This is a genomic window from Paenibacillus sp. TAF43_2, from assembly GCF_052113545.1.
Lineage (GTDB): Bacteria > Bacillota > Bacilli > Paenibacillales > Paenibacillaceae > Pristimantibacillus.
Genome location: NZ_JBFRDK010000051.1, coordinates 1 through 45,302 on the forward strand (window position 1 = coordinate 1; position 45,302 = coordinate 45,302).

General features: G+C 45.6%; 43 protein-coding genes, 1 tRNA gene, 1 other RNA gene and 1 pseudogene. 9 read left to right on the plus strand and 37 right to left on the minus strand.

The genetic code is table 11. The features are described from left to right. The 4 genes and pseudogenes from AB4Z17_RS13550 to AB4Z17_RS13565 all read right to left on the minus strand — a co-directional run. Positions 1–718: pseudogene (locus AB4Z17_RS13550) on the minus strand (AIPR family protein); the annotation flags it as partial. A gap of 13 nt (positions 719–731) precedes the next feature. Beyond that, positions 732–1,676 (minus strand): PD-(D/E)XK motif protein, encoded by a 945-nt coding sequence (locus AB4Z17_RS13555; RefSeq protein ID WP_441960244.1) that lies wholly within the window; start codon positions 1,674–1,676, stop codon positions 732–734. Then, a complete protein-coding gene (locus tag AB4Z17_RS13560) occupies positions 1,657–4,392 on the minus strand; it encodes a Z1 domain-containing protein (protein WP_441960246.1) in 2,736 nt (911 codons plus the stop codon). The genes AB4Z17_RS13555 and AB4Z17_RS13560 overlap by 20 nt, the downstream gene beginning before the upstream one ends. After that, positions 4,393–5,850: an ATP-binding protein gene (locus tag AB4Z17_RS13565; RefSeq protein WP_441960248.1), complete on the minus strand. Its 1,458-nt coding sequence runs from the start codon at positions 5,848–5,850 to the stop codon at positions 4,393–4,395. It lies immediately after the preceding gene. A 245-nt stretch (positions 5,851–6,095) separates the two neighbouring features. Between AB4Z17_RS13565 and AB4Z17_RS13570 the strand changes: the two genes are divergently transcribed. The 6 genes from AB4Z17_RS13570 to AB4Z17_RS13595 all read left to right on the plus strand — a co-directional run bounded on the left by AB4Z17_RS13570 (position 6,096) and on the right by AB4Z17_RS13595 (position 8,927). After that, on the plus strand, positions 6,096–6,395 hold the full coding sequence (locus AB4Z17_RS13570; RefSeq protein WP_441960281.1) for a hypothetical protein: 300 nt from the start codon (positions 6,096–6,098) through the stop codon (positions 6,393–6,395). Then, on the plus strand, positions 6,320–6,580 hold the full coding sequence (locus AB4Z17_RS13575; protein WP_441960250.1) for a recombinase family protein: 261 nt from the start codon (positions 6,320–6,322) through the stop codon (positions 6,578–6,580). The genes AB4Z17_RS13570 and AB4Z17_RS13575 overlap by 76 nt, the downstream gene beginning before the upstream one ends. A gap of 101 nt (positions 6,581–6,681) precedes the next feature. Then, a complete protein-coding gene (locus AB4Z17_RS13580; RefSeq protein ID WP_441960252.1) occupies positions 6,682–6,831 on the plus strand; it encodes a recombinase zinc beta ribbon domain-containing protein in 150 nt (49 codons plus the stop codon). Between the two features lie 71 nt (positions 6,832–6,902). Next, positions 6,903–7,100, plus strand: a complete 198-nt coding sequence (locus tag AB4Z17_RS13585; protein ID WP_441960254.1) for a hypothetical protein — start codon at positions 6,903–6,905, stop codon at positions 7,098–7,100. Between the two features lie 842 nt (positions 7,101–7,942). Next, on the plus strand, positions 7,943–8,563 hold the full coding sequence (locus tag AB4Z17_RS13590) for a hypothetical protein (RefSeq protein ID WP_441960255.1): 621 nt from the start codon (positions 7,943–7,945) through the stop codon (positions 8,561–8,563). Continuing rightward, positions 8,556–8,927 carry a hypothetical protein gene (locus AB4Z17_RS13595; protein ID WP_441960257.1) on the plus strand — a complete coding sequence of 124 codons (372 nt, stop codon included), beginning with the start codon at positions 8,556–8,558 and terminating at the stop codon, positions 8,925–8,927. The genes AB4Z17_RS13590 and AB4Z17_RS13595 overlap by 8 nt, the downstream gene beginning before the upstream one ends. A 580-nt stretch (positions 8,928–9,507) precedes the next feature. Here AB4Z17_RS13595 and ssrA read toward each other — a convergent pair. After that, positions 9,508–9,899, minus strand: a transfer-messenger RNA (tmRNA) gene (gene ssrA / locus AB4Z17_RS13600). 23 nt (positions 9,900–9,922) lie between these two features. Continuing rightward, positions 9,923–10,402: an SsrA-binding protein SmpB gene (gene smpB / locus AB4Z17_RS13605; RefSeq protein WP_076270736.1), complete on the minus strand. Its 480-nt coding sequence runs from the start codon at positions 10,400–10,402 to the stop codon at positions 9,923–9,925. A 137-nt stretch (positions 10,403–10,539) separates the two neighbouring features. Here smpB and AB4Z17_RS13610 point away from each other — a divergent pair, with 137 nt between their 5' ends. Continuing rightward, positions 10,540–11,268, plus strand: a complete 729-nt coding sequence (locus tag AB4Z17_RS13610; protein WP_441912710.1) for a copper homeostasis protein CutC — start codon at positions 10,540–10,542, stop codon at positions 11,266–11,268. 88 nt (positions 11,269–11,356) lie between these two features. Here AB4Z17_RS13610 and AB4Z17_RS13615 read toward each other — a convergent pair whose 3' ends face one another. The 10 genes from AB4Z17_RS13615 to AB4Z17_RS13660 all read right to left on the minus strand — a co-directional run bounded on the left by AB4Z17_RS13615 (position 11,357) and on the right by AB4Z17_RS13660 (position 23,390). Next, the gene (locus AB4Z17_RS13615) at positions 11,357–11,557 is read right to left on the minus strand and encodes a cold-shock protein (RefSeq protein ID WP_028609190.1); all 201 of its coding nucleotides are present in this window, start codon (positions 11,555–11,557) and stop codon (positions 11,357–11,359) included. A 256-nt stretch (positions 11,558–11,813) separates the two neighbouring features. Next, the gene (rnr, locus tag AB4Z17_RS13620) at positions 11,814–14,822 is read right to left on the minus strand and encodes a ribonuclease R (protein ID WP_441960259.1); all 3,009 of its coding nucleotides are present in this window, start codon (positions 14,820–14,822) and stop codon (positions 11,814–11,816) included. A gap of 170 nt (positions 14,823–14,992) precedes the next feature. Then, positions 14,993–15,229: a preprotein translocase subunit SecG gene (gene secG, locus AB4Z17_RS13625; protein ID WP_054025946.1), complete on the minus strand. Its 237-nt coding sequence runs from the start codon at positions 15,227–15,229 to the stop codon at positions 14,993–14,995. A 98-nt stretch (positions 15,230–15,327) separates the two neighbouring features. Then, on the minus strand, positions 15,328–16,095 hold the full coding sequence (locus AB4Z17_RS13630; RefSeq protein ID WP_430063731.1) for a sugar phosphate isomerase/epimerase family protein: 768 nt from the start codon (positions 16,093–16,095) through the stop codon (positions 15,328–15,330). A 118-nt stretch (positions 16,096–16,213) separates the two neighbouring features. Continuing rightward, positions 16,214–17,506 (minus strand): phosphopyruvate hydratase, encoded by a 1,293-nt coding sequence (gene eno, locus AB4Z17_RS13635; RefSeq protein WP_441960261.1) that lies wholly within the window; start codon positions 17,504–17,506, stop codon positions 16,214–16,216. Between the two features lie 25 nt (positions 17,507–17,531). Next, positions 17,532–19,073 carry a 2,3-bisphosphoglycerate-independent phosphoglycerate mutase gene (gene gpmI / locus AB4Z17_RS13640; protein ID WP_076270741.1) on the minus strand — a complete coding sequence of 514 codons (1,542 nt, stop codon included), beginning with the start codon at positions 19,071–19,073 and terminating at the stop codon, positions 17,532–17,534. Position 19,074: 1 nt separating this feature from the next. Then, on the minus strand, positions 19,075–19,833 hold the full coding sequence (tpiA, locus tag AB4Z17_RS13645; protein ID WP_441960263.1) for a triose-phosphate isomerase: 759 nt from the start codon (positions 19,831–19,833) through the stop codon (positions 19,075–19,077). Positions 19,834–19,872: 39 nt separating this feature from the next. Next, a complete protein-coding gene (locus AB4Z17_RS13650; protein ID WP_441960265.1) occupies positions 19,873–21,057 on the minus strand; it encodes a phosphoglycerate kinase in 1,185 nt (394 codons plus the stop codon). Between the two features lie 175 nt (positions 21,058–21,232). Next, positions 21,233–22,237: a type I glyceraldehyde-3-phosphate dehydrogenase gene (gene gap / locus AB4Z17_RS13655; RefSeq protein WP_076270744.1), complete on the minus strand. Its 1,005-nt coding sequence runs from the start codon at positions 22,235–22,237 to the stop codon at positions 21,233–21,235. 88 nt (positions 22,238–22,325) lie between these two features. Then, positions 22,326–23,390 (minus strand): sugar-binding transcriptional regulator, encoded by a 1,065-nt coding sequence (locus tag AB4Z17_RS13660; protein WP_441912711.1) that lies wholly within the window; start codon positions 23,388–23,390, stop codon positions 22,326–22,328. Positions 23,391–23,663: 273 nt separating this feature from the next. Between AB4Z17_RS13660 and AB4Z17_RS13665 the strand changes: the two genes are divergently transcribed. Next, positions 23,664–23,738, plus strand: a tRNA-Arg gene (locus AB4Z17_RS13665). A 316-nt stretch (positions 23,739–24,054) separates the two neighbouring features. Continuing rightward, positions 24,055–24,639, plus strand: a complete 585-nt coding sequence (gene clpP / locus AB4Z17_RS13670; RefSeq protein ID WP_169091151.1) for an ATP-dependent Clp endopeptidase proteolytic subunit ClpP — start codon at positions 24,055–24,057, stop codon at positions 24,637–24,639. A gap of 177 nt (positions 24,640–24,816) precedes the next feature. On the opposite strand, the gene AB4Z17_RS13675 is transcribed toward clpP, so the two are convergent. The 21 genes from AB4Z17_RS13675 to AB4Z17_RS13775 form a co-directional block, all read right to left on the minus strand. Next, positions 24,817–25,086 carry an HPr family phosphocarrier protein gene (locus AB4Z17_RS13675; protein WP_028609180.1) on the minus strand — a complete coding sequence of 90 codons (270 nt, stop codon included), beginning with the start codon at positions 25,084–25,086 and terminating at the stop codon, positions 24,817–24,819. Positions 25,087–25,291: 205 nt separating this feature from the next. After that, complete coding sequence (whiA, locus tag AB4Z17_RS13680; protein WP_076270746.1) at positions 25,292–26,221, minus strand: DNA-binding protein WhiA; 930 nt, start codon at positions 26,219–26,221, stop codon at positions 25,292–25,294. Between the two features lie 6 nt (positions 26,222–26,227). Continuing rightward, positions 26,228–27,193 carry a gluconeogenesis factor YvcK family protein gene (locus tag AB4Z17_RS13685; RefSeq protein ID WP_339206022.1) on the minus strand — a complete coding sequence of 322 codons (966 nt, stop codon included), beginning with the start codon at positions 27,191–27,193 and terminating at the stop codon, positions 26,228–26,230. Between the two features lie 33 nt (positions 27,194–27,226). Continuing rightward, positions 27,227–28,114, minus strand: coding sequence for an RNase adapter RapZ (gene rapZ / locus AB4Z17_RS13690; protein ID WP_076270748.1), 888 nt, complete (start codon positions 28,112–28,114; stop codon positions 27,227–27,229). A 180-nt stretch (positions 28,115–28,294) separates the two neighbouring features. Continuing rightward, a complete protein-coding gene (locus tag AB4Z17_RS13695; RefSeq protein WP_441960267.1) occupies positions 28,295–29,245 on the minus strand; it encodes an ROK family glucokinase in 951 nt (316 codons plus the stop codon). Between the two features lie 208 nt (positions 29,246–29,453). After that, entirely contained in the window at positions 29,454–30,401 is a 948-nt protein-coding gene (trxB, locus tag AB4Z17_RS13700) for a thioredoxin-disulfide reductase (RefSeq protein ID WP_076270750.1), read from the minus strand. Positions 30,402–30,421: 20 nt separating this feature from the next. Further along, positions 30,422–32,173 (minus strand): tetratricopeptide repeat protein, encoded by a 1,752-nt coding sequence (locus AB4Z17_RS13705; protein WP_441960269.1) that lies wholly within the window; start codon positions 32,171–32,173, stop codon positions 30,422–30,424. A 165-nt stretch (positions 32,174–32,338) separates the two neighbouring features. Next, complete coding sequence (locus AB4Z17_RS13710; protein WP_076270752.1) at positions 32,339–33,289, minus strand: ribose-phosphate diphosphokinase; 951 nt, start codon at positions 33,287–33,289, stop codon at positions 32,339–32,341. Positions 33,290–33,404: 115 nt separating this feature from the next. Beyond that, a complete protein-coding gene (gene hisJ, locus AB4Z17_RS13715; protein WP_441912712.1) occupies positions 33,405–34,211 on the minus strand; it encodes a histidinol-phosphatase HisJ in 807 nt (268 codons plus the stop codon). Between the two features lie 43 nt (positions 34,212–34,254). Then, positions 34,255–34,947, minus strand: coding sequence for a bifunctional phosphoribosyl-AMP cyclohydrolase/phosphoribosyl-ATP diphosphatase HisIE (gene hisIE, locus AB4Z17_RS13720; protein ID WP_441912713.1), 693 nt, complete (start codon positions 34,945–34,947; stop codon positions 34,255–34,257). Next, positions 34,944–35,702 (minus strand): imidazole glycerol phosphate synthase subunit HisF, encoded by a 759-nt coding sequence (hisF, locus tag AB4Z17_RS13725; protein ID WP_339206014.1) that lies wholly within the window; start codon positions 35,700–35,702, stop codon positions 34,944–34,946. The genes hisIE and hisF overlap by 4 nt, the downstream gene beginning before the upstream one ends. 191 nt (positions 35,703–35,893) lie before the next feature. After that, positions 35,894–36,511, minus strand: a complete 618-nt coding sequence (gene hisH, locus AB4Z17_RS13730) for an imidazole glycerol phosphate synthase subunit HisH (RefSeq protein WP_441960271.1) — start codon at positions 36,509–36,511, stop codon at positions 35,894–35,896. Between the two features lies 1 nt (position 36,512). Next, the gene (gene hisB, locus AB4Z17_RS13735; RefSeq protein WP_372239028.1) at positions 36,513–37,112 is read right to left on the minus strand and encodes an imidazoleglycerol-phosphate dehydratase HisB; all 600 of its coding nucleotides are present in this window, start codon (positions 37,110–37,112) and stop codon (positions 36,513–36,515) included. Between the two features lie 171 nt (positions 37,113–37,283). Then, positions 37,284–38,570, minus strand: a complete 1,287-nt coding sequence (gene hisD, locus AB4Z17_RS13740; protein ID WP_441960273.1) for a histidinol dehydrogenase — start codon at positions 38,568–38,570, stop codon at positions 37,284–37,286. A gap of 201 nt (positions 38,571–38,771) precedes the next feature. Further along, positions 38,772–39,416 carry an ATP phosphoribosyltransferase gene (gene hisG, locus AB4Z17_RS13745; protein WP_441912716.1) on the minus strand — a complete coding sequence of 215 codons (645 nt, stop codon included), beginning with the start codon at positions 39,414–39,416 and terminating at the stop codon, positions 38,772–38,774. Then, a complete protein-coding gene (locus AB4Z17_RS13750) occupies positions 39,413–40,645 on the minus strand; it encodes an ATP phosphoribosyltransferase regulatory subunit (RefSeq protein WP_441960275.1) in 1,233 nt (410 codons plus the stop codon). The genes hisG and AB4Z17_RS13750 overlap by 4 nt, the downstream gene beginning before the upstream one ends. 194 nt (positions 40,646–40,839) lie before the next feature. Next, positions 40,840–41,373: an acyltransferase gene (locus AB4Z17_RS13755; RefSeq protein WP_179089910.1), complete on the minus strand. Its 534-nt coding sequence runs from the start codon at positions 41,371–41,373 to the stop codon at positions 40,840–40,842. After that, on the minus strand, positions 41,366–42,031 hold the full coding sequence (gene ppaX, locus AB4Z17_RS13760) for a pyrophosphatase PpaX (RefSeq protein WP_076270761.1): 666 nt from the start codon (positions 42,029–42,031) through the stop codon (positions 41,366–41,368). The genes AB4Z17_RS13755 and ppaX overlap by 8 nt, the downstream gene beginning before the upstream one ends. A gap of 22 nt (positions 42,032–42,053) precedes the next feature. Beyond that, on the minus strand, positions 42,054–43,052 hold the full coding sequence (gene lgt / locus AB4Z17_RS13765; protein ID WP_441960277.1) for a prolipoprotein diacylglyceryl transferase: 999 nt from the start codon (positions 43,050–43,052) through the stop codon (positions 42,054–42,056). A 21-nt stretch (positions 43,053–43,073) separates the two neighbouring features. After that, entirely contained in the window at positions 43,074–44,012 is a 939-nt protein-coding gene (gene hprK, locus AB4Z17_RS13770; RefSeq protein ID WP_441912719.1) for an HPr(Ser) kinase/phosphatase, read from the minus strand. Positions 44,013–44,133: 121 nt separating this feature from the next. Next, a partial coding sequence (locus AB4Z17_RS13775; RefSeq protein ID WP_441960279.1) for a DUF4179 domain-containing protein occupies positions 44,134–45,302 on the minus strand: 1,169 nt, incomplete at its 5' end.

Genomic DNA, 45,302 nt, shown 5'->3' on the forward strand with positions numbered 1-45,302 from the left:
ACTGAGCACCATAGCGATCATATACATCCGCCAGCACTGTCCCTGGGATTACCCCCAAGAAACAACGATAAGGATTTTCTCCAAAGTTGCTAGTATCCAAGCAGGGTATCCCCATCTTAGAGTATTGAGTGAAATCTATTTCAATATTCTCCCGCCCAGAATCAGCAAGGAACATTTTATAAAGCCTCTCAGCATCCCATATTTGAAACTCGACAATGACCTCTTCAAAATCTTTGACAGGGAAGCTCTCGATTCGACCACTCATTAGCCCATCCGTAAAAAGTAAAATGCGAAATTTGCGAATTCGTTCCCTATTCGTTTTTAGAATATCGATAAGGTCTGCTGCTGAGCTACTAACCTCAACTTTTTTTTGAAGGTTATTGTTGTATGCTTCATCCAAGAATCGAATAGGCCATTCAAATATCTGCTCTGCTTCTGACCGTGTAAGAGTTTTCTCTTTACCCTCACCAACGTAATCAGCAACAATAAGTGTCATTGTATAATCAAACTCATCTAATGCGTACCCATCTACACGCAACTTACGATTGCGCAAGCCAGCACCAATATAGAATGCTGGCTCATAATCAGGCAATACTTCAGCATTCACCAAATAGGTTGAGACTATGCCAGCAAATGCTGCACTAGAGCCTTCACCATACGCCGCTGCAGTAGACCGCACATCTTCCAAAAGCTCTTTTCGGAATTCATATAAATCCATTTAGCCCTCCTAGTTAATCAACTTTCCAGTTTTCAATCGACTGGATGTTGATTTGGTAGCTTGCTGCCGTAATCTGAACTGGAACATTACCTTGCAGAAGCCTAGGAAAGTCTTCATCTACATTATATCTTCTTACACCGCCTAGGCGATACCATTGTTTCTCGTATTCCTGCATGTCGATATAACCATACTGCAACAACTTTAGGTTAAACAAGTCAAAAGCGATGGGAGTGCCTCGCAACATTTCACGCATGTCTGCCACTATACTACTCAAAGTAAATGACTTTGCATCGTTAGGAGCAGTCTTGTCGATAAAAAACAAAACAAGTTCTCCAGGGAGCGTCGCTTCAAGTTGCTCTAGAGAAGAGATTGAAACAGTTTTCGCACCAATTCCTGGCGCTTTGATTTCATGCCAACCATGCTCGTCCACGAAATCTTGATCGGCACCTTCAGGTCCTATCCAGCTAGTAACAGCGTTAAATGGAAAAGCACCTTGTGACATGATTTGCTGGAGGAAGCAAATTTCGCCCATGAGACCTTTTCTTTCCGCCTCGCTGAGCAAGCCATTTCTCTGGAGTTCCATCAGTCTAGTCCATTGGCTATATCGATTTAGTACAAATTCCAGCCCTTCTATTGTATCAGTTTGGTTCCGTGACGACTCTATTAAATCGCAACATAGTCTGATATATACTTCTTCCTGTTCCATTCGAAGAAGTCTAAAAGTAAGTGCCCAATCACTGTCAGCACGTTGAGCRTAAGAAACTAAAATCGATTTCGAAGAAGCAACGCTACTTGGCTCTATTGAAGTTATCAAGAGTAACGACCTTTGATTAATACCCTCATATCCAATATGCCATTCGAGCGAATGTTCAGCGTCTATTCTTACGTAGCCACTCGAGTGTTGACCCATCAAATTCCATTTTTCAACCAAACTCTCGCTAGACAACATCGTCATCATCCTCATCGTCATCTAGGTCCACCCAATTTCTTAATTCCACTAAATTCACAACATAATTAGCCGTAAGAACTTCACCGTTGCCAGGTAGACCAATGCCTATTGCAAACAATATATCAGGAATTTTGTTGTTATGGATCTCTTCATCATCCTGTTCACTTTCAATCACGTGCAACATCAAAATCGGCTTTCGATCCTTAATCAGATAGGCGCTGTCAGGAACATTCTTTCTCTCAGGATGTGTTCGTATAAACTCATTCTTGGCTTCCTCAATCTGTCCCTTAGACAGCCCTGCCTTAGTGGAACCTCCTGCACCTACACGTACCTTTGTACCTGAAACTTTAATCATTCCATTTGACTCAGTAATAGTTCGACGTTGTGGTCTTACAGTGAAAATGCCATTAATCCCTTCAAGTTCATATTCTTGTTGGCTTGAACCATTTGGCAGAAAGACATCCCACTCTGTAAGTCCAGAACTATTTTCTATAAAATCCGCCAACGCTCTACCCTGGAATGACAGATGCCACGGATGGGTGTCAAAACTGCGCAGCAAATCGATAACAATGTCTTTATTTATGCCAGACCACATTTTCCCGTTTTGTTCAACTTCAACACCGTACCCAACACTATCGAGATTCGCAATAAACAGCTTAAATACTTGCTCATTTGCCTCCAATACATCAGGTTTTGATTTTAGTCTAGGTGTTTCCAATAATTTCCCTGTCACTGTTATCGGCCGACTGACTGGTGTGCCTGTACGCATCTTATTGCGAGCAGTAACGATTAGAGAGTTGGGATCCTGTCGCACCTTCAATCCAAAGTCTCTTGGGGTCATCGGAGGTTGTGATTTATTCATTTTGCTGATCTCATTTTTAAGCTCATTTGCGGCTTCAGTAATGTAACCATACCAATCAATTGCATCCTCTGCCATCCACACCTTGAAAACATCATCATAATTAGGACGGTAGCCAAACCACCGACCCATTTGCAAGAGGGTGTCATACATTTGTGAATTACGATAAAAGTAGCTAACACAAAGCCCTTCCAACGTTAGACCACGGGAGAGACTATTTCCCCCAATTGCAATTACCCTGAAGCCATTTTCTCTGTGTGTGTAATAGTCTAAGCTGGCTGCTCCAGTCCTCTGGTTGACAGCACGCACTTCAATCGGGGCAACTGCTTTATTCAAATACTTCTGTTGCAACTCAATCCAGTCAATTCCTGCTTTTTCTGCTAACTCGTGTTTATCCCATACAAGCTTTAAAAAGTGCAAAGAACGAATTCTTAGCGCTTGCTCTTCATCGAACGATGCATAATTGCGCAAGTCAGACTGCACTTGATTCAGCCAAGTATTTACATGTTCTTTAGTTTCCACTTGAACATCTGTAAATCTGCTTACATTGATAAGCATGGAACGATGTTCTGTTGTGTCTCTCCTCAAATCTCTAATAGCATTCGCCAAAAGGAAGAAAGCAATTGCTTCATACATGCTTGGCGGCAAATCGTCTATTTCGAGATCCTTCTTATGCTTAAATGGATAGAACTGTTCTATCTCCTCTGTTTCAATTCGCACCAGACAATGGTCGTATCTCGGCTGTTCTCCAAATATCGCGTCGGCACCTATATAATTAGATGGGGGTGAAAGTACATAGATAAAATCTCTAGGAAATAAATCATCCCCTACCATATCATCGTTTGTCTCAGGGTTAATAAATATATTGGCAAAAGGAGTAGCCGTAATACCTAAATATGATGCCTGATAAAATCTTCCTAAAATAGAACGAATAGCCGCATTTATTGCGGTAGGATCTTCATCCTCCTTTTTGGTGTTTACTGATGCATTATCGGCCTCATCATCAATCAGCAATAATGGTAAATCTATCTTCCCACTGTTATCGGCGTTATTAGAAGTTAACCAGCTTTCTAGACTTCTAAGCACTGATTTGTTTTTCTTTACTACAAACAAAGCTGGCTCACTGATGTTCTTTAATGTTAAGTCATTGCTATTCAATATAGTTGAGTTAAAGTCAAATAACACAGTCGTAAATGCAGAAATCCTTCTAGTTGCATCTATTTTCCCGACTCCATCGAACACATTCCTGATTTCCTGTTTCCCCTTCTTTTTCAAAAGGTCTTTGCTCAGTCTTCCAGCAAACTCTTTGTCCAAACGCTCCTGTGTCTGCTTTCGCAAATTCTCCATTGTACCTGTTAGTACAATGATCACTTTATATCCTGTATCAGCTGCCTTGTTGCAGATAGCAGTATAGTTAGCTGTTTTCCCTGATTGTACGTCCCCCAGAACAAGTCCTCTTCTTTGCCAAGGCGTGCTGCTTTTAGGATCACCCAATAAATCAACAATTTCAGTTGATACTGTGTCCAGATTCGCTGTCACACGTACATTCCATCCCTTATTGTCTTCCAGGTAACGTCTATATCGATTCCAATAATAAAAATCAAGATCAGCCCGCCTCGCAGGCAACCATGATTGATGATCACCATTCTGCTCAGTGATATAAATACCCACATCCATAGTAATGGGCAATACGGCCTTTAAGTTTCTAATGATTTGTTCAAACTCTTCATCCGATACTTGCATATTCACTCTGAGTGCATTAGCCTCATCCATAAATTGTTCTTCTGTTGGCGGTTCAACTTGATATTTAGTATTCATAGTAATGGAAATGAATCTTTCTAGCATTTGGCCGTTTTGGCTTAGCATTTAATTTCCCTCCTGAATAAATTCATATAGCCATTCTAGATATTGGTCAAATGGCTCTGTTATAGATAAGCGTCTTACCATCTCTTTGCGTTCCTGTTCACTTCTACATCCAGTGAACAATTGTTTCAGCAAAGGCATCAAATCTGCTTTGGAAACTTCTTTTTCATTGAGAACTCGTTCATCGCTTGTTAAATCTACATACAGTTGATTTAATGGTAGTCCGCGTTCTATCTGAATCAGTAGCTGCTCTATAGCGCTCTTCTCTGACTCTCCCATTTCACGCAAAACTTCAATTAAAGGATAATCCCTGTTGATTTCGTAAACGATGCCGCCCTCTCGGGTTTTGATACGGTCCCACACATGAACTTTCGAGTCTTCCGTCTCCTTCTTTCCACGATAGGTCCATGTACGCTTGCTCCTGCCCGCCAACTTTTCGATTATTGGGGCCAAATTCCTACGAACCACTTCAGGCGGGACTGCTACAGACTTCTTAATATCTAAGGTCCATAAATAATCTAGTGAATTGGGAATATCAACTCTAACTCGAGCTAACTTGGATAACTCCCCTTGTCGCATCAACCTGAACCACGTCCCCCACACAAGCAAACGTTTATTGCGGTAAACATAGAATCCTTGTTGTTTGCGAAGTCCTTCCTTTCCACCCAGTATATTAATTTCTGTTTCTGAAAGCATTGAAATATGCGGCAATATATAAGGACTTACTACGATTTTTTGCCCATTTATATTAATGCTTTCCTCATCCATAACTTGCGTGCTCTTTCCAGTTAAAAATGGGTCGATTGACTCCAACGATATTTTATTAATAGAAATTCGGATCTTTTTTAGGCCTGCTTCACCTGAAAGATAGCGATGGAATACCAAAGACAAATGCTCTCGCACTCGATCCATATATTTACCCATACTTTCGTCAAAGTTAAATTCCCCAACTTTTAGCCGATCAAGTTCCTGCCACAGAACCATAGTTCCAGAGCTATTAATAAAGATTTCATCAATGTGCGGACAAGCTTTGATCTCATCTTCGTCTAGTAATTTCAAAGACCAATCATCCGTAGTTGCAATAAAATCCAAATCCCATTGTGCCCCTGTCACAATTCCATCTTTACCGCTAATAACCGATAGCTTTCTGCATTGAGACATTGAAGCAGTTTTCAAACCTAATCCAAATCTCCCTAAATCAGCAGTGGCTCTTGTATCCAATGGATTTTTGCTGCCATAACGCATTGCATTTATCAGCTCATCCTGATCCATGCCAGCTCCATTGTCTATTATCGCGACATACGGACTCCCAATCGGAAAAAAGTATATATCTATTTTAGTTGAATTTGCTGTAATGCTATTATCTATAATATCGGCTAACGCTGTTTCTAAAGAATAACCAATAGCTCGTGTGGCCTCCATAAGCACAGGGGCATTCGGTGGCAAGGAAACTATTTTCAAATTAGTGGCCCCTTCCAATAATCACCTACTAGGATAACTATACTTTTAGCATTACATTGTCAACTGCTAAAATTCGACTTTATAGTACAATATTCCTTCTTTTGGATAAAATAAAAGCGCTTCAACGAGTGTAAAATACTACTTTATGATAATAGTCTTGTTCGTTAAATCGAACTCACATGGCAAGGTACAATCACGTTATCTACAAAACTCTACTAGCTCAGGTAGTCTTTTAAGATGTCTCCGTGACTGGAACAATAGACCGACATTTAAACGCCTCAGGACAAGCTATTAGAGGGTATGTCAACGCTAACCTAGCCATAGAAGTACGCAAGGGAATTACTCAAAATGCTCAGCTGGGATACGGCAATGGAGGGACTCCTCTTTACGGTTATCGGACAGAACAGGTTGCCTTTGCTCTGGGGCGCAAAAGACAAAGGCAGTATGGGTTCACGGACCGAGTGAAGAAGTGGATGTTGTCCGCTGGATATTCAATCAGTATGCTTATGAGAGCGTTGAATACAAAAAGATCTCCAGCAACCTAAAGGAGAAAGGAGTACCTTCGCAGAAAGCTGCTCAATGGTCGGCCATTACCATACGGGCTATATATTCAATGAATCCTACATCGGACGCAAGATTTGGATTAAGCAAGATTATCAAGTTAATAAGAAAAAAGTGGAATAATTGTTTGGAATGGGTGATCACAGAAATGCACACTCTTCAATCATAACTGAGGAATTGTTTAATCTTTGCCAGGAAAGAGCAAAGGGTCGTAATAACGGCGGGGGAAGTCACTCATAATCCATTTCAGATTAAACCAAATTCACAGTATTGGTTGCGAGGCTCTTTTATTGCGATAACTGCGGCCCCAAGATGCTTGGCCACTCAACGTCAACATCTCGGAAGAAAGGAGGTCAGCGCTATTACCTGTGCAGTAGGTACATGCGCAAGGGCAAGGACTTCTGCGAGTATATAAGCTAGCGTAAAGAAACAATGGAGCGAATTGTATCAAATAAGCTGCACTCGGCTTTGTTAAGATTCACTTGGATAATATGCTGGAAGATGAAATTAGCAGATATCATCAAGACTCCAATCGACAAGCTATCGTCATACTTTCCAACCTAGAGACAAAGATCAGCTTCTTACAGAGAAAGATCGGCTCTATGCAAAATGATATTGATAACGGATGGGCGAAAGCGTTCTATAGTGAGCTTATGAACGAAATGAAGTCGGAGTTAGATGACAAGTAATCAATGTACCTGAAATTGAATCATGAGTATTAGCCGCCTGTAATTGATGAAGTCAATATGGCACTTGTAAAGAACGATTTATGACGGCTTATAGAACTGCTAGATGCTGACACACCTAATGTGGATTTGCTGAATGCAATGGTAGTCAAGTATTTTCCGAGCATCGGCATCCATCGCGAGACCAAGACCGTGCACATTGTCTTTAGCATTCAGTCGCATGGAACAAATTTGTATCGCAAAACCATCACGGCCGATTGGGATACTGCATCTCACAAATAACTGTCTAAAATCAGGGCAATGACTGATGTTTTTGCCCCAATCTCACAATTAAAGTGCTTATTCCGTTCCTGCAAGAGATAACAAACTACTATACAGTAAACTAGTAGATCACTTAGTTCGCAATCTCCCTCTAAATCATTTATAATTTTAACTTGTAAATGATCTTAAACATTCTATACAAGTGTCACATTCATAATATCTTAATGTTTTTTCATTGCAACTCTGTTTGAACTCCATCCGTTTTTACTTTTCAATTGAATAATTATTAAAGATTTTGACGAGATCACAAATCAAACAAATAATTTAGCAGAGTGGTGATGTCATGATAAATGCAGGTTCTATTAACTTGATTTCACAGTGGCTAAATAAACCAAGGACAATAAATTGGGCAATTAAACTCGGTTTTAATACTAGAAAGAAACCATTACTGACTGGTTCATTCAGTACAACACTTTCATTTTTAGATGATCAGGGTGAAAAATAGGGAGATACTTATGTAAAGGTTGTTGGCCAGCACTATGATGACTATGCTCATTGGAGTCAAGTAAGACAACTACTGCCAATTGGTGGAACTACTGCCAATTGGTGGAATATCCAACAACCTACAAACGTTCAYCCCTAATCCTTTCACGGGCAGGCACTTTAAAGGTGCCGCACCTGGTGTAACAGGCTTGATAGGAGAGGTACTTGTAACAGTTTTCTTACAAAAAGAAATAGGACTGAACCCCTTGCAAATCGCTCATTTGATGGATAATACAAAAGCACCTGATCTTTGCCTTGATATTCAGCCTAGCAATTTAGCTCCTTTACTCCAGAAACATTCTACTAACCAGTCTGTACAAGCATTATTAAAGCAGTTGAATGGTATGACTTGGAACGATCCTCTCCCAATGGAGTGCAAAAGCAGACGTAATCAAGGTACTAGACAAATAAGATCGGCTCTTCACCAGTTGCTTGCATACTGGAGGCAAGTTCCTATGATGGCTGGACATGGAGTTATAGCTCAAATAGATGTGGTACCTCAAACCATCATAAATTTGCACTTCATTATCCCTAAAACTTCTGAACTTAATAATGTACGAAGTATTATATTAGGTCAAGGGAAGCACCCCAGCCTCAACCTTCCTACTGACCCAAAGATTAGCGACTTTAATCGCTTGTTAGGAGGCAAAATAATTGGCTAAGCCATCTGTTGTTGAAAAATTCCAGAAAGCCCGTTTGTATCAATGGATCGGCGATTACTATGAGGCACAAAAATTGTATGAAGAAATTGAACAAAATGAAGAAGAAATGGCTTATATACTTAAACCTACAGTAAACCAAAAAAAGAAAAAATTATCTCTCAATAAGGAGTCGTTAGAATCCAAATACGGTAATGATACATCCGATTTCAAGTATGTCGCAGCAGAACTTGCTCCTCCAAAAAAAACACTGTATTTACTCGGTGTCAATAAACTTAAACCTGAGAATAAAAGAAGTGTCAAAATGCCAGACAAACAAACAAACAAAATGGGAATATTCTATATCCATAGTATCAAGAGTTACTGATGAACTAAGGCTTGAAATAAGAGGGTTTAATCCTCTGGGCGAAATACCTAATATAAATAATAAGAAGGACATATTATTTTCTGTATTGGATGTAGCATCTGTTGGGCGAAATGAAGGAGATATAATCTGGTACAATGGTACGCTCACTGATTCATCTGATTTACTGTATATCTCGGTAGATTATTGGGGTTTACTCTGCGGGACAGTCTTAGTTCGAGAAGACAACCTCGGGGACTCACTTGCCTACATTCACATTACAATATGTGAACTCGACAAAGCAATGTGGAAGTACTAAGTCATTAATCAATTGATTTCATAATCAAGTAGCTACCCAAAATGAAAATATGATATATTTCACAATATATTAAGCCAACTATTGTAGGTCCGTCTATATGACCACATCCTCACTCTCGCAATGGCTGAGCCTGTCATCGTACCCTGTGAGAGACTCTCATGCTATTCAACCAAATAACGTCATAAACTCCTTGTAGAATCAGCGTTTCCAACCTCCACGAACTCTTGTGGATTATACCTAGACATAAAGAAAGAGAGTACCTAACACGGTACTCTCTCACATGGTTGGTGGAGGCGAGGGGATTTGAACCCCTGTCCGAAGATCACGCCACACAGGCTTCTACGGGTGTAGTCACAGTTTTGATGTCACCCAAGCAAACGCCCCGTAACCGGCTTTCGCTAAGGTCAGCCTGATTGTCTTCTTCAGCTCACCGCAGGCGGAGATGAGACAGCGTATTCCACTACTTGTTAGCCCCTAATCCAGTCACATGGACGATGCTGGGTAGAAGCACGCAATTGAAGCTTTAGGATTAAGGATCAGCATCTGACAAAGCAGGCTGTTCCGATTGTCTAGCACGAATGCACTTGCATTTATTGATTGTCTTGCCGTTGCTACTGTCTTAGTATACCACGAATCAGCTGCTTCCGTGCACAATTGTTATTGGCAATCATGGTCGCTTGCTGCCATGGAAATCTACACCTTAGTTAGAAACCTTCTGTTTCTCACGCAGCACGCGCTGGATATCACGCTGAGCATCACGTTTAGCAGCACTATCGCGCTTGTCGTATTGCTTCTTACCTTTACCGAGACCAATCAATAACTTCGCGTAACCATTGCGCACATAAATCTTCAAGGGTACAATAGCATAACCTTCTTGCTTGGATAAGCCTAGAAGCTTATGAATTTGCATCTTGTGCATCAACAGCTTGCGAGCACGCGTTGGATCGGTAGGGTTATGAATATTCCCTTGCTCGAACGGACTAATGTGCATATTGTGTATGAAAATTTCGCCGTTGCGAATGGTAGCAAATGCATCACTAATATTTGCACGACCTGTTCGCAGCGATTTAATTTCTGTACCCAAAAGCACCATGCCAGCTTCGAACGTTTCCTCAATGAAATAGTCATGGGAAGCTTTCTTATTCTGGGCGAGCTGCTTGCCGTCACTCTTCTTACCCATGCTAGTCACCTCGACTTAATTAAGCTAAAATAATGGTTGCAAGTATACTGGTGTTCATTGTAACAACTTTGACAACGAAAATCAAGGCGGCCATGGAGCATCCCGCTCTGTCGCTCTGCCAAAAAAGGAGATTTCCCATGCTGCTTGAAATCATTGCTACGACTGCAGATGAAGCGGTTACAGCTGTAGTGCACGGTGCGGACCGTGTAGAGCTTATATCCGCCTTTGAAGAAGGTGGACTAACTCCACAAGAGGACGTTACGGTTTCGGTGCTTGAGGCGTTAAAACGGCTTGAGCAAGCTAATCACACACCTATAACTAAAGTATATCCCGTACATGCGATGGTTAGGCCTCATAGCAAGTCCTTTGTTTACGATAAGGCAGATCTTAGTGAAATGGCTGCTCAAATGATTAGAATGCGTACATCAGGCGTTCATGCGTTCGTCTTAGGCACGCTTCAGCTTGATGGGACTATTAATACAGATGCATTAGAAAGTTTATTGGAAGCTGCCGGCGATCGTCCTGTTACCTTCCACCGAGCATTTGATGAGGTGCCTGACCAAGAAGAGGCGTTAGCCACACTCCTAAAATACCCTCAAATCAAATGGATACTTACCTCAGGCGGTAAACCGAGCGTTCTTGAAGCAACAGATCAAATTAATAGGTTGGTTAAACAAAGTATTGGACATACTGTTACCATACTCCCAGGAAGCGGTCTATCGGTTCCTTCATTGCCTGCCTTCATAAAATCTACCGGAGCACAAGCCGTTCATCTCGGAACTGGTGTTAGAACCGGTGGAACAGATTCTCCTATCGATGGAATGCTCGTTCGTCATGCCCGTCAATTACTTAACGAATTCCTATAAAGAAACAAAACAGAAGCTCCTTTTATGCACAAAAAAACCGCCCTCAACCTAAAAGGTCAAAGGCGGTTTTATCAACGTTCGTAAGCTACTACAGCTTTACAACGTTTTCTGCTTGTGGTCCACGGTTGCCTTGAACAACGTTAAATTCTACGCGTTGTCCTTCTTCAAGAGTTTTGAAGCCTTCGCCAGTGATTGCGGAGAAATGTACGAATACATCGTTGCCGCCTTCAACTTCGATAAAGCCGAAACCTTTTTCTGCGTTAAACCATTTAACTGTACCTTGTTGCATGTGTAAAAACCTCCAAAAAAATAATATTAATATGCGCCTGGTTTGTCTTTAAACAAAAAATTCACACATTGGAAAGGGTTTCATGACTATAATGATACCCTTTTCAATATGTGAATTCAGGTTCATATTATCGATTGATTTGAGTGTACTATACCCAGAATTAAAATGCAAGTGACGAGCTTAAATATATTTTCCCAAATTGCCCAGATCGCGGCGACTTCCAATTATGCCATAGAACGGAAGTCGCCGCCCTTATTTATTTGCGATTTTTCCGGACAAAAGCAGCTGTGGCGTTGCCGCCGCCTCCGCTTTTTTTCTTCCGCTTGCTCTTCGCCGCATCGCCGCCGCTGCCTTCCACGCTCGGCAATTCCGCGCCTCGCTCACTACCGACCACGCCGCCCTGCGGCGTATGCCGCCGCTTCGCGCCGCCGCCACTTCCATCGCTCCGCCGCTGCCCGGCTCCACGACCATTTCCGCCTGGCCCGCCGCTATTGCGGATGGGCAGGCCCCACATATCCGTACGCGCATTGTTCCCGCGCGATGAATCTCTACCGTTGCCCGGCGACAAATCCGCCTCTTGCCCCGGCCCACGCTCCGCCGGATTTCCACCGTCGTTCACGCCAGCTCCGGCTGCGCCTTCGCCGCCACGTCCGCGCCGCTTGCCGCCGCGCCCGCTATCAGGTGCATCGATGCGCCATGGATTGGCCTGCTCGACAATGCCAACCACGCTGCGATCGACGCCGCCGCCAAATCCGCCGCGTCCGCCTTTGCCTCCGCGACCTTTGCCGCGGCCGCCCTCGGCTGCACCGCCTTGACCTTTACCTCCCGCGTTTGCACCGCGATCCGTTTTACCACGATAACCTTCGGCTGCACCGCCTTGGCCTTTGCCAGCCGCGCTTGCTCCTCGCTCGTTTTTGCCACGGTAAACTTCGCTTGCGCCACCTTTACCAGCACCACTCGCGCCGCGCTCGCCTCTTCCGCGGTTGCCCTCACCTGCACCGCCTTGACCTTTGCCGCCGCGATTGCGATCACCGAAACCACCGCGTTTTTTGCCGCCGCGTTCGCCGCCGCCAAAACCACTGCTTGGTATGCCTTTATAGCCGCTGCGCGGCTTCATATCTACAAGCTCGAAATCAATCGTGTGCTCCGTCATACTCACCCGAGTAACGCGAATTTTAACTTCATCGCCAATTCGGTACACTTTCGACGTACGCTCGCCGACCAATATCATATGCTGCTCATGGAAGTTATAATAATCATCAGACATGTCGCTCAAACGAATTAGTCCTTCGACCGAATTGTCCAATTCGATAAACATGCCGAAGCTCGTTACGCTGCTAATAATGCCTTCGAACTCTTCGCCCACTTTATCGAGCATGAATTCACATTTTTTCAACTGCTCAGTATCACGCTCTGCATCAACCGCTACACGCTCACGTTCCGAGGAATGCTGCGCAATTTCCGGCATCCTTGCCGTTAGCGACTCATGTCTCGCTTCCGTCAATTGGCCTTTGCCATCAAGCACCTCGCGAATGATACGGTGAATGACCAAGTCAGGATAGCGGCGAATTGGCGATGTAAAGTGTGAATAAAACTCGGCTGCAAGGCCAAAATGCCCCAAGCTCTCCGCATCGTATTTCGCCTGCTTCATCGAACGAAGCATCACAGTGGAAATAACGGTCGCTTCCTTCGTGCCGCGAATGTCCTCAAGCAGTGTCTGCAATGCTTTTGGATGAATGGAATTGCCTTTGCCCTTCACGACATAACCGAAGTTTGCTGCAAACTGAACGAAGTTAAGCAATTTCTCTTGTGACGGATCTTCATGAATCCGGTACAGGAACGGCACACGAAGCCAGTGAAAATGCTCGGCAACCGTTTCATTCGCCACGAGCATAAATTCCTCGATGATTTGCTCCGCTACCGAACGCTCGCGCTTCACAATATCAACCGCTTTGCCGTTCTCATCCACGATAACCTTAGACTCTTGGAAATCGAAGTCAATCGCTCCGCGCTTCATTCGTTTTGAACGAAGACGCATCGCTAGATCCTCCATCAAGCCAAACATATCAAGCAAGCCGGCGTAACGCTCTTTCAACTCGGTTTGCGGCTCTTCTTCCGTTGCAGTCAATATTTTTTTCACATTCGTATAGGTCATACGCTCTTTCGTGCGAATCACACTCGTAAACACATCATGACGTACACGCTTAAGCGTCGCCGCATCAAATTCCATTTCACATGAAAGCGTCAGACGATCAACCTGCGGGTTGAGCGAGCATATGCCATTCGACAAACGATGCGGCAGCATCGGAATAACGCGATCCACCAAATATACGCTGCAGCCTCTAAGGTATGCTTCCTGATCGAGCTCTGAATTTTCTTTTACGTAATAGCCGACATCGGCAATATGTACACCTAACAAATAATTGCCGTTCTCCAGACGCTTCACATGCACCGCATCATCTAGATCCTTTGCGTCCTCGCCATCTATCGTCACGATGACCTCATCGCGCAAATCTCGTCTGCCTTGCTGCACAATCTCATCGTCTGTAATGGAATCAGGTGCCGCTTCAGCTTCTCTCATTACTTCATCAGGAAAGCCCTCTGGCAGCTGATGCTTGCGAATAATCGACAGGATGTCGACACCGGGATCATTTTTATGTCCCAAAATTTCGACAATTTCCCCTTCGGCAGCAGAACGCCCTTCTGGATAGGAAACGATTTTAACGACAACCTTCTGTCCGGAGACAGCACCTTGATAGCCGCCTTTTGGAATAAAGATATCCCGATTGATCCGTTTATCATCCGGCACGACAAAAGCATAAACCTCGTGATCCTCGAACGTTCCTACGATTTGCGTAACGGCACGTTCTACAATACGGACGACCTCGCCCTCCATCCGGCCTCCATGCTCACTTCTCGAAGTGACACGAACCAGAATGATGTCTCCATTCATTGCGCTCTTCAAATCATTGGCATGCAAATACACATCTCCATGATCCTTCTCATCCGGGATTAGAAAACCGAAGCCCTTGGCATGCGATTGCAGCTTGCCGCGCAATAAGTTCATTCGTTCCGGCACGCCGTAATGATCATTTGGCGTACGAATGATTTTGCCTTCATCCTCTAATTTGTTCAGCAGCTTAAGGAACTCCTTAAACTCCACTGCATCTACGATACCAAAATGTTTCTCAAGCTCTTGGTACGTCATCGGCTTATACGCCGTCTCTCTCATAAAATCAAGCAGTTCCTGCTCGTAATTAATCATTATTAGTTTTTCTCCTCATAAACCTGCCGTATTGCTCTAGCGCCATTTGCAGCAGGTTGATAGATTATCATATAACTTGTAGTATACACGAAATGGAAGCCCAGCATCCGTGAATATGATGAAAATACAAAAAAAGCGAGGAATATCCTCGCTTTCTGCGTGTGTGTTCGTTATTGTTTTACGAAGTAAGATACAACAAGCGCCAATATGAAGAAACCAGCTGCAAGAGCAACTGTCAAACGTTGCAAGAACAAATCCAAACCGCGCGCTTTCTGTTTTCCGAAAAGGTGCTCAGCGCCACCCGTAATCGCTCCGGACAAGCCTGCACTCTTACCTTTTTGCAACAATACGACAGCAATAAGGCCGACAGAAAATATAACAAGCACGATTTTCAATATGATATCCATTCATTCCACCTCCAGCATAGGAGCTCCGTAGAAACACATAAATCGAGTGTACCATAGATGGGCACAAATTACAATAGGACAGGCCYTATTCTCGCTGTTCACGCAAAGCCATGCTCTTTCAAATAGTTAAAATTATTTGCTGCGCTATCAAGGGAGCTTGAGCTGAATTGCTCCTGCTCCACAAACATATATTTAACGCCTGCAGGCTCAAGCTCTTTTAACAGCTCATCATAACCTACCTCGCCTTTGCCGATTTCTGCATCCTTACGCCCTTTCAAAAAGTCTTTCAAATGCACGCAAGGAACGCGTCCCTTATATTTCTTCAAATAATCAGCCGGTTTATAACCAGCGATATAAATCCAGCCCAAATCAAACTCCATCTGCAAGAGCTCCTCTGGAACATCCGACAATATTTGATCGATAATAGGCTTCTTCTCCACCAGCTTAAATTCAAAATCATGATTATGGTAGCCGTATTGCATACCTGTTGCCTTCACCTGTTTTGCGCATTTTGTGAAAACATCAACTAAATACTGCACATTATCCTTTGTCGGAAGTTCAGGAAGCGGCGACCAAGGCGTAATAATATAAGTCACATCAAGCTCCATGGCATATTCAATTTGTCCTTCAAAATCAGACTCCATTTGCTTGGTATCGCTAAAATTCAAAGGTACATGAACGGAGGGGGCAATTAATCCGAGTCCATCCATCTTGCTTTTCAACTCTTTGGCCGGCATTTTGAAATACCCTGTGAATTCAACCGCTTTATAGCCGATTTTGGCTACCTTCTCCAGCGTGGACAAAAAATCAATCTCCGTTTGATCACGAAGAGAATACATTTGAATGCCTATAACAGGTTTCGCCAATCAAACACACCGCCTAATCGTTGATGCTTTACCCTCTTATTATGTCCTGTATGAGCGAAAAAAAAAGAAGGATATGCCTGATGAGGCATACCCTTCTATATAAGCCGCTAAATGCGTCTTATTTTACGTGTTTCAAGTTGTAGAAAGCTGATTTGCCAGCGTATTGAGCTGTCGAACCAAGCTGGTCCTCAATGCGAAGCAATTGGTTGTATTTCGCAACGCGGTCCGTACGGGAAGGAGCGCCTGTTTTGATTTGGCCAGCGTTTGTAGCTACAGCGATGTCAGCGATTGTGCTGTCTTCGCTCTCGCCTGAACGGTGAGAGATAACTGCTGTGTAACCAGCGCGTTTAGCCATTTCGATTGCATCAAAAGTTTCAGTAAGCGTACCGATTTGGTTAACTTTTACAAGGATAGAGTTACCTACCCCTTTGTCGATACCATCGGATAGACGCYCAGTGTTCGTAACGAACAGATCGTCACCAACGAGTTGAACTTTTTTGCCAAGCTTCTCAGTAAGCAATTTCCAACCATCCCAATCGTCTTCAGAACAGCCGTCTTCGATTGTAAGGATTGGGTATTTGTCAGCCCATGAAGCAAGTAGGTCAACGAACTCAGCAGGTGTAAACGATTTGCCTTCGCCTGCAAGCACGTATTTGCCGTCTTTGAAGAACTCAGTGGAAGCAACGTCCATACCTAGGAATACGTCAACGCCTGGCTTGTAGCCTGCGCGCTCGATAGCCGAGATAATTGTTGTAATTGCTTCTTCGTTTGAACCAAGGTTAGGAGCAAAGCCGCCTTCGTCGCCAACAGCTGTGTTTAGGCCTTTATCATGCAATACTGCTTTTAGGTTGTGGAAAATTTCAGCGCCGATACGAAGCGCTTCTTTGAAGCTTTCAGCACCAACAGGAAGAACCATAAATTCTTGAACGTCGATGTTGTTGTCAGCGTGCTCGCCGCCGTTGATGATGTTCATCATTGGAACTGGAAGCGTCTTAGCGTTGAATCCGCCAAGGTAAGTGTAAAGAGGTACATCAAGAGCGTCAGCAGCTGCGCGAGCTACTGCCATCGATACAGCTAGAATTGCGTTAGCGCCTAGCTTAGCTTTGTTTGGCGTACCATCAAGCTCGATCATTTTGCGGTCGATAGCTACTTGATCAAGAGCATCTAGGCCAATGATTTCAGGAGCGATTTCAGTGTTAACATTTTCAACAGCTTTCAAAACGCCTTTACCAAGGTAACGGGATTTGTCGCCGTCACGAAGCTCAACAGCTTCGTATGCGCCAGTGGAAGCGCCGGATGGAACGATTGCACGGCCTTTGCCGCCGGACTCAAGAGAAACCTCTACTTCTACAGTTGGATTCCCGCGGGAATCAAGCACTTCGCGTGCGTATACATCAACGATAATTGACATGAGAGAAAACACTCCTTTTAAAGTTTTATTTTTTGTTGATTAATGTAATGCCCGTCATTTCAGCTGGCTTAGCAAGCTCAAGCAGATCAAGAACCGTTGGTGCGATATCTGCAAGAATACCGCCGTCGCGAAGAGTCTCGCCTGCTTTCGTTACGATAAGCGGAACCGGGTTCGTTGTATGTGCCGTAAACGGACGGCCATTCTCGTCGAACACCATGTCAGCATTGCCATGGTCAGCCGTGATGATGCAGACGCCGCCTTTGGCTAGTACTGCTTCCACTACTTTGCCAAGGCATTCATCCGTCGCTTCAACCGCTTTGATCGTAGGCTCCAGCATGCCGGAATGGCCTACCATATCAGGGTTGGCGAAATTCAGAATGATTGCGTCATGCTTGTCAGATTCAATCTCGCGTACCGTGGACTCAGCTAGCTCATATGCGCTCATTTCCGGCTTGAGATCGTACGTTGCGACCTTAGGGGAGTTAATAAGCACACGAGTTTCGCCAGGAAGCTCATGATCGCGTCCGCCGCTGAAGAAAAATGTAACGTGCGGATATTTTTCTGTTTCTGCAGTACGTAATTGAGTCTTGTTGTTTTGCACGAGCACTTCGCCAAGCGTATTATCAAGGTTCTTTGGTGAATACGCAACGAATCCGCCAACGGTTTCACTGAATAGCGTCAAGCAGACGAAATACAGATTAACAGGGCGCTTCTCGCCACGGTCAAAGCCGCGGAAGTCCTCGTTCGTGAATACTTGCGACAATTGAATCGCACGGTCAGGACGGAAGTTGAAGAAAATCACTGCGTCCTCGGATTCAACAAGGCCAACTGGCTTGTTTTCACCGTCTACAATAACCGTTGGCATAACGAATTCATCATAAACCGATTTCTCGTAGGATTCAACTACCGCTTGAATCGGATCGAAATATTGAGGGCCCTCGCCATATACCATAGCGCGGTAGGATTTCTCCGTACGCTCCCAACGCTTGTCGCGGTCCATTGCATAGTAACGGCCTTGAACCGTCGCAATGCGGCCTACGCCAACCTCTTCGATTTTGGCTTGAAGACGCTCTAGATAGCCCTTTGCACTATCCGGGGACACGTCGCGGCCATCAAGAAAAGCATGAATGTACACTTCTTCAAGCTCTTCCTTCTTCGCTAGATCGAGCAATGCGAACAAATGCTCAATGTGGCTATGAACGCCTCCATCCGACAGCAAGCCGTATAGATGAAGCTTTTTGCTATTTGTTTTTACATGGCGAACAGCACCAAGGATCGTCTCATTGTCGTAAAATTCACCATCGCGGATCGATTTACTAATACGAGTCAAATCCTGATAAACGATGCGGCCTGCGCCGATGTTCAAGTGGCCAACCTCGGAGTTGCCCATTTGACCTTCAGGTAGCCCAACCGCTTCGCCGCATGCTGTCAATGTCGTATGCGGATAAGTTGACCAATAACGGTCATAGTTTGGTTTGTTTGCTTGTGCAACCGCGTTGCCCGTTACATCATCGCGCAAACCGAAGCCGTCGAGAATAATAAGCGCTACAGGTTTCGGAGCAGCCATATTACTTGGCCCCCTCGACCAGTGCAATGTAGGATGCAGGCTCCAAGCTCGCGCCCCCAACAAGTGCACCGTCAATATCAGCTTGACCCATGTACTCAGCTACGTTATTAGGCTTCACGCTGCCGCCGTATTGAATGCGAACCGCATCAGCAGTCGCTTGATCGTAAAGACYAGCAACAACGCTGCGGATATAACCGATAACATCTTGTGCATCCTCGGAAGTAGAAGATTTGCCAGTACCGATAGCCCAGATTGGCTCATAAGCGATAACAACTTCAGCTGCTTGTGCTGCAGATAGGCCTACAAAAGCTGCTTCTGTTTGCACTTTGCATACTTCTTTTGTTTGTCCAGCTTCGCGCTCTTCCAGCTTCTCGCCTACACAAACGATAGGAAGCAAGCCATTTTTGAAGGAAGCATGAACCTTCTTGTTTACGATCTCATCTGATTCCGCGAAATAAGCGCGGCGCTCGGAGTGACCGATAATTACGTATTTCACACCAAGATCTTTCAGCATAACGCCGCTGATTTCACCTGTGAATGCACCGTTGTCTTCAAAATGTACGTTTTGTGCTCCAATAGCAATCGACGTACCTTTTGCAGCTTCAACAAGTGCCGGAAGTGTTGTGTATGGCGCGCAGATCACGCTCTCTACACCTGCAACTTCAGCTTTGCCTTTAATTTCGGAGAAAAATGTTACAGCCTCGGATACCGTTTTGAACATTTTCCAGTTACCTGCAATAATCGGTGTTCTGTTGCTCATGCGTAATCCTCCTCAAATCTATATAGTTGGGTAAATGTATTATTTATCGTTAAGAGCAACTACGCCTGGAAGCACTTTGCCTTCCATAAACTCTAGGGAAGCACCGCCGCCTGTCGAGATGAAGTCCATTTTGTCAGCTAGGTGGAATTTCTCAGCTGCTGCTGCGGAATCGCCGCCGCCAATTACAGTATAGCCAGCTGTTTCTGCGCAAGCGCGAGCAACGGCTTGTGTACCATGGGAGAATGGCTCGATTTCGAATACGCCCATAGGTCCGTTCCATACAACCAGCTTGGAGTTTTTGATCACATCAGCATAAAGTTCACGTGTTTTAGGACCGATGTCGATACCTTCCCAATCAGCAGGGATGCTGTCAACGTCAACGATTTGCGTGTTAGCGTTAGCGCTGAAATCGTCAGTTACAACGATATCAACTGGGATCAAGAAGTTTTTGCCTAGTTTTTTCGCTTTTTCCATGAACTCAAGAGCCAAATCAAGCTTGCTGTTGTCTACAAGCGATTTGCCGATTTCATGGCCTTGTGCTTTGAAGAATGTATAAGACAAGCCGCCGCCAATGATGACATTGTCAGCAATTTCAAGCATTTTATCGATTACAGCGATTTTGTCCTTAACTTTCGAACCGCCAACGATCGCTGTGAAAGGACGCTCTGGGTTGTTAAGCGCTTTGCCTAGTACTTCAAGCTCTCTCTCCATAAGAAGGCCTGATACAGCTGGCAAAATGTGTGCAATGCCTTCTGTCGAAGCGTGAGCGCGGTGAGCAGCGCCGAATGCATCGTTTACGAACAGGTCAGCAAGTTTTGCAAAAGCTTTCGCTAGTTCTGGATCGTTTTTCTCTTCGCCTTCATAGAAACGTACGTTTTCAAGCAACAGCACATCACCATTGTTTAGTGCAGCAACTTGTGCTTCAACAGCTTCACCGATAGCTTCGTTCGCTTTCGTTACTTGCTTGCCTAGCAGCTCGGATAGACGTACTGCGGAAGCTGTGTGGCGAAGCTCTTCTACTACTTGACCGTTTGGACGTCCAAGGTGACTTGCAAGAATAACTTTAGCGCCTTTTTCAATCAAAAAGTTGATTGTAGGAAGCGTTTCACGAATACGTTTGTCATCCGTAATTTTTCCCTCTTCAAGCGGCACGTTAAAATCAACGCGAACAAATACTCGTTTACCAGCTAGTTCTGCAACATCACGTACACTTTTCTTATTCATCTATGAAGCCTCCCGAAAATGTGTTATGGAAAGGTATAGCGGTAGAATACAAAAAAAAGAAGGGCGTTCCTTCAAAGAAGAAACGCCCCCATGACTTACGACTCTAGAAGCCGCAAATCAAAAACCTTAGCTCCGCATGCGCGGAATGCTGCGGTCTTTAGTCCGTCTTCTTTGCTTACAGACCTTTGCTAGCAATGTAAGCAGCAAGATCAACTACGCGGTTTGAGTAGCCCCACTCGTTGTCGTACCATGAGATAACTTTAACCATGTTGCCTTCAACAACCATAGTCGAAAGACCATCGATTGTGGAAGAAGCAGGGTCGCTATTGTAGTCGCTTGATACAAGCGGCAATTCGTTGTAGTTCAAGATGCCTTTAAGAGGACCGTCAGCAGCTTCTTTCAATGCTGCGTTAACTTCTTCTACAGTAACATTAACTTTAAGCTCAGCTACAAGGTCAGTTACAGATACGTTAGGCGTAGGAACGCGCATTGCCATACCGTTTAGTTTGCCTTTAAGCTCAGGAAGAACAAGTGCAACAGCTTTTGCTGCGCCAGTTGAAGAAGGAATGATGTTCTCAGCAGCTGCGCGAGCACGACGCAAGTCTTTGTGAGGAACGTCAAGAACGGATTGGTCATTTGTGTATGAGTGAATTGTAGTCATCATACCTTTAACGATTCCGAATTTGTCGTTCAATACTTTTGCGAAAGGTGCTAGGCAGTTCGTTGTGCAAGAAGCGTTGGAAATAATGGTGTGTGCCGCAGCGTCGTATTTATCTTCGTTAACGCCGATAACTACTGTAATATCTTCGTTCGTTGCAGGTGCGGAGATGATAACTTTTTTAGCGCCGCCTTGCAAGTGAAGCTCAGCTTTTTCTTTCGCTGTGAAAATACCAGTTGATTCAACTACGATTTCAACGCCTACTGAACCCCAAGGAAGGTCTGCAGGGTTGCGCTCTGCGAATACTTTGATTTCGCGGCCATTTACGATAAGCGCGCCTTCTTTAGCTTCAACAGTACCGTCAAGTTGACCGTGTGTTGTATCGTATTTCAGAAGATGTGCCAGTGTTGCAGTATCCGTAAGATCATTTACTGCCACGATTTGAACATCAGGGTTGTTCAGTGCTGCGCGGAATACGTTACGGCCGATGCGACCAAAACCATTAATACCAACTTTAACCATTTTTGTTTCCTCCTAAGCGTTTTTAAAAGATTTATGAATATATTTCAAGACATTTTGCAGGTATGCCTTAACAGCAATTTGCAAAGCGTCATGATTCCTTATTGCTTTCTTCTTGACTGTGCTTCTCTTGATCGATCAAAGCTACGATTTCAAGTGCAGCTGCTTCATCCGTTACGAGTACATCATTGTGTCCAAAGCGCATCACTGCCGCTATAGCCTCGCCTTTGCTCTTGCCGCCGGCTACACCTATAACAACTTCAGTTTTAACAATATCCTCGAGCCGTAACCCCACCGTTTGCATTTTGTGCACGACAGCGCCTTTTCGGTCAAAATAAAACCCGAACGACTCCGCCAAAGCACCCTCAGCTTCCATCGCATCAATAACTTCACGCTCTAGCCGCCTGCGTCTTGCCATAACCATAGCATCTCCGATACCATGTACAACGATGCGAGCACTGCGGATGACATCCACAATTTCTCGAATGTTCGGCTCCTGCATAATAGATGCAAAAGCTTCCTCTCCCAGATGATCCGGCACATGCAGAAGTCTGTACTGCGCTCCTGTACGCTTAGCCATCATTGAAGCAATCGTATTCGCTTGGTAATCCAAGCTCTCCCCTAGACCGCCTCTAGCCGGTACGAACAAGTTCGTATTCAGCTGAGAAGAACTAATCAGTTGATTCGACAGCTGTGCAATCGTCGTTCCGCCTGTTACAGCTACAACGTCGTTAGGCTGCATTACCTTGATAAGCACCTGACATCCCGCACGACCAAGCTCTCGCTTTGTTTGGGCAGAGACTTCCGAATCGCCAGCAACTATAATGACCTGTGATAGGCCGTAGTGACTGCGAATCGTTTCCTCCAGTTCGGATAGTCCGAACATTGTCTTGTAGAATGGCTCAAGCTGCTCTAATAGAAGCTTGCCTGAATCGCTAATCCGCATGCCTCCCGAATGAATCTCTAGCAGCCCCTGCGTCTTTAGGAAATCGGTCTCTGCCCGAAGCATACGCTCCGTCATCGATAATACAGAAGCCAACGTTCGACGTCCGATTAAATCCGATACCATTACTTGATGCAAAATCGAATATCGTTTCTTCATGACCTCTAGCAGATCAGGCACAAGCTGCTGCTGCAGTTCAATGATCTGACGCATTTCTCATCCTTCACTCCATCGGCCTATAGCGTATTCGCTTCAAATACGTTGGACTCAATATGTCCCGCGGTATCATTTCAAGTCCCACCTTTAGTTTATCGGAAATAACCAATTGTAGCAATARCCGATTATCAATTGGAAACGGTTTCCGACGCATTTTTAACAAATTTAATTTTTGAACATCGCTTGCTTTAAAATCTTTAATATCATATAATCATTTTTGCGACTATTTTCTTACAAAAGCAGATAGCAGCAACAGCAGCTTTTCCTTATGCGCCCGTGGTCCAATGGATATGACGCAGCCCTCCGAAGGCTGAGATCTAGGTTCGATTCCTTGCGGGCGCGCCATTACTTTTTATTATCGCAAGTTCAAACTCTATATTGATACACACGAACCGTTCCTATACGCTGGAACGTTTTTTTTATTTTAAGCAACGGCCAAGTGATTAATCTCCCGCTACAACATCCAACCTATGCCTCATGGAAAACACTCCAAATTGCGCTTGTATATTTCATCCAATCCACTTCAAACCCATTTTTTTCGTATACGCAGCAAGGGAATTGCAGACCTGTTTGACTATCTTTGACTTTTGACTTTTCATCCGTTATTATGAGAATACGATTTAACCATTCATTGTTTTTTAGGAGGGGGCTTACGTTGGATATGAATTTCGTTCCTATGGTTATTGAGCAAAACAATCGGGGTGAGCGTGCGTATGACATTTACTCTCGCCTACTGAAAGATCGCATTATTTTTCTAGGATCAGGTGTAAATGACGTGGTGGCCAACTCCATCATCGCTCAATTGTTATTCCTGGCGGCAGACGACCCTGAGAAGGACATTTCTCTTTATATTAACAGCCCGGGCGGCTCAATTACGGCAGGCATGGCTATTTACGATACGATGCAATATATTAAACCTGATGTATCTACGATTTGTGTAGGTATGGCTGCTTCTATGGGTGCTTTCTTGCTTACTGCAGGTGCAATTGGCAAACGTTACGCGCTTCCGAACAGCGAAGTCATGATCCATCAGCCACTTGGCGGTGCAGAAGGCCAAGCAAGCGATATCGCCATTCGTGCAAAACGCATTATCGGCATGCGCGACAAGCTGAACGGTATTTTGGCAGAGCGCAGTGGACAATCGCTTGAACGTATCGAGAAAGATACAGACCGCGATTACTTCATGAGTGCAGCAGAAGCCAAAGAATATGGCTTGGTTGATAAAGTAATTGAGAAACTCGCATAATTCATTCCGATTCCGCTAGGTAATAGGTTTGAACGCAAAAAAGAGCAAGTTCGGATTCATCCGAGCCTGCTCTTTTTTTATTGCAAACACATTCGTAAGATTATTTTACATTCCATATAAAAAAAGAGCTGCCGCCGCAAGCTCATAATGAACCTGCGTGACTTCTCTCCTTCTTCATTATTGGTTCTCCAGCTCTTCTTTGCTTACCAAAGCGACTAAAGCGTTTACAGCCTGTTCTGCGTCCGAACCCTCAGCACTAATGGATACTTCAGTGCCAGAACTGATAGCCAAACTCATAATACCCATTATGGATTTAGCGTTTACTTTTTTGTCGTCTTTCTCTACAAATACTTCGGAGGAAAATTTGTTCGCTTCTTGTACGAATAATGCTGCTGGTCTTGCATGTAGTCCAGTCTTAAGACGAACAACAACCGGAAGCCTTGTCATGGAAACCATACCCCCTATATTTTTCTCAATCATTAGCATGCGGCAAAAGCGTATACGGCTCTGTTTGCCGTCTTCTGGCTGCAAAAGCTCGTTTCCGGACAAAGATAAGATGTGTAAGTATCAATGCTGCTTATTCTTATCTTTAAAAATTGCGTCATTTTAAATTATTATATCATTATACCAGCTGATGCACTAGGATAAAAGTTCAGACACCGCGGATTTTTTCCGCAAGTGCGTCGATTTTGCGCAAACGATGGTTTACGCCTGACTTACTGACCTTTCCTCCGAGCATTTCGCCGACCTCTGTCAAATTCATATCCGGATGCTGAAGCCTTATTTCAGCTACTTCCTTCAGCTTATCAGGCAAGCTATCCAGTCCTACCTCACGTTGAAGCAGTTTGATGTTTTCGATCTGACGAACAGCTGCACCGATCGTTTTATTTAGATTGGCCGTTTCGCAGTTTACGATCCGGTTTACTGAATTGCGCATGTCGCGCATGATTCGAACATCTTCAAACTTGAACAGAGCTTGGTGCGCACCAATAATATTGAGGAGCTCGATAATTTTCTCGCCCTCTTTGATGTAGAAGATAAATCCCTTTTTTCGTTCAATGCATCTCGCGTTTAGATCAAATTTGTTCGCAAGGTCAACTAACGACTCACAATGCTCTTGGTACATCGAAGAAATTTCCAGATGATAAGATGAACCTTCTGGATTGTTAACCGATCCGCCAGCAAGAAACGCACCCCGTAGATAGGAGCGTTTGCAGCAAGGCTTGCGAATGATTTCCTTATCGATGCCTAAATTGAACATAAAGCCTTCCGATACAATTTTGAGCTCGCTTAATATTTCCTGAACTCTAGCCGGTATACGGACAATATACACGTTGTTTTTTTTCAATCTCATCTTTTTACGGACAAGCAGCTCTACATGCACATCATAATGTTTTTTGAGCAGGGAATAAATCCTTCTGGCAATCGCGGCATTTTCCGTTGAGATGTCCAAAACGACTTTGCGGCTAGATACGCTAACCGAACCATTCATCCGTATGAGTGCAGATAGCTCCGCTATCTCACAGCAGCTGTCCGCTTCAATTAATGTCAGCTCTTTCTTTGTTTGGGCCGCAAATGACATTGTGTATCACCTCTTTCGTAACATCCAGTTCTCTACCAGCTTATAAATATGATGGCTTAAGCGTTCGGCATCATGCCGAAGAAAAGTGCGAAACAATACTAGCCGATCCGCAATGACTTCATATCCCTTTTGCGTAACTGCATCTAAATCCAAATGGACGGCCTTTGCGCCAAGCTCAGCATATCTGCTTTCGATTTGCGGCGGAATTTCGCCGTCATTTACAATGACATAATCGAATAGATGTTGACCGATATGAGCATGAATGGCATCAAGGTGATCGCCTACCGAATAATTATCAGTCTCCCCAGGCTGCGTCATAACATTACATACAAATAATTTTACCGCTTCTGATTCCACGATGGCAGTTGCCAGTTTAGGAACTAACAAGTTTGGAATAATACTTGTATATAAGCTGCCCGGTCCAATCAATATAGCATCGGCCTGTTCGATGGCCTCGACCGCCTCTCGCAGCGGTTCGACATCGGCTGGTTCCAAAAATACTCGTTTAATGACCTTGCCAGCTTTCGGAATCATGGATTCCCCTGTGACAATGCTGCCATCAGCCATTTCCGCTTTAAGTACGATAGCCTGATTCGCTGCGGGCAGAACCCGTCCTCGAACGGCTAACACACGGCTCAGCTCACGAATCCCCGTTACAAAGTCGCCGGATATATCGGTCATTGCTGCCAGCATAAGATTGCCAAGGCTGTGGCCTGCAAGTCCCGGCACCGTTTTGAAACGATACTGAAGAACCTCAGTCAGCAGCGGCTCAGCATCCGCTAATGCCATAAGTACGTTCCGAATGTCACCCGGAGGCGGAATTTGCAGCTCATTGCGTAAAATGCCTGAGCTCCCGCCATCATCGGCAACCGTAACAATTGCGGTAATATCGAGCGGCTTCTCCTTAAGACCTCGCAGCATAACAGAGAGACCTGTACCGCCGCCAATTACGACGATTTTAGGCCGTCTCATTATCTTGTGTCTACTTTGCATTCTCTCACCTCGTCAATGCTTGTCACGTTCGGCATCGCGATGGCTGACACGCACACGTTCCGTATCACTGCTGCCGAGCATGCGTCCCAAATATTCTGCTATAGCAACGGAACGATGCTTACCGCCAGTACAGCCAATACCGATAACAACCTGACTTTTCCCTTCCTTACGATAAAGCGGAATAAGGAATTGCAACATATCCAGCAGCTTCGTTAGAAATTGCTGAGTTTCAGGCCATTTCATAACGTATTCATATACATCGGGATTTTGACCGGTATTTGGGCGCAGATGCTCGACATAATGCGGATTAGGCAAGAAACGAACATCATAGATCAAATCCGCATCGATAGGAATGCCATATTTAAAGCCAAAGGAAGTTACATTTATCGACAAGCTGTTTTGCTCTAGGTGTGTAAAATGAGAAATAATACGTTCCTTCAATTGAGCTGGTTTCAAAATACTCGTATCAATAACCTGTGATGCCCAGCCCTTTAAGTCTTCTAGCAGGCGACGTTCGTTGCGAATGCCCTCAAGCGGCATGCCCTCAGGCGCCAGCGGATGACGCCGCCTACTTTCCTTATAGCGCTGAACCAAGACAGAATCAGTTGCATCCAAAAATAAGATTTCACAGCTAATCGTATAATGCTCCTTGATATAGGCCAACGACTCCGAAAGCGCCGTGAAAAATTCACGCCCGCGCAAATCGATAACAAGCGCAACGTTGCCGATTTTACCGTTCGACTGATCGATCAACTCTGCAAATTTAGGAATAAGAACGGGCGGCAGATTATCTACGCAGAAGAAACCGAGATCCTCCAGGCTTTGGACAGCAATGGTCTTGCCCGCGCCAGACATCCCGGTTATTATGACAAGCTTTGCTACTGCTGCTGTCGTTTCCATGAATAAACCTCCTAAAGACTTTGCGAATGCAAAGTCACTTCGTAAGGATATGCTTAGACTTTGCGAATGCAAAGTCACTTCGTAAGGATATGCTTAAGGTTTGCGAACGCAAACCTACTTCGTTAGAATAGGCTAWGACTTTGCAGATGCAAAGTCTCTTCGTCATTTACAACTATGAAATTAACCTCTTAGAATAAGGCCGGCTGCGCCTACAAYGCCAGCGTTGTTGCCTAGTGTTGCCGCTACGATTTGCACATTTTCTTTCGCTTGATCCTGTGTATACTTGTCGAATACTTCACGAATTTGCTCGAATAAAAATTCTCCAGCCTTCGAAACGCCGCCGCCAATGATGAAATATTGCGGATTCAATACAATAGCGATCATCGCCATTGATTTACCCAAATAATAAGCAGCACGGTTTACGATGCGAGTTGCTACTTCGTCTCCTGCTTTAGCTGCATCAAGAACATCCTTCGCCATAATATCCTCAACAAGTGAAAGCGATGTACGATCGCCGCGTTCAACCGCATCCTTTGCCATACGGATAATACCTGTTGCAGAGGATACCGTTTCCAAGCAGCCGATTTTGCCGCAGCCGCATACAATAGCTTCAAGATCAGGCACGATAGCCATATGACCAAGCTCGCCAGCCATACCCATAGAACCTTCAACGATTTTACCATCTATAATAATACCGCCGCCTACGCCTGTGCCGAGCGTGTAGCATACGCAGTGYGCGATGCCTTTGCCCGCTCCGCCCCAAGCTTCGCCTAGTGCAGCAACATTCGCATCATTATTAACTTTAACTGTCTTATTCAGCTCTTGCTCCAAATAAGCCTTTAGATTGACGTTCTCGATTTTTAAGTTTGGTGCAAATTTCACAATTCCGTTTGGAATATCTAAGAAACCAGCAATACCAACGCCTACCCCGTCAACTTGCTCCCAATCATAGTCCGATTCCACTACGATTTGTTGTGCATATTTCGCAATATTTTGAAGGATAGTGTCCGTTCCTTTACTCGCCTCCGTCGGCCCCTCGTACGTCTGGAGCAATTGCCCATCCGAATTACAAATACCTACTTTAATAGCAGTTCCGCCGACATCGACTCCAACGTAAATCTTCTCAGACATCACTAGTCCACCTCATCAATATGTTAATCTTCTCTTGTAACACTATAAGCGACCTTCATCCTCTGGTCAAGATAGAGGAATACTGGCAAATCAACCATTCTGGGCTTGGAAAAAATGCCTTCAGCATTTAATGAAAAAGCTATACCTTCAAGCATGTCGCTCTGCTGGTATAGCCCCTTCTTTATCTTATGTTGCAACTCGTCAAGTATTAAAGCGATTTGCTCCAGTCATGCGTAATTGCACCCTCCAAATATCTTTCACAATCCAGTGCAGCCATACAACCGCTGCCTGCTGCTGTAATTGCTTGACGATATTTGCTGTCTTGAACATCTCCACAAGCGAACACGCCCGGTACATTCGTTTCAGATGTACCTGGTTTTACAACAATGTAACCATGATCGTCTGTATCGATTTGACCTGCTAGGAATTTCGTGTTTGGCGTATGGCCGATAGCGATAAAGATTCCGTCTGTCTCAATAACATCCTCTTCACCTGTCTCGTTGTCACGAACTTTAAGTCCAGTAACGCCCATGCCAGTTGCTACAACCTCAACCGGTGTGCGGTTTAAGCTCCAGCTGATTTTCTCGTTCTCACGAGCGCGATCCTGCATGATTTTGGATGCGCGAAGCTCATCACGACGGTTAACAAGCTCTACGTTTGAAGCAAAACGAGTAAGGAAGTTTGCTTCCTCCATCGCAGAGTCGCCGCCGCCCACTACGATAATTTTTTTACCGCGGAAGAAGAAGCCATCGCAAGTTGCGCAAGTGCTTACGCCTCGGCCAACGTTTTCTTTCTCGCCTGGAATGCCGAGGTATCTAGCCGATGCACCAGTAGAAATAATGATGCTCTCCCCAACAAGCTCGCCATGGCCTTCCACTTGAAGCTTGAATGGACGCTCTGACATATCCACGCTATTAACCCAACCCGTAATAAACTTAGCGCCAAAGCGCTCCGCTTGCTTACGCATGTTTTCCATCAGCTCAGGACCCATAATTCCTTCCGGGAAACCAGGGAAATTCTCAACCTCTGTTGTTGTCGTCAATTGACCGCCCGGTTCTGGGCCTTCAATAATGAGTGGGCTCATGTTAGCGCGAGCCAAATAAATAGCTGCTGTAAGCCCCGCAGGACCAGTACCGATAATAATTGATTTGTACATAAGCTTCACCTCGTAAAAGTTTATTCGTCCTGTAATTCTTGCGTAAAGAAGACGGAACTCATCGACTTCATCTTTTCTTTGATGCCGCAAACTTCATCAATAATCTTGACGTTCTTGCTGACTGTCGCAATAGATGTACCGTATCTGGTGGAAACCTCGTGATAGGAGATAGCACGACGATGCATTTTTGCAGTCAAATATTCTAATGCGGCCGCCCAGCTCTCCGGCTTCGTAAGCTTCGGAGCATCTGGATATACTCGCGTCAAAAATTCCACCCATAAGGTCATCAAATCATGCTGCTGAACCAAATCATACTGCTTGCTCATGCGATCAAGAGCGATATCTGCAACAGCCTGCCATTTATCTTCCCATACAGGCAGACTTGAAGGGACCCGGTTCGGCTCAATGACCGTTTCTTTGCCTTCCAGCACCACATGCAAAGGCTCTTGTACGCCCATCGTTCTGAGTACAAAGATGGCAATCCGTTTTAAATAATCATCCTCTTCCTTCTCGAGCAAAAACGTCTGAAGAACATCCTTCACTTCGCTGTCAGCGATCATCCCTAGAGCCTGAATAACCTGCAGCTTCGTGTCCTGATCACCATGACGCAGCGCCCAGAAGAACGACGAGCGTACTAGCGGATCGCGCTTAAGATGATCGGGAATGCCATCGGAGGATTTCTCCCATAGCTTAAACTGCTCTTCGAACGGCAAATGATAGTGATAGCTGATGGCAGCCGTCTGCTGCCCGCTTCGTACCAGCTCAAGCTGCTCCATATAATAAAGAGGAATGCTTGATTTTGGATCAAGCTTGATTGTCTGCTTCCATAGGCGCTCTGCTTCCTGCAAACGTCCGATATTGCAAGCTGCAACAGCCGCGTAATGATACAGGCTTGGATCCTGAGTGAGCTCTGAATCTTTGAGAAGTCTGGTGAAATGCTTATAAGCAGCACCATGCTCTCCTAAGATGCCCATTGTTGTTGCCAGTTTAAACACATGCTCTTGATGGAACGGTACCGTCTTCGCAAGCAGCTCAACAAGCGGCTTCAAGCTTTTTTCATCGTTTTTGTGCTGATAAAAAATAGCAAGGTTGCACAGCGCATGCAGGTTGCCCGCTTCAAGATCCAGCACTTCATGGATCGTATCCATCGCTTTATCGAACATGCCCATATAGTAATAGGCCAATGCCAAATTATTTCGAGCAGCTAAAAAATCTGGCTGTCCTTCGATAATTTTCTCCAAAATGCGCACAGCCTCAGTGAATTTACCTTCCTCCAGCAGCGTGCGCGCCAAATCATGCTCGACCATGCCTTCACGAGACTTGATGTTGGTTAGACGAGTAGGACGCTCCAGTTCAAAATGCAGTAGATCCATCATATCTTCCGCTTCATCCAGAAACTGTCCTTCGGAGTCCTCTTCCAAATATCGAATAAGCGAGCCCTCGGCTGCTTCATATTGTTCTAAGTTAGCAAAATTGTTCGCCATATAGAAATGGCACTCCGTCATCGTCGGATCAAGCTCTTCTACAATCCAACCGAGGATTTTATTTGATTCCTCATAGTTGCCCATTTCAGAAAGAATGCCGGCCATATTACAATGGTTTACCGGATTCTCCGGCTCGTATTCGACGGCGCGACGAAAATATTTAAGTGCCTTGTCATAATGGAGCCGATCAAGCGATCGAACCGCACGTTCGAAAAAAAACGTAGCGTCCCATTGAACCGGTATGACTTTCGTCTGTTGATCTACGGCAACTCGTTTCTTTTCTTTCACCCGCAAGGCACCTCCCGTTACTTCCGATTTTATACGATTATACCATAGCAATACCCCTGAGAACATGAAAGAATATGTGGGAAAATCGCGGATGGCAAATACACCACCCGCGATTTCCCGCGGCATTACTATTCATTTCGTTAGTTCTGCATTCCATTTGAACGTTTAGACACCATTGCTTTTGAACAATGTGCTAATGGAGCCGCCCTCCAAAATAATGCGTGTTGCTTCTGCAAGCAACGGCGCAACGGAAAGCACTTTGAAGCGTTCAGGAGTCGATTCCGGCAAGCTGATTGAGTCTGTTACGATGACTTCTCTAATATTTGGATGATCCAAACGCTCAATGGCAGAGCCGGAGAATAACGGATGCGTTGCGCATACAAATACATCTTCAGCGCCGCGCTCCTTCAAGCTTTCCACAACGTTAACAATCGTAGATCCCGTATCGATGAGATCCTCGATAATAATCGGAGTTTGACCTTCGACATCACCGATAACATGTGTGATAACTGATTCATTATGCGCAGGGCGTTTCTTGATCATAATCGCAAACGATGTATCCAAGTAGTTCGCTAGCTTCTCAGCAGTTGAAGCACGTCCTGCATCCGGCGATACAACAACCGGGTTCTTGATGTTTTTCGACTTCAAATAATCGCTGATTAAATCTAGCGCAGTCATATGATCGACTGGAATGTTGAAGAAGCCTTGAATAGCTGGAGCATGTAGGTCGATTGTAATCACTCGGTTCGCTCCTACTGTCGTGAGCACATCCGCCAGCATTTTCGCTGAAATCGGCTCCCGAGGTGCTGCTTTGCGCTCCTGACGCGCATAACCGTAATAAGGCATGATGATGTTGACCGTTCTTGCGGAAGCACGCTTCGCCGCATCAATCATAACAAGCAATTCGACAAAATGCTCGTTGATTGGATGTGAGAATGATTGTACGAGAAATACATCGCAATTCCGAATCGTTTCCTCGTAATGCACGTAAATCTCTCCGCTTTTAAAACGGGACATCTTGATCGCACCTAGCGTCAGACCAAGCTCTGCACTAATTTTCTGAGCCAATACCGGATTAGACGAACCCGAAAAAATACGCACCTTGTCGCTTAACATGATACCCTCCTGAGCGTTAAAACCAATTAATTTGACGGAACAAGTACTCGTCTTTGCCGGATCATTCGACAAAGCTTATTTGATCATCTATATTATACATGGAATTTACGATATTTCAAAAATCAATCATCACTAATTTTCGACAATTAAATGTCGCAAGCTGCTTAAAGCCAACTTCTTTGAGCAAATCGTACGCTTGATCCAAATATTGGCCCAGTCTTTCAGGCTGGTGAGCATCTGAACCAACCGTCAGCGGAATGCCTAGTTCCAGTGCATATTCCAGCATTCTACGGCTCGGAAACATCTCTGCTGCAGGTGTGCGAAGGCCCGATGCGTTGAGCTCAATCGCAAGTCCATGCATCTTGACTGCCTCTAGTGCAGCGTTCTCCAAATGGGTAACATTTTCCTCCGGCAGAAAGCCAAAACGCTTGATGACATCAATATGTCCAATGTAGTCATAAAATCCGCTTGCGGCTGCTTTGCCCACGGCTGCGTAGTACTGTTCGTATACAGCCATACGATTGCGGCCTTCCCAGCCTCCCGTTTGCCGGAAATCGGTGATGTCCCACTCCTCAAGAAAATGAACAGAGCCAATCACATAGTCCCAAGGGTACGCGTTCACGATCGCAGCGATCTGCTCCTCGCAGCCCTCAATATAATCGCCTTCAAGCCCAACACGTATGTCGATTTGTCCCTTATACTTTTCCTTAAGCGCAAGGCATTCCTCCACATAACGCGGAAGCTCATCCATCGGCATAGCCATTTCCGGATAATAAGTCGCAGGGTCAACATGGAGCAGTGGCATATGATCGGAAAGGCCGAGCTGCACGAGTCCGATCTCTATGCCCTTCTTTACATATTCCTCTAGCTCTCCAACGGCATGACCACAGCGAGCATGATGCGTATGGTAATCGATAAACATGTGCGTACCGGCCTTTCTGCTGTCATTTATCATTCAGCTTCCATTATCTCATTTTATTTGTTGTTGGCTTGCCGTGACGATTGTTAATTTCGCTAATTACATCATCTAGCGGCAATCCGCGTTCACGAAGCAATACCATCAGGTGAAAAATAAGATCGCCAACCTCGCTGCGAAGCTCGTCGTTATCTTTATTTTTCGCTGCTATGATAACCTCGGATGCTTCTTCGCCTACTTTTTTCAAAATCTTATCGACACCTTTATCGAACAGGTATGAGGTGTAAGAGCCTTCAGGACGCTCTGCGTAACGCTCGGCAATCACGCTCTCTAGCTGTCCAAGCGTAGCGAAGCGGTCTGCAGCGGGTTGTCCAGCCTCTGAGGTAGCATCTGTGTTCCCGGCTACTTCAACCGAATTAAAGAAGCAGCTATAGCGCCCTGTGTGGCAAGCTGGACCTTTTTGCTCCACCTTAACGAGTAATGTATCACCGTCGCAATCATAAGCCAAAGAGACGATGCGCTGCGTATTGCCGCTTGTCGCTCCTTTGTTCCAAAGCTCATTACGCGAGCGGCTCCAATACCAAGTCACGCCGGATTCAACGGATAGCTGAAGTGATTCCTTATTCATATAAGCCATCATAAGCACTTCTTTGCTTTGCACATCTTGAACAATAGCTGGTACTAGCCCCGCATCGTCCCATTTAATTTTTGAGATAAGTTCATTATGATTGTTTTCCGTCATCGTACCTCTACTCCCTTCAAGCGCAAGTCGTCCTTCACTTCACGAATCGTCATCTCTTTATAGTGAAAAATCGTTGCAGCTAGAGCCGCATCCGCATGTGCCATTTGGAACACATCGTTAAAATGCTCGACTCTACCCGCTCCGCCCGAAGCAATAACGGGGATGCCAAGCGAATCTGACACCGCCTGCGTGAGCTTGATGTCGAAGCCGTCTTTGGTGCCATCGGCATCCATGCTGGTCAGCAAAATTTCACCCGCGCCTAGCTTCTCCACTTCACGTGCCCATTCGAGCGCCTTAATGCCAGTCGTTTTGCGTCCGCCGTGCGTGTAAACTTCCCATTCGCCCCACTCAGCATTAAACTTCGCATCAATCGCCACCACGATGCACTGTGATCCAAACTTGCGTGACCCCTCTTGAATGAGTGCCTTGTTTAAAACCGCAGCTGTATTTATGCCGATTTTGTCCGCTCCGGCGCGCAGCAGCCGCTTCATATCATCGACATGAGATATGCCGCCGCCTACCGTAAACGGAATCGTAATTTCCCCAGCGGTCCGCTTGACGACTTCAATCATCGTCGCACGCCCTTCAACGGAAGCCGATATATCTAGAAATACAAGCTCATCTGCGCCCTCTTGGTCATAAGTGGCCGCCAGCTCGACTGGGTCTCCCGCATCGCGCAGGTTCACAAAATTAACACCCTTCACAACGCGGCCATCCTTCACGTCAAGACAAGGAATGATACGTTTCGCCAGCATATTGCACTCTCCTTTATGCCCGTAGTCGAGCTTAATTGTCTATCCGGTAACACTCGGCATTACTTAGGATTACTTGGAATCACTTTGATGAAACTGCTTGGATTAAGGAAGAAGCATCCTTACCAAGCAGCGAGTCTAAAATGATTTAATTGCTTAAGTAAGTAACTTGCTTGAATATCTATTGGAGCTTGTTATGCTTCGTTAATTTTAGTTAGTGCAAGAAAGTTGCCCAGCAGCTCCATGCCAAGCTCTCCGCTTTTTTCGGGGTGAAATTGCATGCCATATACGTTTCCGCGACCAACAATGGCTGTTACCTGCTGATAATAGTCTGTTGTTGCGAGCAGGTCGGAGCTTACCTCCGGCTTCGCATGGAACGAGTGTACGAAATAAACATGCCCTTCGGTCAACCCATTAAATAGAGGCGATTGCTCTTGAAGGAAATTCAGCTTGTTCCAGCCCATATGCGGAATCTTGTAATCCCCTGTGAAACGGCTAACTTTGCCGGGAAGAAGATTCAATCCCTCATTCGTTCCATATTCGTCACTTTCGGTGAAGAGAAGCTGCATGCCAAGGCAAATGCCGAGCAGCGGCTTACCAGAAGATGCATACGCTTTGGTCACTTCATCCATCTTCGTTTCCCGCAGGTTTTGCATGGCATCGCCAAACGCGCCAACGCCAGGAAGAATCGCTCCGTCTGAAGCTGCAATCGTCGCGGGATCGTCTGTTATAACCGTCTCGTATCCAAGACGCTCAACCGCTTTGCTTACGCTGTGGAGGTTGCCCATCCCATAATCAATAATCGCGATCATCCTAGAGCACTCCTTTCGTTGAAGGCACTCCTTGTACGCGAGGATCAATGCTCGTTGCTTCATCAAGCGCTCGTCCAAGCGCTTTGAACACCGCTTCAATCATGTGGTGCGTGTTTTTGCCGTAATGTACGATGACGTGAAGCGTGATGCGTGACTCAAGTGCAAGCTTCCACAAAAACTCATGAACAAGCTCTGTAGAGAAGCTGCCTACTTGTGTGGATGGGTATTCGGCACGATATTCAAAGTGTGGGCGGTTGCTCACATCAATAATAACCTGAGCCAGCGCCTCATCCATTGGTACAAATACACTAGCGTAACGTTTGATACCGCGTTTGTCGCCAAGCGCTTCACGAAGCGTTTGACCGATGCAAATTCCGATATCCTCTACCGTATGGTGATCATCGATGTCGATGTCGCCGCGTGCTTCTAATTCCAGATTAAACTGGCCGTGCTTAATAAATAGATCCAGCATATGGTTAAAGAAAGGGACATCTGTATCAATCTTTGCTTCACCTGTTCCATCTACTGCAAAAGTAAGCTTAATATCCGTTTCATTCGTCTTGCGTGCCACCGATGCTTCACGTACGCGATTTTCCGACACTTTCATTCCTTCTTCCTATATGATTATGTTTGTTTTCATCATCTCAAATGCCCTGCCGCATAAGGGAATTCCAGCAGATGCCGCTAAAGAGCATAAGAGTTATTACCTAGGTAATAACTCTCCTATACTTAATTGTTTGCCTAACAAATTAATCTATTTACGTTAAAATGTTTACCCGCGTTCCTTCTCAAGACGAACCTCGATTGCACGAGCGTGCCCTTCAAGCCCTTCGTGACGAGCCAGCGTCATGATTTTATCGCCATTAGACATCAGCGCTTCTTTACTATAGTAAATCAAGCTCGATTTCTTCAAGAAATCATCAACGTTAACTGGCGATGAGAACCGTGCTGTGCCGTTTGTCGGAATGATGTGGTTAGGTCCAGCAAAATAATCCCCGACCGGCTCCGAGCTGTAAGGCCCAAGGAAAATAGCTCCTGCGTTCTGAATGTAGCCGAGCAAACGCATCGGGTCAACCGTCAGCACCTCTAAGTGTTCAGGTGCGATCTGATTAATAACGTCGATACCCGCTTCAAGCGAATCGACCAGCAGTACAGCGCCATAGTTGTCGATGGAGCTGCGTGCAATGTCTTGGCGCGGCAGGGTGGATAGCTGACGCTCCACCTCCGCTGCTACAGCTTCCGCAAGCTGCTGCGATGGCGTTACAAGGATCGCCGATGACATCTCATCGTGCTCCGCCTGCGACAGCAGATCCGCGGCTACATACGCGGGATCAGCTGAATCGTCAGCAAGCACGACGATTTCACTTGGCCCGGCGATACTGTCGATATCGACGGCACCGAATACGGCGCGCTTCGCAAGCGCCACATAAATATTGCCCGGTCCGCATATTTTATCGACCGGAGCAATTGTGGCCGTGCCGTACGCAAGCGCGGCTATGGCCTGTGCGCCGCCGACCCGGTACATCTCCTTGACGCCCGATTCCGCGGCGGCAACGAGAATATACGGGTCGATGCCTTCCGTGCCGCCAGTTGCCGGCGGCGTCACCATAACAATTTCCGGCACGCCAGCTACCTGGGCCGGTATAACATTCATCAGCACGGACGACGGATAAGCCGCCTTGCCTCCGGGCACGTATACGCCGACCCGCTTGAGCGGTCGCATAATTTGCCCGAGCAGCGTTCCGTCCTGCTGCAAATCCATCCACGAGGTACGCATTTGCTTCTCGTGGAATACCCGAATGTTCACGGCTGCTTCGCGAATAGCCGTGAGAAAGTCGGCGTCAACATGCTCATACGCCGCCTGAATTTCCTCCTGCGTCACACGCAGCGACGCAGCGTCCAGCTTAACGCGGTCATGCTGCTCAGTGTACCTCAGCAGCGCTGCATCCCCCTCAGACTTTACGTCTGCGACGATCTTCAAAGCAGACTCATTTTGCTCAGGCGTCCCATACTCCACCTCACGCTTCAAACCAAATTGCTCCGCTCGCATAATACGCATATCATCCACTCCTTCCAATACTCACAAGGCTATTAATCTATTAATCCGTCCAGTCCAGCATGCAATTCACTTGTTCTACACATGAAGTGCTGCAAGCCCTACTTTGCGTTTGCTCCTGCTTCGTTGACACTCGCTATGCATTTCCCGTTCTTGCTGGACTCGCTTTGTCTGCTTATGCTTTTTCTTACTTTCCGCCCTCTTCTACCCCCGCTTAGCCAACGCTTCCTGCAAGCGATCACACAGTCCTTGAATCGCTTCATTCTTCATCCGGTAGCTTACTCGATTCGCGATCAAGCGGCTCGTAATACCGAAGATTGATTCCATCTCCACAAGCCCATTCTCACGAAGAGTTTGGCCGGTTTCCACCATATCAACGATACGGTCAGCTAACCCGATCATTGGCGCAAGCTCGATGGAGCCGTTCAGCTTAATAACCTCTACCTGCTGCCCAAGCTCACGGAAATACGCCGAAGCCACATTCGGGTATTTGGTCGCTACACGCGGATTCATGGCCGGCTTCCAATCCGGCATGCCAATAACAGACATCCGGCATTTGGCAATGCCAAGATCAAGCAGCTCATAAACATCTTTATTTTCCTCCATGAGCACGTCTTTGCCCACGATTCCGATGTCCGCTACGCCGTATTCCACATAAGTCGGTACGTCAACAGGCTTTGCCATAATGAACTCCATCCCTACCTCTGGAAGCTCAATGATCAGCTTGCGCGTATCATCAAAGTCGCTAGGAATCGGAAGCCCCGCTTCACGGAACAGCTTGGAAGCTACCTTATAAATGCGGCCCTTCGGCATCGCCACTTTCAATATATCTTTTGTCGCTCCGCTCATGTGGCGCTGCCTCCTTTAATTCCGCTTCCGTCAAATGTCAGCAATGCTGTGTAGGCTACGCCTTTATAAGTAAACGATTGCTGCTGTGCCTTATTTTTAAGCTCATCAAGAAGTGCGTTATTCGCATCTACCCGCTCTGTTACAACGCTCGCACCCTGCCCGCGCAGTTCCTGTGCTTTAACAAGCGCCTCATTGCGTCCAGCAGTATCATAGATAACCAGTGTGCGTTCCGTTTCACTCTCAGCGCCATCGCCAAGCAGCTCCAGAATACGTGTCGTCTTGAGTGCAAATCCCGTTGCTGGAGCCGGTCTGCCGAACTGGGCCAGCAGGTTGTCATAACGGCCTCCACTTACAACCGGGAAGCCTAGATCAGCTGCATAACCCTCGAAAGTCATCCCTGTGTAATAGGAGAAGTCACCAATCATCGTCAGATCGATAAGCACATGCTCACAAACCCCGTACGCCTTCAGCACATCCCATATTTCGCACAAATGTTGAATGGACGCCCGCGCTTTATCATCCACATTCAGCTGCAGCGCTTGATCACAAATCTCTTGCCCGCCGCGTAGACGCAAAACACCTTCCAGCTCTTGCTGAACGGATTCATCCACGGATAATCCACGAAGCTGCTCGCGGTAACCTACAAAATCACGGCCTAACAAGCAGCTCTTCAACTGCTCCTGCGCTTCTGCACGGCCTGGCAAGGATTGCTCCAGCAAGCCGTTTAGGAATCCAACATGCCCAATAGCTATCTTGAAACGTTCAACACCGGCAGCTTTAAGCGACGCGATTGCAAGAGCAACAACCTCTGCATCCGCTTCTGCCGAGGAATCACCAACTAGCTCTACGCCCGTTTGGAAAAATTCCGCCTCGCGGCCCGCCTCTTCCTCTATCGCCCGAAACACATTAGAGTGATACGACAGACGCTGTGGAAAATCCGCTTGCTTCAATAAGGATGACACCACACGAGCGATTGGCGACGTCATATCAGAGCGCAGCACCAGCGTTGTTCCACGATTGTTAAGCAGCTTGAATAACTTCTGATCGGACGTAGAGCTGGCTACACCCACTGTATCGTAATATTCCATTGTTGGAGTTATAATTTGTTCGTAGCCCCAGCCCTGCATGCAGGCAAGAACCTGACGTTCAATATGACGCAGCTTAGCCACTGCGCTTGGCAAATAATCTTTAACGCCTATCGGCTTCTCAAATACTTTTGGTTTAGACACCAATATCACCTTCGTTYACTTTAGTGGTTTAAAGCGATACCATGTTACCATGCTAACAAATTAAAGAGTTTAGTCGTAATATTAGCATGAAAAGCTTATTTTCGTCAAGTTGAAATCGATCCGTTTTATGTCAAAAAAGAAAGCCTCGACCGGCTGCGAGACGAACTCGCACGGACGAAGCTTTCCATAGCCCATTAGTTTAAAATGTTGCGCACATTCTCATCAAATTCGCTTGGCACGACCATTTCGCTTCGTCTAATTTCCCTCATCGGATTGCCTCCTACAAATGCATAAGCAGGCACATCCTTATGGACAACTGATCCAGCAGCTACAATGGCATGATCGCCGATTGTTACACCTGGCAATATCGTCGTATTTGCTCCTATCATGACATGAGAGCCTATCACGACGTCGCCGAGACGATACTCCTTGATCAAATATTCATGAGTTAGAATGGTTGTATTATATCCGATAATTGTATTATTGCCTACCGTTATACGCTCTGGAAAAAAGACATCGACCATGACCATAAGTGCAAAAGCGGTATGTTCTCCGACCTTCATGCCGAGCAAACGGCGGTAAATCCAATTTTTTAACGGAAGAATCGGACAATAGCGCGCTAGCTGGATGCAAATGAAATTACGAACCGATTTGAATCGGCTGACCGTTGAATATACTTGCCACAGCGCGTTTGGCCCTTCCACCGGATATCGTTCAACTTTACGCAAATGTTTCCCGCTCCATTCCGACAAAGGAATAGAGATCGCGCATGTCGTGAATGACATGATGGGCTCCGGCATCCTTAAGGATTTGCTCGCCTTTTAGCGACCAAGCGACACCAACTGCTATCGCACCTGCCGCAATCGCCGACTCGATATCCACTGTGCTGTCTCCAACCATAATGGTCGTTGCCGGATCTGCGCCGAGCAGTCCGATTGCTTTGCTCACTGGTTCTGGATGCGGCTTGGCATGAACAACATCATCAATCGTTACAATGGTATCCACGAAGTCGAACAGCCCAACGTATTTCAAGCCGCGTTCCGTTGTCAGACGCATTTTTGTCGTAACGACGCCAATTTGGATACCTTGCTTATGCATTCGCTCAATAACTTCTATGACGTAATCAAATGGTTTTACATATTCATCATGCAAACGCAGATTAACTTCGCGATACGCTGCCACAAGATGTGTTACTTCATCCAATCCCGAGAATAGCTTCATTTGATCCGTAAGCGGCTGTCCCATGCTTGGAATAATATGCTCTCTTCCGAATCCTTCTGGTGCTACGCCTTGTAAAGACTCTATGAACGAGCGGATGATAAGCTCATTGGTGTCGATAATTGTGCCGTCCAAATCGAACAGCATCGTTTTGATATTGCCCGTCATCGATAAACCTCCCTAATTACATTTAACGCTTGCCAACCTCATCATCTTTTTTAGTGCCAGCAGGTTGGTCTTTGCCCCTTTTCTCATCCGATCCCACATTACGCTCTGGCTTGCTAGTCGTAATTGGATCAAGGTAATGAGCGGATGCAAGTCCCGTCTTACGCCGCACGATAATAAGTACAACCGCACCAACGATTAAAAGCAGCGCCAGTACTTGTGAAATCCTTATGTTGCCGTACGCAGGATCCAAGTAGCCTTGTTTGAATAATACTTCCATTGGAGTCCAGAGGCCATTAATAAAGGATGCTAGCCACGATGGTCCTCTAAACGCAAGACTGTCCGTACGAAGCGCTTCAATAAAGAAACGGCCGATTGAATACCAGATAAAGTAGCTGGCCATCAGCTCGCCTGCGCGCAAAAACTTCTGGCGGCGAAGGACGAACAATATAGCAATACCGACTAAGCTCCATACGGATTCATACAAGAAAGCCGGGTGACGGTATTCACCTTGAATAAGCATTTGATCCACGATAAACGATGGTAAATGAAGGGTATTGCGTAGGAAAGACTCGCTAACCACGCCGCCATACGCCTCTTGGTTCATGAAATTTCCCCAACGGCCAATCATTTGACCTGCAAGCAGTCCAGGTACACAAATGTCTACCAAGCGCCAGAAGTTATAGCCTTTATAGCGGAAATAGAAGAATCCGCAAATAAAAGCTCCGATTATCGCACCATATATCGCGATACCGCCATTCCATATTTTGAACACATCTACAAAGTTGCCTTTATAATCTTCCCATTTGAACGCTACATAATAAATTCGCGCTCCAATAATGGCGGAAGGGACGCCGAGCAGCAGCAAATCCATGAAAAAATCAGGCTTAATGCCGAATCGTTTTCCTTCCTGCACTGCGAGAAGCAGCCCCACTAATGCCGCCGTTCCCAAAATAATGCCATACCAATGCACTTCAATAGAGCCTAATGTGAAGGCAATTGGGTTTAATATCAATGTCTTCATTTAGTTATATCCCCTTTAGGTTCAATCGTATTCGTCCATATCGTCAGCGATTGTTTCCGTAAGCTTATTCGTAAACTGCAGCGCCGCATTGTAACCCATTCGTTTCAAGCGGAAATTCATTGCTGCCACCTCGATGATGACTGCTAAGTTACGACCGGGTCTTACTGGCACAGTTACGAGCGGAATGTCCGTCTCGATAATACGGGTCGTTTCTTCATCCAATCCAAGGCGATCATACTGCTTGTCCTGCTGCCAGTTTTCCAGCTTAATGACAAGGCCGATACGCTTCTGCGTCCGAACTGCCCCTGCGCCAAAAAGTGTCATTACATTAATAATACCCAGCCCTCTAATCTCGAGCAGGTGACGAATAAGCTCTGGCGCACTGCCGTGCAGCTGCGCATCGGAGGTTTGCATAATTTCTACTGCATCATCAGCAACAAGCCGGTGTCCGCGTTTGACAAGCTCTAGCGCTGTCTCGCTTTTACCGATGCCGCTTCCTCCAGTAATAAGCATGCCAACCCCGTATACGTCAACAAGAACGCCATGAATCGTTGCTGTCGGAGCAAGCTTTCTCTCCAAAAAGTCCGTAATTCTGCTGGACAAAATGGTTGTAGCCACATTGCTTCTGAGCAGCGGAATTTGTTTCTCATTACATTGATCTACAAGCTCTAGAGGCGCTTCCAGCCCTCTTGTCAAAATAATGCATGGTGTATCCTCGTTGCATAAACGAACCATACGATCCTTGCGCTCTTCACCGTCCAGCATATTTAGGAACGAGATTTCCGTTCTTCCAAGCAGCTGTACGCGCTCACTTGGATGGTAGTGGAAATATCCAGCCATTTCGAGTCCAGGCCGATACAAATCATCTACTGTAATGGCACGCTTCATTCCATCCTCGCCCGCAATAATCTCAAGCTGAAATTGTTTAACGAGCTCAGATACTTTCACTTTTTTCGGCATCGTAGGGCCTCCCTCATATGACAACTGCTATTGTGTATATGTATGATATTTTCCAATGTCTTCATCGTAAAGGAAAAAGGCGCTGAACGCAACGTTTCCTCCGCTGCTCAGCGCCTTCGACTTATTTTATCGGTATACTTATCGGCTTTAATACATAACCAGGGTACTGCTCAATACTGAATGTTAACGGCTGCTTGTAATCTGCTGCTGGAATTCGATAAACATAGGTCACTTTATCTTCATTTGAATTCCACTGCACCCCGCGGCTATCTGAAATAGGATAGGATACACCAGCACCGTCCTTGAAGGTGCCGCCGTGCGGAAATAATGTATATCCCGGCTTCTTATCAATCTCATCCTGACTTAGCAAATCAAACTTCACTTCATACTCACCATTAAGCAGCTCTTTGCTGGCTAATAGAAGCCTATTATTCGGTGATGATATAGTTTCTATTTTATCCGTATCCACCGTGATGCTTAAATTGTTTTCCGACACATACAAACCGTCCGCAATTAAAGTTAGCTTTTTGGGCTTAACGAAATAGCTGCTCTTAAAGTGACGGGTAATTGATGTATTAGAATCGCCAAACGCAGAATTCGACTCATATCGCCTGCCTTTCTCATCGACAAGCGCTATATTTATAAAACCATTTGCGTGTTTGTCATTAGTTGCATCTGCTTCAATTGTCACAGCTATTTGAAGCGGTGTTATGACAGCATTTTTCACTGTAAAACGTTGTCCTCCGATCTCAACCTTTTGCTCGATCGAGATTTCTTCGCGCATCCCCTCGAATCTTTTATGCTCAATCGGAAACTCAACCTTTAGCCACTGACCGCCAAGCAATAAGCTGAATTGCAGGCTTTCCGGCATTTTAGAACCTTCGCCCATTAGTATATCTAAATATTGATGGACAGGAACGCTTGAACCCTCGGCATCGTCATTCGGATAATGCGATGAACCAATGGAAGCGACCAAATCTTTGCCATCACTCGTTTTTAATTTATAATCCAGAAATCCTGTATTGCCGTTAATTCCTGGTCCCTCTACCGTATACAGAATAGCCATACGCTGATCATCGGCTATAATTCCATCAACCGTAAAAATGTAGCCGTTTTTCTCGTCCGAGAGCTTTATAGGCTGTATGAAATCATTTTCCATTGCTGTAAACAAGGACTTATCTCCCTGAATCAACTCAACAAATCCGCTGAAACCCGGAATTTCCTTCACAATAGAAGCAAACACAGGAGATACGCGAACGAACGCGGTTAGAAGCAGGATTACACTTAGCC

Excerpts from the sequence above, each read along its gene's own strand:
- hisIE (WP_441912713.1), bottom strand. The coding sequence starts at position 34,947 with ATGACGGAAAACAATCATAATGAACTTATCTCAAAAATTAAATGGGAC.
- AB4Z17_RS13610 (WP_441912710.1), top strand. The coding sequence starts at position 10,540 with ATGCTGCTTGAAATCATTGCTACGACTGCAGATGAAGCGGTTACAGCT.
- ppaX (WP_076270761.1), bottom strand. The coding sequence starts at position 42,031 with ATGACGGGCAATATCAAAACGATGCTGTTCGATTTGGACGGCACAATT.
- whiA (WP_076270746.1), bottom strand. The coding sequence starts at position 26,221 with ATGTCATTTGCGGCCCAAACAAAGAAAGAGCTGACATTAATTGAAGCG.
- hisG (WP_441912716.1), bottom strand. The coding sequence starts at position 39,416 with ATGAGCGGAGCGACAAAAGATATATTGAAAGTGGCGATGCCGAAGGGC.
- secG (WP_054025946.1), bottom strand. The coding sequence starts at position 15,229 with ATGGATATCATATTGAAAATCGTGCTTGTTATATTTTCTGTCGGCCTT.
- trxB (WP_076270750.1), bottom strand. The coding sequence starts at position 30,401 with ATGTACAAATCAATTATTATCGGTACTGGTCCTGCGGGGCTTACAGCA.
- hisF (WP_339206014.1), bottom strand. The coding sequence starts at position 35,702 with ATGCTGGCGAAACGTATCATTCCTTGTCTTGACGTGAAGGATGGCCGC.
- hprK (WP_441912719.1), bottom strand. The coding sequence starts at position 44,012 with ATGCCGAAAAAAGTGAAAGTATCTGAGCTCGTTAAACAATTTCAGCTT.
- rnr (WP_441960259.1), bottom strand. The coding sequence starts at position 14,822 with ATGATTAATTACGAGCAGGAACTGCTTGATTTTATGAGAGAGACGGCG.
- hisJ (WP_441912712.1), bottom strand. The coding sequence starts at position 34,211 with ATGTTTATCGATTACCATACGCATCATGCTCGCTGTGGTCATGCCGTT.
- AB4Z17_RS13710 (WP_076270752.1), bottom strand. The coding sequence starts at position 33,289 with ATGTTAAGCGACAAGGTGCGTATTTTTTCGGGTTCGTCTAATCCGGTA.
- lgt (WP_441960277.1), bottom strand. The coding sequence starts at position 43,052 with ATGAAGACATTGATATTAAACCCAATTGCCTTCACATTAGGCTCTATT.
- rapZ (WP_076270748.1), bottom strand. The coding sequence starts at position 28,114 with ATGGAAACGACAGCAGCAGTAGCAAAGCTTGTCATAATAACCGGGATG.
- AB4Z17_RS13660 (WP_441912711.1), bottom strand. The coding sequence starts at position 23,390 with ATGCGTCAGATCATTGAACTGCAGCAGCAGCTTGTGCCTGATCTGCTA.
- clpP (WP_169091151.1), top strand. The coding sequence starts at position 24,055 with ATGAATTTCGTTCCTATGGTTATTGAGCAAAACAATCGGGGTGAGCGT.
- AB4Z17_RS13685 (WP_339206022.1), bottom strand. The coding sequence starts at position 27,193 with ATGAGACGGCCTAAAATCGTCGTAATTGGCGGCGGTACAGGTCTCTCT.
- hisH (WP_441960271.1), bottom strand. The coding sequence starts at position 36,511 with ATGATCGCGATTATTGATTATGGGATGGGCAACCTCCACAGCGTAAGC.
- gap (WP_076270744.1), bottom strand. The coding sequence starts at position 22,237 with ATGGTTAAAGTTGGTATTAATGGTTTTGGTCGCATCGGCCGTAACGTA.
- AB4Z17_RS13585 (WP_441960254.1), top strand. The coding sequence starts at position 6,903 with ATGCTGGAAGATGAAATTAGCAGATATCATCAAGACTCCAATCGACAA.
- AB4Z17_RS13560 (WP_441960246.1), bottom strand. The coding sequence starts at position 4,392 with ATGCTAAGCCAAAACGGCCAAATGCTAGAAAGATTCATTTCCATTACT.
- hisD (WP_441960273.1), bottom strand. The coding sequence starts at position 38,570 with ATGCGTATTATGCGAGCGGAGCAATTTGGTTTGAAGCGTGAGGTGGAG.
- AB4Z17_RS13615 (WP_028609190.1), bottom strand. The coding sequence starts at position 11,557 with ATGCAACAAGGTACAGTTAAATGGTTTAACGCAGAAAAAGGTTTCGGC.
- smpB (WP_076270736.1), bottom strand. The coding sequence starts at position 10,402 with ATGGGTAAGAAGAGTGACGGCAAGCAGCTCGCCCAGAATAAGAAAGCT.
- gpmI (WP_076270741.1), bottom strand. The coding sequence starts at position 19,073 with ATGGCTGCTCCGAAACCTGTAGCGCTTATTATTCTCGACGGCTTCGGT.
- AB4Z17_RS13675 (WP_028609180.1), bottom strand. The coding sequence starts at position 25,086 with ATGACAAGGCTTCCGGTTGTTGTTCGTCTTAAGACTGGACTACATGCA.
- AB4Z17_RS13650 (WP_441960265.1), bottom strand. The coding sequence starts at position 21,057 with ATGAATAAGAAAAGTGTACGTGATGTTGCAGAACTAGCTGGTAAACGA.